General features: G+C 42.9%; 54 protein-coding genes and 1 riboswitch (1 of these 55 running past the window's edge). Of the genes, 24 read left to right on the forward strand and 30 right to left on the reverse strand.

The window, feature by feature from the left end; translation table 11 throughout:
- Nucleotides 1-137: 137 nt before the first annotated feature.
- Nucleotides 138-1,544 carry an NADP-dependent phosphogluconate dehydrogenase gene (gene gndA / locus HWE15_RS12475; protein ID WP_290507872.1) on the reverse strand — a complete coding sequence of 469 codons (1,407 nt, stop codon included), beginning with the start codon at nt 1,542-1,544 and terminating at the stop codon, nt 138-140.
- 210 nt (nt 1,545-1,754) lie between these two features.
- Here gndA and zwf point away from each other — a divergent pair, with 210 nt between their 5' ends.
- Nucleotides 1,755-3,266, forward strand: coding sequence for a glucose-6-phosphate dehydrogenase (gene zwf / locus HWE15_RS12480; RefSeq protein ID WP_290507873.1), 1,512 nt, complete (start codon nt 1,755-1,757; stop codon nt 3,264-3,266).
- Between the two features lie 17 nt (nt 3,267-3,283).
- Nucleotides 3,284-3,994 (forward strand): 6-phosphogluconolactonase, encoded by a 711-nt coding sequence (gene pgl, locus HWE15_RS12485; protein WP_290507874.1) that lies wholly within the window; start codon nt 3,284-3,286, stop codon nt 3,992-3,994.
- Here pgl and ruvB read toward each other — a convergent pair.
- On the reverse strand, nt 3,991-5,022 hold the full coding sequence (gene ruvB / locus HWE15_RS12490) for a Holliday junction branch migration DNA helicase RuvB (protein ID WP_290507875.1): 1,032 nt from the start codon (nt 5,020-5,022) through the stop codon (nt 3,991-3,993). The genes pgl and ruvB overlap by 4 nt on opposite strands.
- Nucleotides 5,023-5,140: 118 nt before the next feature.
- Between ruvB and HWE15_RS12495 the strand changes: the two genes are divergently transcribed.
- From HWE15_RS12495 to acs, 5 genes are all read left to right on the forward strand, one after another.
- Nucleotides 5,141-6,208, forward strand: a complete 1,068-nt coding sequence (locus tag HWE15_RS12495) for an FAD:protein FMN transferase (RefSeq protein ID WP_290508003.1) — start codon at nt 5,141-5,143, stop codon at nt 6,206-6,208.
- A gap of 108 nt (nt 6,209-6,316) precedes the next feature.
- The gene (locus HWE15_RS12500; protein WP_290507876.1) at nt 6,317-7,060 is read left to right on the forward strand and encodes a zinc permease; all 744 of its coding nucleotides are present in this window, start codon (nt 6,317-6,319) and stop codon (nt 7,058-7,060) included.
- 128 nt (nt 7,061-7,188) lie between these two features.
- Nucleotides 7,189-7,455 (forward strand): DUF4212 domain-containing protein, encoded by a 267-nt coding sequence (locus tag HWE15_RS12505; protein ID WP_290507877.1) that lies wholly within the window; start codon nt 7,189-7,191, stop codon nt 7,453-7,455.
- A 12-nt stretch (nt 7,456-7,467) separates the two neighbouring features.
- Nucleotides 7,468-9,153: a sodium:solute symporter family protein gene (locus HWE15_RS12510; protein WP_290508004.1), complete on the forward strand. Its 1,686-nt coding sequence runs from the start codon at nt 7,468-7,470 to the stop codon at nt 9,151-9,153.
- Nucleotides 9,154-9,193: 40 nt separating this feature from the next.
- A complete protein-coding gene (acs, locus tag HWE15_RS12515) occupies nt 9,194-11,086 on the forward strand; it encodes an acetate--CoA ligase (protein WP_290507878.1) in 1,893 nt (630 codons plus the stop codon).
- A gap of 31 nt (nt 11,087-11,117) precedes the next feature.
- On the opposite strand, the gene HWE15_RS12520 is transcribed toward acs, so the two are convergent.
- Nucleotides 11,118-11,291: a hypothetical protein gene (locus HWE15_RS12520; protein WP_202615339.1), complete on the reverse strand. Its 174-nt coding sequence runs from the start codon at nt 11,289-11,291 to the stop codon at nt 11,118-11,120.
- A gap of 97 nt (nt 11,292-11,388) precedes the next feature.
- Between HWE15_RS12520 and HWE15_RS12525 the strand changes: the two genes are divergently transcribed.
- Both HWE15_RS12525 and HWE15_RS12530 read left to right on the forward strand, forming a co-directional pair.
- Nucleotides 11,389-13,323, forward strand: coding sequence for a DUF294 nucleotidyltransferase-like domain-containing protein (locus HWE15_RS12525; RefSeq protein WP_290507879.1), 1,935 nt, complete (start codon nt 11,389-11,391; stop codon nt 13,321-13,323).
- On the forward strand, nt 13,320-13,988 hold the full coding sequence (locus tag HWE15_RS12530) for a PolC-type DNA polymerase III (protein WP_290507880.1): 669 nt from the start codon (nt 13,320-13,322) through the stop codon (nt 13,986-13,988). The genes HWE15_RS12525 and HWE15_RS12530 overlap by 4 nt, the downstream gene beginning before the upstream one ends.
- Here HWE15_RS12530 and HWE15_RS12535 read toward each other — a convergent pair whose 3' ends face one another.
- Nucleotides 13,989-15,389: a DUF4403 family protein gene (locus HWE15_RS12535; protein ID WP_290507881.1), complete on the reverse strand. Its 1,401-nt coding sequence runs from the start codon at nt 15,387-15,389 to the stop codon at nt 13,989-13,991.
- 53 nt (nt 15,390-15,442) lie between these two features.
- Between HWE15_RS12535 and ytxJ the strand changes: the two genes are divergently transcribed.
- The 5 genes from ytxJ to HWE15_RS12560 all read left to right on the forward strand — a co-directional run bounded on the left by ytxJ (nt 15,443) and on the right by HWE15_RS12560 (nt 21,476).
- Entirely contained in the window at nt 15,443-15,778 is a 336-nt protein-coding gene (gene ytxJ / locus HWE15_RS12540; protein ID WP_290507882.1) for a bacillithiol system redox-active protein YtxJ, read from the forward strand.
- Between the two features lie 120 nt (nt 15,779-15,898).
- The gene (locus tag HWE15_RS12545) at nt 15,899-18,763 is read left to right on the forward strand and encodes an outer membrane beta-barrel protein (protein WP_290507883.1); all 2,865 of its coding nucleotides are present in this window, start codon (nt 15,899-15,901) and stop codon (nt 18,761-18,763) included.
- 141 nt (nt 18,764-18,904) lie between these two features.
- Nucleotides 18,905-19,933 carry a phenylalanine--tRNA ligase subunit alpha gene (locus HWE15_RS12550; RefSeq protein ID WP_290507884.1) on the forward strand — a complete coding sequence of 343 codons (1,029 nt, stop codon included), beginning with the start codon at nt 18,905-18,907 and terminating at the stop codon, nt 19,931-19,933.
- Between the two features lie 140 nt (nt 19,934-20,073).
- Nucleotides 20,074-21,078: a PliI family lysozyme inhibitor of I-type lysozyme gene (locus tag HWE15_RS12555; protein WP_290507885.1), complete on the forward strand. Its 1,005-nt coding sequence runs from the start codon at nt 20,074-20,076 to the stop codon at nt 21,076-21,078.
- 8 nt (nt 21,079-21,086) lie between these two features.
- Nucleotides 21,087-21,476, forward strand: coding sequence for a hypothetical protein (locus HWE15_RS12560; RefSeq protein ID WP_290507886.1), 390 nt, complete (start codon nt 21,087-21,089; stop codon nt 21,474-21,476).
- 43 nt (nt 21,477-21,519) lie between these two features.
- Here the strand turns inward: HWE15_RS12560 and rpiB are convergent, their stop codons facing one another.
- Genes rpiB through glyA form a run of 3 tightly spaced genes read right to left on the reverse strand, consistent with a single transcriptional unit; the run spans nt 21,520 to nt 24,112 of the window.
- On the reverse strand, nt 21,520-21,957 hold the full coding sequence (rpiB, locus tag HWE15_RS12565) for a ribose 5-phosphate isomerase B (protein WP_290507887.1): 438 nt from the start codon (nt 21,955-21,957) through the stop codon (nt 21,520-21,522).
- Between the two features lie 13 nt (nt 21,958-21,970).
- The gene (gene tatC, locus HWE15_RS12570; RefSeq protein WP_290507888.1) at nt 21,971-22,828 is read right to left on the reverse strand and encodes a twin-arginine translocase subunit TatC; all 858 of its coding nucleotides are present in this window, start codon (nt 22,826-22,828) and stop codon (nt 21,971-21,973) included.
- A gap of 15 nt (nt 22,829-22,843) precedes the next feature.
- The gene (gene glyA / locus HWE15_RS12575) at nt 22,844-24,112 is read right to left on the reverse strand and encodes a serine hydroxymethyltransferase (RefSeq protein ID WP_290507889.1); all 1,269 of its coding nucleotides are present in this window, start codon (nt 24,110-24,112) and stop codon (nt 22,844-22,846) included.
- Between the two features lie 210 nt (nt 24,113-24,322).
- Here glyA and HWE15_RS12580 point away from each other — a divergent pair, with 210 nt between their 5' ends.
- The gene (locus HWE15_RS12580; RefSeq protein WP_290507890.1) at nt 24,323-24,697 is read left to right on the forward strand and encodes a UDP-glucuronosyltransferase; all 375 of its coding nucleotides are present in this window, start codon (nt 24,323-24,325) and stop codon (nt 24,695-24,697) included.
- Nucleotides 24,698-25,023: 326 nt separating this feature from the next.
- Entirely contained in the window at nt 25,024-25,932 is a 909-nt protein-coding gene (locus tag HWE15_RS12590; RefSeq protein WP_290507892.1) for an AEC family transporter, read from the forward strand.
- On the opposite strand, the gene HWE15_RS12595 is transcribed toward HWE15_RS12590, so the two are convergent.
- From HWE15_RS12595 to HWE15_RS12645, 11 genes are all read right to left on the reverse strand, one after another.
- On the reverse strand, nt 25,924-26,730 hold the full coding sequence (locus HWE15_RS12595; protein WP_290507893.1) for an inositol monophosphatase family protein: 807 nt from the start codon (nt 26,728-26,730) through the stop codon (nt 25,924-25,926). The genes HWE15_RS12590 and HWE15_RS12595 overlap by 9 nt on opposite strands.
- Before the next feature lie 48 nt (nt 26,731-26,778).
- Nucleotides 26,779-27,522 carry a 16S rRNA (cytidine(1402)-2'-O)-methyltransferase gene (rsmI, locus tag HWE15_RS12600; RefSeq protein WP_290507894.1) on the reverse strand — a complete coding sequence of 248 codons (744 nt, stop codon included), beginning with the start codon at nt 27,520-27,522 and terminating at the stop codon, nt 26,779-26,781.
- Nucleotides 27,519-27,752, reverse strand: coding sequence for a 4a-hydroxytetrahydrobiopterin dehydratase (locus HWE15_RS12605; RefSeq protein WP_290507895.1), 234 nt, complete (start codon nt 27,750-27,752; stop codon nt 27,519-27,521). Before HWE15_RS12605 ends, rsmI begins: the two co-directional genes overlap by 4 nt.
- A gap of 12 nt (nt 27,753-27,764) precedes the next feature.
- Nucleotides 27,765-28,031, reverse strand: coding sequence for a DUF493 family protein (locus HWE15_RS12610; RefSeq protein ID WP_290508005.1), 267 nt, complete (start codon nt 28,029-28,031; stop codon nt 27,765-27,767).
- A 73-nt stretch (nt 28,032-28,104) separates the two neighbouring features.
- Entirely contained in the window at nt 28,105-30,213 is a 2,109-nt protein-coding gene (locus tag HWE15_RS12615; protein ID WP_290507896.1) for a peptidylprolyl isomerase, read from the reverse strand.
- A gap of 85 nt (nt 30,214-30,298) precedes the next feature.
- Nucleotides 30,299-31,579 (reverse strand): hemolysin family protein, encoded by a 1,281-nt coding sequence (locus tag HWE15_RS12620; protein ID WP_290507897.1) that lies wholly within the window; start codon nt 31,577-31,579, stop codon nt 30,299-30,301.
- A 3-nt stretch (nt 31,580-31,582) separates the two neighbouring features.
- Nucleotides 31,583-31,789, reverse strand: a complete 207-nt coding sequence (locus tag HWE15_RS12625) for a hypothetical protein (protein ID WP_290507898.1) — start codon at nt 31,787-31,789, stop codon at nt 31,583-31,585.
- Entirely contained in the window at nt 31,786-32,328 is a 543-nt protein-coding gene (gene lptC / locus HWE15_RS12630) for an LPS export ABC transporter periplasmic protein LptC (protein WP_290507899.1), read from the reverse strand. The genes HWE15_RS12625 and lptC overlap by 4 nt, the downstream gene beginning before the upstream one ends.
- Nucleotides 32,329-32,414: 86 nt before the next feature.
- Nucleotides 32,415-33,719: a hypothetical protein gene (locus HWE15_RS12635; protein WP_290507900.1), complete on the reverse strand. Its 1,305-nt coding sequence runs from the start codon at nt 33,717-33,719 to the stop codon at nt 32,415-32,417.
- A gap of 37 nt (nt 33,720-33,756) precedes the next feature.
- Nucleotides 33,757-35,040: a hypothetical protein gene (locus tag HWE15_RS12640; RefSeq protein ID WP_290507901.1), complete on the reverse strand. Its 1,284-nt coding sequence runs from the start codon at nt 35,038-35,040 to the stop codon at nt 33,757-33,759.
- Nucleotides 35,024-35,746, reverse strand: coding sequence for a type III pantothenate kinase (locus HWE15_RS12645; protein ID WP_290507902.1), 723 nt, complete (start codon nt 35,744-35,746; stop codon nt 35,024-35,026). Before HWE15_RS12645 ends, HWE15_RS12640 begins: the two co-directional genes overlap by 17 nt.
- A 98-nt stretch (nt 35,747-35,844) precedes the next feature.
- Here HWE15_RS12645 and HWE15_RS12650 point away from each other — a divergent pair, with 98 nt between their 5' ends.
- The 3 genes from HWE15_RS12650 (at nt 35,845) to HWE15_RS12660 (ending at nt 39,962) form a co-directional block, all read left to right on the forward strand.
- Nucleotides 35,845-36,915, forward strand: a complete 1,071-nt coding sequence (locus HWE15_RS12650; protein WP_290507903.1) for an anhydro-N-acetylmuramic acid kinase — start codon at nt 35,845-35,847, stop codon at nt 36,913-36,915.
- 99 nt (nt 36,916-37,014) lie between these two features.
- Nucleotides 37,015-38,241: a Glu/Leu/Phe/Val dehydrogenase dimerization domain-containing protein gene (locus tag HWE15_RS12655; RefSeq protein WP_290507904.1), complete on the forward strand. Its 1,227-nt coding sequence runs from the start codon at nt 37,015-37,017 to the stop codon at nt 38,239-38,241.
- Between the two features lie 185 nt (nt 38,242-38,426).
- A complete protein-coding gene (locus tag HWE15_RS12660; RefSeq protein WP_290507905.1) occupies nt 38,427-39,962 on the forward strand; it encodes a sodium:proton antiporter in 1,536 nt (511 codons plus the stop codon).
- Here HWE15_RS12660 and HWE15_RS12665 read toward each other — a convergent pair.
- Nucleotides 39,939-40,541, reverse strand: coding sequence for a DNA-3-methyladenine glycosylase I (locus HWE15_RS12665; protein ID WP_290507906.1), 603 nt, complete (start codon nt 40,539-40,541; stop codon nt 39,939-39,941). The two genes, HWE15_RS12660 and HWE15_RS12665, sit on opposite strands and share 24 nt — an antisense overlap.
- A gap of 49 nt (nt 40,542-40,590) precedes the next feature.
- Here HWE15_RS12665 and alr point away from each other — a divergent pair, with 49 nt between their 5' ends.
- On the forward strand, nt 40,591-41,781 hold the full coding sequence (alr, locus tag HWE15_RS12670; RefSeq protein ID WP_290507907.1) for an alanine racemase: 1,191 nt from the start codon (nt 40,591-40,593) through the stop codon (nt 41,779-41,781).
- 7 nt (nt 41,782-41,788) lie between these two features.
- Here alr and HWE15_RS12675 read toward each other — a convergent pair whose 3' ends face one another.
- From HWE15_RS12675 to rfbC, 7 genes are all read right to left on the reverse strand, one after another.
- Nucleotides 41,789-42,526 (reverse strand): shikimate dehydrogenase, encoded by a 738-nt coding sequence (locus HWE15_RS12675; RefSeq protein ID WP_290507908.1) that lies wholly within the window; start codon nt 42,524-42,526, stop codon nt 41,789-41,791.
- Nucleotides 42,523-43,458, reverse strand: coding sequence for a DUF368 domain-containing protein (locus HWE15_RS12680; RefSeq protein ID WP_290507909.1), 936 nt, complete (start codon nt 43,456-43,458; stop codon nt 42,523-42,525). Before HWE15_RS12680 ends, HWE15_RS12675 begins: the two co-directional genes overlap by 4 nt.
- Nucleotides 43,459-43,513: 55 nt before the next feature.
- Nucleotides 43,514-44,284 carry a phosphosulfolactate synthase gene (locus HWE15_RS12685; protein WP_290507910.1) on the reverse strand — a complete coding sequence of 257 codons (771 nt, stop codon included), beginning with the start codon at nt 44,282-44,284 and terminating at the stop codon, nt 43,514-43,516.
- A 20-nt stretch (nt 44,285-44,304) separates the two neighbouring features.
- Nucleotides 44,305-45,717 (reverse strand): tetratricopeptide repeat protein, encoded by a 1,413-nt coding sequence (locus tag HWE15_RS12690; protein WP_290507911.1) that lies wholly within the window; start codon nt 45,715-45,717, stop codon nt 44,305-44,307.
- A gap of 132 nt (nt 45,718-45,849) precedes the next feature.
- Entirely contained in the window at nt 45,850-46,803 is a 954-nt protein-coding gene (locus HWE15_RS12695) for an NAD-dependent epimerase/dehydratase family protein (protein ID WP_290507912.1), read from the reverse strand.
- A 10-nt stretch (nt 46,804-46,813) separates the two neighbouring features.
- The gene (locus HWE15_RS12700) at nt 46,814-47,560 is read right to left on the reverse strand and encodes a CpsB/CapC family capsule biosynthesis tyrosine phosphatase (protein ID WP_290507913.1); all 747 of its coding nucleotides are present in this window, start codon (nt 47,558-47,560) and stop codon (nt 46,814-46,816) included.
- Nucleotides 47,561-47,563: 3 nt separating this feature from the next.
- Nucleotides 47,564-48,118, reverse strand: a complete 555-nt coding sequence (rfbC, locus tag HWE15_RS12705) for a dTDP-4-dehydrorhamnose 3,5-epimerase (RefSeq protein ID WP_290507914.1) — start codon at nt 48,116-48,118, stop codon at nt 47,564-47,566.
- 173 nt (nt 48,119-48,291) lie between these two features.
- Here rfbC and hflX point away from each other — a divergent pair, with 173 nt between their 5' ends.
- Complete coding sequence (gene hflX, locus HWE15_RS12710) at nt 48,292-49,554, forward strand: GTPase HflX (RefSeq protein ID WP_290507915.1); 1,263 nt, start codon at nt 48,292-48,294, stop codon at nt 49,552-49,554.
- A gap of 41 nt (nt 49,555-49,595) precedes the next feature.
- Here the strand turns inward: hflX and HWE15_RS12715 are convergent, their stop codons facing one another.
- The 3 genes from HWE15_RS12715 to HWE15_RS12725 all read right to left on the reverse strand — a co-directional run bounded on the left by HWE15_RS12715 (nt 49,596) and on the right by HWE15_RS12725 (nt 54,902).
- Nucleotides 49,596-51,983 carry a TonB-dependent receptor gene (locus HWE15_RS12715; RefSeq protein WP_290507916.1) on the reverse strand — a complete coding sequence of 796 codons (2,388 nt, stop codon included), beginning with the start codon at nt 51,981-51,983 and terminating at the stop codon, nt 49,596-49,598.
- A 131-nt stretch (nt 51,984-52,114) separates the two neighbouring features.
- A riboswitch (TPP riboswitch) is annotated at nt 52,115-52,211 on the reverse strand.
- 57 nt (nt 52,212-52,268) lie between these two features.
- The gene (locus HWE15_RS12720) at nt 52,269-53,792 is read right to left on the reverse strand and encodes a magnesium chelatase (protein WP_290507917.1); all 1,524 of its coding nucleotides are present in this window, start codon (nt 53,790-53,792) and stop codon (nt 52,269-52,271) included.
- Nucleotides 53,793-53,801: 9 nt separating this feature from the next.
- Complete coding sequence (locus tag HWE15_RS12725; protein WP_290507918.1) at nt 53,802-54,902, reverse strand: VWA domain-containing protein; 1,101 nt, start codon at nt 54,900-54,902, stop codon at nt 53,802-53,804.
- A 60-nt stretch (nt 54,903-54,962) separates the two neighbouring features.
- Here HWE15_RS12725 and HWE15_RS12730 point away from each other — a divergent pair, with 60 nt between their 5' ends.
- Genes HWE15_RS12730 through corA form a run of 3 tightly spaced genes read left to right on the forward strand, consistent with a single transcriptional unit; the run spans nt 54,963 to nt 57,261 of the window.
- Nucleotides 54,963-55,190 carry a hypothetical protein gene (locus HWE15_RS12730; RefSeq protein WP_290507919.1) on the forward strand — a complete coding sequence of 76 codons (228 nt, stop codon included), beginning with the start codon at nt 54,963-54,965 and terminating at the stop codon, nt 55,188-55,190.
- Nucleotides 55,191-55,208: 18 nt separating this feature from the next.
- Nucleotides 55,209-56,150, forward strand: coding sequence for a tRNA epoxyqueuosine(34) reductase QueG (gene queG / locus HWE15_RS12735; protein WP_290507920.1), 942 nt, complete (start codon nt 55,209-55,211; stop codon nt 56,148-56,150).
- A gap of 4 nt (nt 56,151-56,154) precedes the next feature.
- Entirely contained in the window at nt 56,155-57,261 is a 1,107-nt protein-coding gene (gene corA / locus HWE15_RS12740) for a magnesium/cobalt transporter CorA (RefSeq protein ID WP_290507921.1), read from the forward strand.
- On the opposite strand, the gene nadC is transcribed toward corA, so the two are convergent.
- Nucleotides 57,258-57,671: the final stretch of a carboxylating nicotinate-nucleotide diphosphorylase gene (gene nadC, locus HWE15_RS12745; protein WP_290507922.1), read on the reverse strand. It continues 444 nt past the right edge of the window; the window shows 414 of its 858 coding nt (coding positions 445-858); its start codon lies off the right edge, out of view; the stop codon is at nt 57,258-57,260. The genes corA and nadC overlap by 4 nt on opposite strands.

The raw sequence follows: 57,671 nt of genomic DNA on the forward strand, positions 1-57,671 counted from the left end.
CCGAATAAAAATTGAACGTGAAACAATTTAGGGAATTATTCATAATCAGGCACTTAAAAACTTTTTTTATAAACCCGTCCAAACAAAAAAGCTCCAAGGTTTCCCTTGAAGCTTTTCTGATTTCTTGCTTTTTCGACTTACCACTCGGTATGAAATATTCCTTCCCGGTCGGTACGTTCGTAGGTATGGGAACCGAAGTGGTCCCGCTGGGCTTGGATTAGATTCAGTGGCAGACGCCCGCTCGTGAAAGCGTCGAAGTAACTGATGGCTGTCATCAAGCCCGGCATGGCAATACCCCTTTCAAGTGCCTGAATGGCCGTTTTACGAACGGCAGGAAGGGTTTTCTGAACCTTTTCCACAAAGGCTGGAGCCAAAAGCAGGTTTTCCAGTCTCGAGTTTTCTTCAAAAGCTTCTGCAATATCTGCCAACAAACCGGCCCGAATAATGCATCCCGCCCGCCAAATTTTAGCGATTTGGGATAGGTTCAGTTCGTAGCCATATTCTTGGGAGGCCGCCGCTAATTGATGCAAGCCTTGGGTGTAAGAAATTATAAAAGCAAAATACAGAGCCTCTTCACAGGAAGCGATCAGTTCTGCTTTCTCCAAGCCTGGTAATTCCGGACGAGTATAGAGAGCATCTGCTTTTTCCCGATCGGCCTTCAAGGCAGAAATTTCCCGCATGCTCACAGCCATATCGATGGTAGGCACAGGAATACCCAAGTCCATAGCATTTTGAGAGGTCCATTTTCCGGTACCTTTTTGCTTGGCTTTATCAAGAATGACATCCACCAAACGCCCTGTTCCCAAGTCATCTTCCTTGAGGAAAATCTCCGCTGTGATTTCCACCAAAAAGGATTGCAATCGTCCTTTGTTCCAGGAATCAAATACTTGATGGAGTTCATCATTGCTTAGTCCTCCTGCACGGTGCAACAGGTCATAGACTTCAGAGGTCAATTGCATCATGGCGTATTCGATGCCATTGTGCACCATTTTCACATAGTTACCCGCAGACTTGGGACCCAGGTAAGCGACGCAAGGTTCGCCTTGATACTTGGCAGAGACTGCTTCGAAGATGGGGCGCACATGCTCATAGGCCTCACGGTTTCCACCCGGCATGATACTCGGCCCACGCCGGGCCCCTTTGGCTCCTCCGGATACGCCTGACCCGAAGAAATGGATTCCTTTTTCGCTCAAGTAAGCATCCCGACGGTCTGTATCGGTGAAAAATGAATTACCGCCGTCGATGATGATGTCTCCCTGATCAAGATGAGGAAGCAGTTGATCAATGACTTGATCGACGATTTTACCGGCTGGAACCAGCAACATGATTTTTCGTGGACTGCGCAGAGCCTGTACAAAATTGGCTAAATCCTGAGTGGCATCGACTTTCTTGAGATCTCCCCCTTCAGCCTTCAGGGCATCCACTTTTTCCCGGTCTAGGTCATAGCCAAAAGCCGAAAAACCATGGTCTGCGACATTCAGAATAAAATTCCGCCCCATAACACCTAGGCCGATCAATCCAAAATCATATTGTGCGTTTTGCATCTTCGTCAATTTTCTGTTTTAAAATACTTGCTACTCTTACCTCCATCTACCTCGGATTCTCACAAATACACTTATTTTTGTGCACGGATCCAAAATTAACCGATTGATTGATGTCTTGCTGGATTTTGGTAAAAAACCTTGATTCTATCCGCTATCCATGTGTCACTTCCCTAAACTAGTCTGCACCCGATGAAAAAAATACCCAACCAGATGCTGATAATCTTCGGGGCATCCGGTGACCTGACTACTCGTAAACTCATTCCAGCTATTTTCGAATTGTACAAAGGAGGACATCTTCCCGAATCCTTTGCAGTGCTTGGGGTGAGCCGTAGCAATCTTTCCGATAAAGAGTTTCGAGATAAATCCATCTGGAAAAGCCATTTCCTGCAAAGAGCCCTTGCGAAGCAGGAAGATGCATTCATTAAGGCCTTTGCAGAAAAATTTCACTATCATGATTTGGGTAGTGATTACGAAAGAAGTTATGAGGATCTAGCTCAAAAGATTGACAAGCTAAATCAACAGTACCAAACCGAGGGCAATTATATTTTTTACCTCTCTACCCCTCCTAGCTTGTATGGGACTATCGCTAAAAACCTCAACGAGGCACAGCTTAGTCAGGAAAATGGTGGTTTCAGGAGACTGATTGTGGAAAAACCTTTTGGCTACGATTTGGAGTCTGCGAAAAAACTCAATGACACCCTGCATCATTATTTTGATGAAAAGCAGGTCTATCGAATTGACCATTATTTGGGAAAGGAGACGGTGCAGAATCTCCTCGTGACTCGTTTTTCCAATTCCATTTTTGAGCCACTTTGGAATCGACGTTATATTCACCATGTAGAGATTACCAATTCGGAGACCGTTGGCGTAGAAAAACGTGGAGGTTATTATGATAAGTCTGGCGCTTTGCGGGATATGTTCCAAAGTCACTTGCTTCAGATTGTTTCTCTTATCGTGATGGAGCCTCCGATCAGTGCAGATGCGGAGGAAATTCGGGATGAAAAAGTGAAGGCTTTGAAATCTCTCCGAATCATGAAATCGGATGAGGAAATTATCAAAAACACCCTTCGCGGACAATATGTGAACACTGAAATTGAGGGGAGAACATACAAGGGGTATCGTGAAGAGGAAGGAGTCAATCCGGAGTCGACCACAGAAACTTTTGCGGCGATTAAATTTTATGTGGACAACTGGCGATGGAAGGGAGTTCCTTTCTACGTACGAACCGGCAAAGCCATGCCTACCAAGGTGACAGAAGCAGTCATTCACTTTAAAACTCCTCCTCACGAGGTCTTTATAAGTCAGGATGCCTACAGAAAAGACAATAAACTCATCATCCGAATCCAGCCAAATGAAGGAATCCTGATCAAATTTGGAGTGAAAGTTCCAGGGTTGGGCTTCCATGTGGATCAGGCAAATATGGAATTTTACTATTCTGATCTCGAATCTGCTCAGGTGATGGATGCCTACGAACGCTTACTCTTGGATGCGATGCAAGGGGACACCACGCTTTATGCCCGGGCGGATGAAGTGGAGGCAGCCTGGCGATTCGTAGATCCGATTTTGAAATGCTGGGAAAATAATCCTGCCGTCAACACTTACGGCTATTCTGTAGGTACCTGGGGCCCACGCAATTCTGACGAGATGATCGAAGATAGTTTTGGTTGGAGAAATCCGGGAAATCATTTGACTGATGAGACAGGATTCTGCATTCTTTGCTAATAGAAAAATATCAACTGATGGAAACCCGAATTTTTGAATCTAAGGAGGCCGTAGCCCATGCCTTTTGTGAGTATTTGGTAGACTTGATTGCCGCCAAAGCTAAAGTGAATATTGCACTCTCCGGAGGGAGTACGCCCAAGATTGTTTTTGATGAGTTAGCTGCACATTTCGGCGATAAAATCGACTGGAAAAAGGTCAATTTTTATTGGGGGGATGAACGCTGTGTTCCACCCACTGACACTGAGAGCAATTTTAAAATGACCCAAGACCACTTGCTATCCAAAATTGATATTCCTTCGGGGAATATTTTTCGAATCCTTGGGGAGAATAAACCTGAGGAAGAAGCGATCCGCTACGGGAATGTGTTGGCGGAAAACTTGCCTTCTGTGGATGGCTTGCCTCAGTTTGACCTGGTGATTTTAGGAATGGGCGATGATGGCCATACGGCTTCCATTTTTCCCGATTCCATTGCAAAATGGGATGCTCCGACTTCTTGTGTGGCAGTTGCCCATCCGGTGTCGGGACAGATTCGGGTTTCTCTGACTGGCCGAATTATCAACCATGCCCAAGCGGTAGCTTTTTTGGTAACCGGAAAGGGAAAGGCTGAGAAAGTGCAGGAAATCCTTCAAAACCAGCTGAGCGCCAAAGCCTATCCAGCCAGTTTGGTAAATCCTGAAAGCGGGAATTTGATTTGGTTTTTGGATAGCGAAGCGGCGAGTTTGCTTTAATCCCCAAATAAGCTTCCCATTCCGGGATTTGGTTTGATTTTGAGATGTTTATAAGCTAATTCGGTAGCTACCCTTCCGCGGGCAGTGCGCTTCATGTAGCCTTCCTGTATCAGAAAAGGCTCATATACTTCCTCAATGGTTTCGGCTTCTTCTCCACAAGCCGTTGCAATAGTTCCTAGTCCGACAGGTCCGCCTTTAAACTTTTCGATAATGGTCAGCAAGATGCGGTTATCCATTTCATCCAGCCCGTGCTCATCAACGTCGAGTGCATTCAGTGCAATCTTGGCGATATCCAAGGTGATTTTTCCATTTCCTTTTACTTCCGCAAAATCCCGGGTTCTTCGCAAGAGCATATTGGCAATTCGAGGTGTTCCTCGACTTCTTCGGGCGATTTCAAAGGCGGCAACTTCCTCGATCGGGGTATCCAAAATACCTGCGGAACGGCTCACAATATCAGTCAATAGTTTAGCATCATAATATTCCAATCGAGAATTGATCCCAAAGCGTGCCCGAAGCGGAGAAGTTAGCAATCCGGAACGGGTGGTCGCACCTATGAGGGTAAAGGGGCTGAGTGAAATCTGCACTGAGCGGGCATTGGGACCACTATCCAACATGATATCGATTCGAAAATCCTCCATGGCAGAATAGAGGTATTCTTCTACAATGGGGTTAAGCCGGTGGATTTCATCGATAAAAAGTACATCTCCCTCTTCTAAATTGGTGAGCAGCCCGGCAAGGTCTGAAGGTTTATCCAAAACAGGTCCCGAAGTGATTTTAATACCTGCCTCCAACTCATTTGCGATGATGTGGCTGAGCGTAGTTTTCCCCAATCCGGGAGGGCCATGGAGCAAGACATGATCGAGAGGCTCGCTTCGCTTTTTGGCGGCGAGGACAAAGACTTTGAGATTTTCCACGATTTTGGCTTGCCCTGTGAAATCATCAAAATTCAAGGGACGCAGCGCTCGTTCAAATTCCCGGTCTTTTGGACTTAGGCTTTCTTCATCACCACTTAGATAGTCTTCTCTCATGTGTTTGCTTTGTCACAAATATAGAAAATTACCCATGTGGACGATTAGATTTTCCCGGACATGAATTCATGCTTCCCTAAAAAATGCCCTAAATTTGAAACAGCTATTTTCGGAAGTCATGCGATCCAACCAACAAAAAAACATCCTTTATTCCCTAGTCCTGTTGTTACTTGTCTTAGCCGTTTACCTTTGGCGGAATCGTGACCAAGGGGCAGTTGATCTTCCTATCCGGCAGGAGACCGCAGTTCAGAGAATTACGATCACTGGACAAACCATGGGTACGACCTATCAAATCACCTATTTGGATGAGGAGGGTCGGAACTTTAAAAATGAGGTAGATTCCTTATTGGTTGTTTTTAATCAGAGCTTGTCTACCTATATCCCAGATTCAGAGATTAGCCGCTTCAATCAACAAGATAGCTTGGTGTTTGAATTGCCCTTCCTTCCGCAGGTTTTGGAAGCTTCCAAGGAAGTTTACCAAGAAACGGAAGGTGCTTTTGATCCGACAGTAGGGCCTTTAGTGAATGTTTGGGGATTTGGACCAGGCGGGCCGGAGTTGAAAGACTCGGTGGATATCCAAAATTTGCTTTCCAAGGTTGGTTTTGACAAGCTTCGGTTTGATGATACTGAAGTTCGAAAATCTGTAAATGGCATTTACCTTGACTTTTCAGCCATTGCCAAAGGGCAAGGTGTAGACGTAGTAGCAGCATTATTGGCCTCAAAAGGAATTGAAAACTACCTGGTAGAAATTGGTGGCGAGTTGGTGGCTAGAGGGGTGAATGATAAAGGAGAGATTTGGAAAATAGGCGTTAATCGTCCTGAAGAGAATGCGTCTTCCTCCGATCTTTATTCCATTATTGCGCTCGATAATAAAGCCATGGCTACCTCCGGGAATTACCGCAATTTTTATGTGCGTGATTCAATGAAAATATCCCACACCATCGATCCAAAAACTGGATTTCCCGTAAGACATAATCTTCTTTCGGCTACTGTCCTGGCTCCCGATTGTATGACCGCAGATGCCTTTGCCACTGCTATGATGGTCATGGGATTGGAAAAGGCCATTGCGCTTGATGAAAAACTGGAAGAGATAGAAGTGTTTTTGATTTACAGTGGTGAAGATGGGTCCTATCAAAGCTTTGTGAGTGAAAGTTTGAAACCTTTCTTGTCCTTTATGACGGAATAAAAGCGTTACCTTTTCCAATGACAGGTAAATAAATGCAACATTATTGAATTTTCTTACCTTTGTGGCGGTTTACAAGCAAGACCTATTTCTTAAGGGTCCTGTCACAGCATGGTCATAAATTTCATTCTTCTTTTTTTCACAGTCCTTTTAGCAGGTTCATTGGTGTTTTTTGCGCCAGCTTTTAAGGAAAAGTATTTTAAGCTTTTCTTGGTTTTTGCAGGATCTTATCTGTTTTCGATCACGATTTTGCACATCATTCCGGAGCTTTTTGAGAGTGATTTTGACAGTGCCAAGATGGGTTTATATATCCTGATCGGTTTTTTGCTTCAGCAGTTACTTGAGTTTTTGTCCAGTGGGATTGAGCATGGACACATTCACCTTCCGCATGGGCCCAAGTCAAAAGGGGTGTTGACCATCATGTTGGGGCTTTTCATTCATGCATTCTTGGAAGGAACGCTCCTTTCTCATGGTTCGCTGATGGGTGAATCCGGTGGGCATGTTCATAATGAAAATACCTTACTTCTTGGAATTATCCTGCACAAAGGGCCAGCGGCTTTTGCTTTGGCGGCGGTACTTTCCCAAGTGTTGACAAAGCGATGGACCCTCGTATTGCTGATTGTCTTTGCCTTGGCCTCTCCTTTAGGAATGCTTTCCAGTACTTATATTTTCCAAAGTGGCCTATTGGAAAAGCAATGGATCGGGGTGCTTTTTGGGCTAGTTTCGGGAGGCTTCCTTCATATTTCAACCACGATCTTTTTTGAAAGTAGCCCTCATCACAAATTACAGCTCAACAAGCTTTTGGTGAGTTTTTTAGCTGCTGGATTGGCGATTATTTCAGAGTTTTTGATCTAGACAGCGGAAAACTTATTTTTTTTAAAAAGTCCTCTCAAAATTTCAAATTTTTATAGAAAAGGGGTTGGAAATCCCTAGAAGTACCTGCTACTTTATAGGGACAAAACTGGCTTCCGGCCAAAAAAGCTATGCCATTAGACCCAAAACATAAAACAAAAGTTTACTGGAAAAAGAATTTACAAACCTTGGTAGTCCTACTACTGATATGGTTTTTGGTCTCTTTTGGATTCGGAATTCTTTGGGTGGAGGAGCTCAATACCATTCCTTTGGGAGGATTTAAATTGGGCTTTTGGTTTGCGCAGCAGGGATCGATCTATGTTTTTGTGCTGCTGATTTTTGCCTATGTGTATTGGATGAATCGTCTCGATCGGAAATTTGATGTAGATGAGGAATAAGCCCTAAAAATGATGGAGATTTTAACTTGGACATATTTATTAGTAGGCCTGACCTTCGCTCTTTACATTGGGATAGCGATTTGGTCCCGGGCAGGCTCTACCAAGGAATTTTACGTTGCAGGAGGTGGGGTTTCTCCTCTTGCCAATGGGATGGCTACAGCAGCAGACTGGATGTCGGCCGCTTCCTTTATTTCAATGGCGGGTTTGATCGCTTTTGCAGGATATGATGGCTCCGTGTACTTGATGGGCTGGACGGGGGGCTATGTACTCTTGGCACTCCTATTGGCTCCTTATCTTCGAAAATTTGGAAAATTCACAGTCCCTGATTTTGTAGGGGATCGCTATTATTCCAATACAGCCCGAGTCGTGGCCGTGATTTGTGCCCTATTTATCTCCTTTGTTTATGTGGCTGGGCAGATGCGGGGAGTTGGAATTGTCTTTTCCCGCTACTTGGAAGTTCCAATTGAATGGGGCGTGGTCATAGGGATGATTATCGTGTTTTTTTATGCAGTATTAGGAGGAATGAAAGGAATCACCTACACGCAAGTAGCGCAATATTGTGTATTGATTTTTGCATATATGGTTCCTGCGATTTTCATTTCCATGCAGTTGACCGGGAATCCAATCCCCCAATTGGGTTTCGGAGGAGAAGTGGAAGCAGGTGTTTCTCTCCTCGATAAATTGGACGGAGTACTCGATGATCTGGGTTTTGCAGCCTACACGGATGGTAGAAAAAGTATGACCGATATGTTCATGATTACTTTGGCCTTGATGGTTGGAACGGCAGGTTTACCCCATGTGATTGTTCGCTTTTTTACGGTTCCGCGAGTAAAGGATGCCCGTCTTTCGGCAGGATATGCCTTGGTTTTCATTGCCATCTTATACACCACGGCACCGGCGGTGGCAGCATTCGGTATTTATAATGCCATCAATAGTACCTCTGAAAAGCCGATTTCCGAATTACCTACTTGGGTGCAAACTTGGCAAAAGACCAATCTGATTCAAGTGGAAGATAAGAATGGGGATGGGGTGGTTCAGTACCTTGCCGATCCTAATACGAATGAATTGCAAATAGACAAGGACATCATGGTATTGGCCAGCCCTGAGATCGCCGAGCTTCCCAATTGGGTGGTTGGACTTGTTGCTGCGGGTGCGATGGCAGCAGCCTTATCTACAGCAGCTGGATTGCTTTTGGTTATTTCAACTTCTGTTTCACGGGATCTTTTCAAAACCTTCCGTCCCGAGATTTCGGAAAAGAAGGAATTGCGGATCGCCCGAATTGCCGCTGCGGGAGCGGTGATTTTGGCAGGTTATTTTGGTGTTAATCCTCCCGGGTTTGTGGCCCAGGTTGTAGCTTTTGCCTTTGGATTAGCGGCTGCATCCTTTTTTCCTGTCATCCTATTGGGTATATTTTCTACTCGAATCAATAAAGAAGGCGCAATATTCGGAATGCTGGTTGGCCTGGTCTTTACACTGGGTTATATCACCTATTTCAAATTTATCAGCCCCGAACAAAATACCGCTGAATATTGGTGGTTTGGGGTATCTCCGGAGGGAATCGGATCCATCGGGATGATTTTAAATTTCATCGTCTGCGTTTTGGTATCCCGTTTTACTCCGGCACCGCCCGCCTCCATTCAGGAGATGGTGGAGGAAATTCGAATTCCCCGAGGTGCGGGGAAGGCGATTGATCACTAATTGAATTTCTATTTTCTAAAAACAATAAACCTACTGAACCATGAGCGACCGATTACATACCCTGAGCGGTTATTTATATGAATACCAAAAAAGTGTAAGCCAACCGGAGGAATTTTGGGCTCGGATTGCAGATTCCTTTTTTTGGAGGAAAAGATGGTCTAAGGTCTTGGACTGGAATTTTGAAAAACCGGATGTCAAGTGGTTTGCAAACGGGAAATTAAATATTACTGAAAATATTTTCGAGCGGCAACTTTTTACCCATGCCGATCAACCTGCCATCATTTGGGAGCCCAATGAACCCGATGAAGCCACTCGTACACTGACCTATCGCGAACTGTATGAGGAAGTGTGTCGATTTGCCAATGTCCTGAAATCAAGAGGAATTCAAAAAGGTGACCGAGTCATTATTTACATGCCTATGGTGCCGGAAGCAGCCGTGGCCATGTTGGCTTGTGCTCGCATAGGGGCGATCCATTCAGTAGTTTTTGCGGGATTCAGTGCTTCCGCTTTGGCAGATCGAATTCAGGATTGCAAAGCCAAGGCAGTTCTAACATCAGATGGTAATTTCCGAGGGAATAAAAAGATCCCGGTCAAGGCAGTGGTTGATGAATCCTTGGAAAAAGCTTCTGTGGAAACAGTCATTGTTTACAAGCGGACAGGCCAAGAAGTCAGTATGAAGGTTGGACGGGATTATTGGTGGCATGAATTGGTGGAAGGACAATCTTCCAAAAATCAAGCAGAGGTTATGGACTCCGAAGACATGCTGTTTATTCTATATACTTCTGGCTCCACAGGCAAGCCGAAAGGGGTTGTTCATACTACAGGAGGCTACATGGTGTACACAAAGTATTCCTTTGAAAATGTTTTCCAATACTCTCCCGGGGACGTTTATTGGTGTACGGCAGATATTGGATGGATTACAGGCCACTCTTACATCGTGTATGGTCCCTTGCTTGCAGGAGCAACTACGGTAATGTTTGAAGGGGTGCCAACTTATCCAAATCCGGGTAGATTCTGGGAAATTGTAGAAAAACACAAAGTAAATCAGTTCTACACTGCGCCAACTGCTATCAGAGCTCTACAGGCTTTTGGAACCGAACCAGTTGAAGGGCATGATCTAAGCTCTTTAAAAGTATTGGGTTCTGTTGGTGAGCCCATCAACGAAGAGGCCTGGCATTGGTATCATACCCATATCGGCCATGGCAAATGCCCCATTGTAGATACCTGGTGGCAGACAGAAACAGGCGGTATCATGGTTTCCCCACTTGCTGGCATCACCCCAACCAAACCCGCCTATGCAACCCTTCCTTTGCCGGGAATTCAGCTTTGTATTGTGGATGCGGATGGAAAAGAATTGACAGGAAATGGAGTGGAAGGAAATCTGTGTATCAAATTCCCATGGCCATCCATGATTCGTACGACTTATGGAGATCATGAACGTTGTCAAAAAACCTATTTCTCTACCTATAAGGGGATGTATTTTACAGGAGATGGGGTGAAGCGGGATCACGACGGATACTATCGAATCTTGGGTCGAGTAGATGATGTGATCAATGTCTCCGGCCATCGAATGGGTACGGCAGAAGTGGAAAATGCCATCAACGAGCATCCGCTTGTCATTGAATCTGCGGTGGTAGGATATCCTCATGAAGTCAAGGGCCAAGGAATTTATGCCTACGTGATTTGTGACATGAAAAATCGTACGGAGGAAAACTTGGTCAATGAAATCAAGGATACGGTTTCCAAAATTATAGGCCCAATTGCCAAGCCGGATAAAATTCAGATTGTACCAGGATTACCGAAAACCCGATCTGGAAAGATCATGCGAAGAATCCTTCGAAAAGTAGCCGAAGGAATCACCGAAAACATGGGAGATACCAGTACTTTGCTCGATCCGGAAGTAGTCAATCAGATTATTCAGGGAAGGAAATAGAACATTAAGGAGCTGGTTTTTGGCTCCTTTTTTAGTCTTTGGGAGAGGAATCTTCCTCCTCTGCCTCAAGCTCAATGGAAGAAACAATCGAATCAGGTGAGTCCATTTCCTGCTTGTAAAAATTATGAACCCCAACCATAAAGGCCACAATCAAGGCCCATAGGAGCCTTCTAATTGGTCTGATGAATTGGGAAAATGATTTCATTTAAATAATTTGAAGAAGGTCAAGTACAAAAAGTTAACCAAATAAATTATTGCCAGTTTGGCAGAAAAAACCCCAAAATATCCTCTATCCTTTTCTAATGAGTAATGTCATTATCAATCGCGTGGCAGAGTTCCTTCGGAGACACCCTCCTTTTTCCTTTTTGGAAGAAGGGGACCTGTTGAGGATTGCCCAATCGGTTGAGATCAGTTATTTGGCTAAAGGAGAAGTCCTTTTTCGGAAAGGAGAGCCCGCCAATCCTCATTTTTTTATTCTCAAGGAAGGACAAATTTTATTACAAGAAGAAGGACAAATCCGGGAATACTGTGATGTGGGTGACCTTTTTGGAGTATTGGCTTTGCTGGGAAAAAGACCCTATGTATTGGATGCATTGGCAGGTGAAAACTCCCTGATTTATGCAGTACCTGTAGAGGAGTTTGAAAAGCTACTTGAGAAAAACCCCAAGGTTTCCCTGTATTTCGCTGCGGGATTTGCCGCAGGACAGGTGGTTTTTCGTACAGATTTAGGTCAGGGACAAAAGGCAAGGGAAGTTTTTGGCAGAAAAGAACAAGATCATTCCCTGTTGATTTTTTCTGGGCAAAGTACCATCCAAATTTCAAAAAATGTCCTCACTTGTAAGCCTTCTGATTCAGTTCAAGAAGCAGCCTATTGGATGGATCAACAACAAGTTAGCAGCATTGTGATCTGTGATGAGTCTAAGTTTCCAATTGGCATTCTAACAGACAAGGATTTACGGAGTAAGGTTTTGGCCAAAGGTCTTTCAACAAGTTTACCGGTCTCGGAAATCATGTCCTCTCCTGTCATTACCAAAAAACCTGAGAGCGACTTTGCGGAGTTATACCTCAGTATGATCAAGAATCGACTGCATCATTTGGTATTGACTGAGGATGGGACCGACCAAAGTCCTGTTTGCGGGATTCTTTCAGACCATGATGTCCTCCTTTCCATGGGAAATTCCCCTGCTGTAATCATTCATGCCCTTATCAATGCGAGAAGTAATGAGGAGATGGGGCAAATCCGGGATCGGGCTGAAGAGATGCTTCGGTATTACTTAGAGAATGAGGTTGCTATGGATTTTGTGGCCGCTGTCATGACTGAGATAAATGATGTGATTATTCAACGGGCGATTGAGGAAGGAAAGAAGTTGCTAATTCCCAAGTTTCCGGAGGTAGGATCCATTCCCTTTGCTTTCCTTTCCATGGGATCCGAAGGGAGAGAAGAGCAGTTGCTTCGAACAGATCAAGACAATGCCTTAGTTTATGGAGAGGTTCCCGAATCCCTGCAGGAGAAAGCCAGAGCCTATTTTCAGGAGTTGGGAACCTATGTGGTTGAAACGCTTCTAGCTTGCGGATTTGCCTCCTGTCCGGGAGAGATTATGGCTTCCAACTCGAAATGGGTATTGCCTATTTCTTCTTGGAAAGCCCAATTTTCCGAATGGATTCTTCATCCGAGCCCCGAGGCACTAATGAAATCTTCTATCTTTTTTGATTTTCGGGTAGTGGCAGGTACCCGATCTTTAGGGGATGAACTTACCAGTCATATTTTTGATGAAATCAAGAAGAAGCCTATTTTCCTCAATTTCTTAGCTCAAAATGCCCTGCAGAACCCACCACCTTTGGGCTTTTTTAGGAATTTTCTAGTCGAAAAATCGGGTGAACATCGGGATCAATTTGATATTAAGGCCCGGGCGATGTTGCCTTTAACCGACCTTGCCCGCTTGCTGATTTTGTATCATGGGATCCCGGGAATTAACAATACTTTTAAACGTTTTGAGAAACTTTCTGAGCTAGAACCAAACTATCGAGATTTGTTCATTCAAGCTGCAAAAGCCTATGAGATTTTGATGCGGATGCGAGCCTTGGAGGGCTTGCAAGAGCGGAACAGTGGGCGATTTATAGCTCCCGAAAAATTGGGTAAAATCCAGCGCAATCTCCTGAAGAACTCTTTTTCTCCCATCCAGGAGCTTCAGGAAATTGTTCAGGTTCGTTTTCAATTGGATTACTTTCGATCATGAGTTGGTGGCCCTTTCGATCCCAAACCAAGAAGCAGGATTTTGTGGAGGAATACCTTCGCCTGTTTGAAAAACCCATTCCGGGAATCCGAAGAATTTCCCAATTGGAATTTGTGGTTTTGGACACAGAGACGACGGGTTTGGATCCGAAGAATGATTTTGTGATTTCCTTTGGGGGAATCAAAATTCAAGGACTAAAGATTCGGATCGAGACAGCGCAGGAATGGTATCCCGAGTCCCCAAAGGAAGCTACACATTCTGCTGAGATCCATGGATTGTTAGAGCGGGAAAATCAATTGAAGGCCGAAGAATTTTCTCAAAACTTATTGGCCTATTTTGGTTCTGCCATTTTAGTAGGTCATCACCTGAAATTTGACTTGGAAATGCTTCAAAAGCTTTGCCTTGACTTTGGCTTGAAGAATTTTTCCAATCGAACGATCGATACTTTGGAATTGGCGGTACGACTGGAGCATGGTCCGCACGTGAATTGGCAGGGGATCCCCATGCGGGATTATAGTTTGGATGCCTTGTGTGATCGCTATCAAATTACACCTGACGATCGGCATACAGCAGGTGGGGATGCGTTCTTGACCGCCCAGCTATTTTTAAAATTGCTGAAATTGGCGGAGCGAAAAGGCATTACCACCTATGAGCATCTTTTTCGGTAATTATTTCCAGGTTATTCCAATTTCCCCGATGGCCTGCATGTAAATTACCAATTGAGAAGAGGTGGGATAAAAAGCCTCGGGATAGATTTTTAAATCATGGACTTCGATCCCTGCTAAAGGTGTTTGAAGCCCCAATCGGTCTGAAAAGGATGTTGAGGTTTCCTCCAATAATTCTGTTAAGGGGAAGACGGTTTCTTTTTCAATCCTCCGAATGATTTTTCGCTTTTTCAAAGCGACAGCCCACTTCGCTTTTGTGTTATCACTGATCAATTTAAAATTGAGATTTCTTACCTGAAGTGTTTGGTTTTCCGGATCGAATTCTGGTTTTCCTACCACAAAGAGTTCACCTTCGATCTCTTCTCCATTGGTTCTTGTAGCCTTAAAATCAGTTTGAATTTTCAATAAATCACCAAATCCCCCTGTCCGGAAATTCGATAATTCCATGACTGTTTTCCGATCAATTCGAACCAATTTATTTGCGAGAAAACTCTCCAGTTCCTGATCTATGGTTGCATAATCAATTCCCAATGGAAGTTTCGCTTGAAGGAGGTTCTCATCCGAGGAGTTTGGACTCAGATCAGGAAGGGGGAATGCACGGGAAGGGATGGCATCGGCTGGATGATTTTGAATCATGCCGGTTAAACCTAATCGCAGGCCTAGTTGATGGTCTTCCGTAAAATATTCCTCAAAGTTGACTTGCTCCGGTCGGATGGAAAAAGCAAGTGTTTGTCCTTCCCAATTTACCGAAAAGGGCTTTCCTACTTGTTCCCATAAGAGATTGACCCAAGGTTTTATAGGAAGCAACTCCTGATCAGGTCCTAAATTTCGGGAAGCCCATTGATTGATTTGATTTTCCAAAGTTCCGGAGAGGTCCACACCCATTCCCAATACTTCGATTTTCATATCACCGCCAAGGTCTACAAGTTGAAAATCATCAAGGTAAAGCGACCAATTTTCTTTCACTTCAGGATTAATCAAAAAGGTTGGAGTGATTTGTCGGTCAATGGGGACTTTTTTTCGAAAGAGATTGCCAAGGCCACCTTGTTTCAAACCAAACTCCCCTTGAATTTCTAGCGGAATGTTTAGCTGGAGACGTTCATCATCCAAAGAAGTCCAAGTGATTTTTCCGGTTCTTCGGATTTCGAGATTACCTTCTAAGCTATTTCCCAATTCCATTTGATCTTCCTGAAGCAAGGTTTGAGGTACCTGAGAATTGATCAATCGATCCAGGGTATTCCGTGGCATTTGAGTTGAAACATTTACTTCCGAACGTGCCGGTGGAATCGGGGTACTTGGCCCAGGATTGGTGATATCCAAACTTTTGCAGGAATAAAACAAAAACAGGGAACTTATTAAGTAAAGCGTGTATTTTTGCAAAGGAGTTGCGTTTGAAGAATCCATGAATGAGTTCTTGGCTAAATGATTTGCTTTGGCTCAAATTAAGATGATAACGAATGAATTGGCAAAAACTGACCCAAGTTGAGCAATTGGAAGAAATAAAACGGCAAAGTTTTGATCGCCCCGTTTTACTTTTCAAGCATAGTACCCGCTGCTCGATTAGCAGTATGTCTCTAGACCGGCTTTCTCGGAATTGGCAGCCAAGCGATGAGGAAAAAGTAACCCCCTATTTTTTGGATCTGATTTCGTACCGCGACCTATCCAATCAAGTAGCGATGTTGTTTGGTATTCCCCATCAATCTCCCCAAGTAATCTTGGTAAAAAACGGCCAAGTAGTTTATGATAACAGCCATTTTGGGATTTCGTACCAAGAAATCATGAGTAAAATTTGAGCTGAAAATCAAACTAAATATTTGCCACTTATCCTCTGATTTATCCTTTCTTATTTTTTAGGAAAACTGAATTAAACCTTCCGCTTTGGCAATGAGTCAAAGTATAGAACTTTGTATTCTATGAAAAATTATTCAGTACTCTTTTTATTGGTTTTCAGCTTATTAGCAGCGCAACCTGTTTTAGCGCAACGAAACCAAAGCGGGGAACGTCCTGAGCGGAAACTTACCGGTATCGTTCTGGATGGAACCATCAATAAACCCATGGTTGGTGCCAATGTCCAAATCAAGACTTTGGCAGATTCCTTACTTCGAGGCACCGTTACGGACGGGCAAGGAAAATTTGAAATTGTACGTCAGGATATCCCCCAGGTGAAAATTGAAATCACCTTTATTGGATACCAAACGATTACAAAAATTCATAGCCTTCGTGACCCGAATGATTTGGGAACATTCGTTTTAAAAGAAGACACCAAAGAACTGGGAGAAGTACTCATCGAAGGTCAGGTGCCTGTTGGCGAGCAGCGAGGAGATACTACTTCCTTTAATGCGAACGCTTTCAAAACCATGGAAAATGCACAGGCGGAAGATTTGATCCGTAAAATGCCTGGCATTACCATGCAGGGAGGACAACTTCAAGCCCAGGGAGAAGCAGTTCAAAAAGTATTGGTTGACGGTCGGGAGTTTTTCGGTTCAGATCCAAGCATTGCGCTTCGAAACCTGCCTGCTGATGCCATTGAGCGAGTGGAGGTGTTGGATCAGCGCTCGGATCAAAGCCGCTTGACAGGATTTGACGACGGGAACTATACCAAAACCATCAATATCATCCTCCGAGAGGATCGGAAAAATGGACAATTTGGAAGGGTTTATGCCGGATATGGCACGGATGATCGCTATTCTGCAGGTGGAAGTTTGAACTTCTTTAGCGGAGATCGTCGCTTCTCGATTTTGGGATTGTCCAACAATGTCAATCAACAAAACTTTTCTTCTCAGGATTTGGCCGGCGTGACGGCGAATTCTTCCGGAAGGGGAAGAGGAGGATTCCGTGGAGGAGGAGGTCGCTGGGGAGGCGGTAACAACAACTTCTTTGTTGGAAATGATATCGGAATTATTCAGACCAATGCGATTGGCCTCAATTACAGTGACAAATGGGGTAAAAAGGTCAATGTGACCGGAAGTTATTTCTTCAATAACACCAACAACACACTTCAGCAAATCACCAATGAGGAGCGGATTATTTCTGAGACTCAGAGCCAGTTTTATCAGGAAAACCTGATCAATAGTGTCGATAACTACAATCATCGAGCGAATGCACGGATTGAAGCAGATTTGAACGAGAAGAACAGTATTATCATCACGCCAAGTATTTCATTCCAGACCAACCAAACGTTCAGTGACCGGGATGCCTTGACTTTAGGAAATGCTGGTGATTCCTTGTCTGCTCTTCGATCAATTTCCGATGCAGAAACCAAGGCGTTCAACGTGTCAAATAATATTACCTATCGCTATAAATTCGATAAGCCAAGAAGAACGCTTTCAACTGATGTTTCTACTACTTGGAACAATCGTGATCAATTATCCGATTTGACAGCTGCCAGCAGGGATTATAACAGAAACTTGTTAGATACCACAATTCAGCGGACTGATGCGCTAAATGATGGTTTTAATTACCGCGTTAATGTGACCTTGACAGAGCCTTTGGGTGAAAAAGCCATGGGTACCTTTGGCTATCAAATTGCCAATAACAAAACCATAGCCGATCAAAAAACTCGAGTTTTCAATGATGAAAATTTGCCGGTGTTGGATACTGCATTGAGTAATGAGTTTAATAACAAGTTCATCACGCAACGGCTTCGAAGTGGTTATGCCTATAATAACAATGGCTACAGCATCAACTTAAACTTGGACTACCAGTTTGCAAGACTGGACAATGAGGCCTTCTTCCCTACAGAGGGAGTCTTCAAACGGGATTTCAATAATATTCTCCCAAGTGCCAATATTAATTTCCGGAATCGGGAAACAGGATTTTCCTGGAGAATCCGCTATCGTACGGATACCGATGAGCCTAGCGTGAGTGAACTTCAGAATGTGATTAATAACCAAAACCCATTGAACTTACGGGTAGGTAATCCAAATCTTGGGCAGAGTTATAATCACAATATTTTCGCAAACATCGCCAAGGTCAATCTGGAGAAGTCCAAGACTTTCTTCACCTTCATCAATTATTCTGCAACCAGCAACTTCATCGGGAATAGCACCTTTGTTGCTACGCAGGATACGTTGATCAATGGGGAAGTATTGCTTCGTCCAGGGGGACAAATTTCCCAGCCAGTAAACTTGGATGGAAACTGGCGAGTTCGGGCTTTTGCCACTTATGGGATGCCAATTCCGAAACTCAAGTTGCAATTCAATACGAATACACGTTTGGGCTTCAACCGGACACCGGGTCTGATCAATGGTGAGAAAAATATCAATGACAATATTGATATCAGCCAAGGAATTACCCTCAGTTCCAACATTAGCAAGAATGTGGATTTCTCAGTGAGTACCACAGGTACTTACACCATTGTCAACTCCAGTTTGCAGGGTAATCTGGATCAAAACTATTACATCCAAGAATCCAATATCCGCTTGTATTTCTCTCCGAACAATGGAAAGCTCTTTGTCGGAAACAATATCAACAACATGTTGTACAGCGGCCTTTCCGAAGGATTTGATCAGTCGGTTTGGCTTTGGAATATCGAAGGAGGATTCCGATTTGCAAAGAACAATAAAGCAGAGTTGAAGGTCGTGATCTTCGATTTGCTAAATCAGAATAACAGCATCAGCCGAACGATTTCCGATGTGGCGATCACGGACGTGTTTACGAATGTCTTGACACGCTATGGAATGCTGACCTTTACCTACATCATTGGCAATTTTAAAGAGCCTGAGCCAGATGATAGCCCTTGGCGAAGAATGCGTCCGGGTGGAGGAAGAACTTGGTAAGGAGACATAGAATCTACAAAATTGGAATAGCTCAGGTCGAAAGATCTGAGCTATTTTCTTTTTCAAGAGGAACTTATCCTTTTTTGCTCTCCCCAATACCCTTAAAAATTGTAGCTTTGTGGCTTTAGAAAGGAAATATCCATGCATCAGGAAAAAATTGAAGCGATAAAGGCTGCGATTGAGGCAGCAGATGCGAACAACGCAGATGAGTTAGAGGCTTATCGAATGAAGTTCATCTCGAAGAAGAGTGTGGTTGGTGAACTCTTTGCTGCCATGGGTCAAATTCCCAACGAAGAGAAGCGTGCCTATGGACAATTAGTCAATGGCGTCAAGCAAATGGCAGAGGCCAAATTTCAAGAATTGATCGAAAAGGTCAGTACTGTGAATAAAAAAGCAAAGTCGGCTGATCTGGACCTGACCTTGCCACCTTCAAATCAGGCGATCAGTGGGATTCATCCCTTAACCGCTACCCGTCAGCGAATCATTGAAATTTTTGAACGCATTGGTTTCAACCTTTCTGAAGGTCCGGAAATCGAAGATGACTGGCATAATTTCACGGCATTGAATTTCCCTGAAAACCATCCCGCTCGTGAGATGCAGGATACCTTTTTCATTGAGAAAAATCCGGATATCGCACTTCGCACGCACACCTCTTCTGTGCAGGTGCGTGTAATGGAAAATCAAAAACCACCAATCCGTACGCTTTCTCCAGGGCGAGTGTACCGAAATGAAGCCATTTCCGCCCGTGCCCATTGTATTTTCCATCAGGTAGAAGGCCTGTATGTAGATGAAAATGTAGGCTTTGCGGACTTGAAGAATACGCTTTATCACTTTGCCAAAGAAATGTTTGGAAAGGGAACCAAAGTACGGTTTCGCCCTTCCTATTTCCCTTTCACTGAGCCCAGCGCTGAAATCGATATTTCCTGCCTGATTTGCGGAGGAAAAGGCTGTACTATCTGCAAAGGAACAGGTTGGGTAGAAATTGGAGGTTCGGGAATGGTCGATCCCAATGTGCTTGAAAATTGCGGAATTGATTCCAAAAAATACACAGGCTTTGCCTTCGGGATGGGAATCGAACGAATTGCCATGCTGAAATATCAAATCAAAGATTTGAGATTATTCACCGAAAATGATGTGCGGTTCCTACGGCAGTTTAGGCCCTTGTTATAAATGAAAATCTTGCAACCCCAGCCTAAGCTGGGGTTTTTTCTTTAGGAGGCAAAAATTCTTACTCCACTGGAAATTCTCTGAAAATCAGCTATTTTGCAGTAAGGCTAAACAATTGAAATAACCAAAAAAAGCCTTTTTGAATGATGAAGAGAATATTTTTAATTGCCTTTTTAGGGTTTCTGCTTTTTAGTTGCGATCAAAAAAATCAGGTAGTCCAGGACCAAGTCAATTCATCAGAAAAAAATGGTGAACCTGAAAAGGACACTTCTTCTTCGATCTTTGGAAACTATGTTGACGATGGCTATGCACAAAAAGAGGAAGGCTATGATTGGGTAGCAGTCATGGTCAAACCAAGAACAGATCAGAGTATTTTTATTTCCATCCGCTCACGAGCCGATCGGAAAAATCCGACCTGTACTTTTGATGCGATTGCCTATCTGCAATCCGAAAATACCTATGAGGTATCCAATGGTGGGAAAAGGATCATTTTTGCCTTTGAGGGGGATCAGATTCAAATTATTACCGAAAATCCAGCAGATCGAGATGCTCTCTATTTTTTCTGTAGTGGGGGAGCAACCCTAGAAGGAACCTATACTAAGATTTCTGAAGTGCTTGATGCCGATCAAATTGATCCGACTCTTTTCAGCAAGGATTTGAATCTTCAGGGAGTGGGATTCAACGTATCATCTGTCAGAGATGAGGGTATAACCAAGCTCACCATTTTCACTTTTGGATTGAAGGAGCAGGAGTATAATGAAACCATAGACTTGATTGGAGAGCAGGTAGTGAATGCAGAAGTGGAGGATTTGGATTCAGACGGTTCTCCGGAATTGCTGGTATATACCCAGTCTGATGGGAGCGGTAGCTATGGTCAGGTGTATGCTTTTTCTGTGAATAACCTAAAATCCATGAGTCAGGCATATTTTCCTCCTACATCTGAGAACCCCAAGATCAGTCAAGGATATATGGGTCATGATGAATTTGCTTTAGTTGAGACTTACCTCGTTCAGCGCTTTCCAATTTATTTGGATGGAGATCCTAATGCGAATCCTTCGGGGGGTATACGTCAAGTTTCTTATAAACTGATTCCCGGTGAGGCAATGAAAAAGTTTGAGCTTTATCAGGTTAATGAATTTGAAAAATAAATATGATTATGAAATCTCTATTAAAAGATCGCAATTCACTTCTGATTCTAACCCTAGGAATAATTGCTGCGGGCTTTGTCCACTGGCTTATACCCTATGATGAGTTGGACATGTCTAGCCAACCCTATATTCCCAAGATGGGAATTGCAGCAGTTTTAGTAGGGATAATTGGGGCAATAGTAAAAAAGAAGACACCTCTTCTGGTGTCTTTTTTGGCCACAGCAGGCTTTGCGTTTGCGATTTTTATTCGAGTTGTTTTCGATACCTTGGTGGTTGACTCTTCCTCCCACAGTCTTTGGCCATTCGAAATTCTAATTATTGTCTTGATCTCCTTTCCGGCCTCCCTATTGGGTGCTGGACTACTAAGCTTGATCAATAAATTTTTGATCAAAAGCTGAGTCTTAATACCCTTCTTTTAAAAATAAAATTGCCTGCGGTTAATTATCCACAGGCAATTTTATTTACTCGATTATTATGACGGCCACCTTCGAACTCCGTCGTAAGGAAGATTTCCACCATATTTTCGGCATCTTGAAAATTGACAAAACGTGCAGGTAATGCGATTACGTTTGCATCATTATGTCGTCTAGCTAAAGAAGCTAGGGCAGTGTTCCAACATAGTGCAGCTCGGATTCCCTGATGCTTATTTGCAGTCATCGCTACTCCATTTCCACTTCCACAAATCACAATCCCTTGGTCAAATTCTCCCTTTTCGATCGCTGTACAAAGAGGGTGCACATAATCCGGATAGTCCACTGAAGAATCAGAGAAAGGACCAAAATCCTTTACCTCATATCCTTGTTTTTGGAGCTTTTCGATTAACTCTTTTTTGTATTCGAAACCCGCATGGTCTCCTCCAATTGCAATTTTCTTTGCCATTTGTGTATAAGTTTTAATCGTTTTCTTCTTCTCTTTCCCGCTCGTATTGGGCTTCCTTCAAGGCTCGCTTCTTCTCCAATCGCTTTGCGATATTGATTCCTGCTTCATATAATACCAAAATAGGCATCGCAATGAGCAATTGGCTGATTACGTCAGGAGGTGTAATAACTGCCGCCAATACCAAAATCACCACAATAGCATGTCGTCGGTATGCTTTCAACATACGAGCAGTAACCAAGCCCGACATGGAAAGGAAATAAATGACTACCGGAAGTTGGAACATAATGGCAGAAGCCAGAACCAACATCGTCAAGGTGGTCACATAAGAGGTGATATCAAATTCATTCAGAATGGAGGGGTCCAACTGATAATTCGATAGGAAGTTAATGGAAAGGGGCGATAGGATGTAATACCCAAAGGCAGCTCCCATGAAGAATAGCAAGCTTACAAAGAAGACAGCACCTCGTGCAGCTTGTTTTTCCTGATCATATAAACCGGGACTAATAAATCGCCAAACCTCCCAAAAGACATAAGGGAAAGCAACAATAAATCCAACCACAAAACTCGAAGTCATGTGCATGGAAAATTGTCCTGTCATTTGCCGGCTTTGGATGGTGAACGGAAGTTCGTCAATGCAAAGTGCAGGCATATTCACATAGCTAGCCAGATCGCACAGCACCCGGTAGGTAAAGAAGTCAATCTTGGAGGGGCCCAAGATGACAACCCCAAACACAATGCTCTTCGCCAAAAATGCAGTGACAGAAAAGATCAAAATGGCCGCAATCGATCGTAATAAATGCCATCGAAGTGCCTCCAAATGATCTAGGAAGGACATTCCATCCTCTTCTTCTTGATATTGGTCTAATGCCACGTTACTAGTTAAAGATTAGTATAAAGGAAATTGAACCATCCAGTCATTCACCTCAGTGCGAATCTGATTTAATACTGCCTCATCGGAATGGTTCATCAAGGCTTTATCGATCAATTTTACAATTTTTCGCATATCATCTTCCTTCAACCCCCTGGTGGTAACAGCAGCTGTTCCAACCCGCATTCCTGAAGTCACAAAAGGAGATTTGTTATCAAATGGCACCATGTTTTTGTTGATGGTGATATCAACCTTTCCTAGCGTTTCTTCAGCAAGTTTTCCGGTGAGGTCTTTATTTCGAAGGTCGATCAACATCAGGTGGTTGTCAGTTCCTCCTGAGATCAATTTATAACCCAGTTTGACAAATTCTTCTGCCATCACAGCCGCATTCCGTTTCACTTGTACGATGTAATGCATGTATTCATCTGAAAGCGCTTCTTCAAATGCGACAGCTTTCGCGGCGATGATATGTTCCAAAGGGCCTCCTTGGGTTCCAGGGAAAACACCCATATCCAATAGGGAAGACATTTTTCGTATTTCTCCTTTTGGCGTTGTCAATCCCCAAGGGTTGTCAAAGTCTTCCCGCATCATGATCAAACCACCTCTTGGTCCACGAAGGGTTTTGTGGGTAGTAGTGGTGACGATATGGCAATATTCAAGAGGGTCATTTAGCAGTCCACGTGCAATAAGGCCAGAAGGGTGTGAAATATCAGCCAACAAAATAGCATCAACTTGATCAGCAATATCCCGAAGGCGCTCATAATCCCAATCTCTGGAATAGGCAGAAGCTCCACAGATAATCATTTTTGGTTTTACAGCTAAAGCTTTTTCCTCTACTACATCGTAGTTGATTACCCCTGTTTCTTCTTCTACCCCATAAAAGTGAGGCTCATAAAGTTTTCCGGAGAAATTAACGGGAGAACCATGGGTCAGGTGTCCACCATGTGCTAGATCAAAGCCTAAAATTGCATCTCCCGGCTTGAGGCAGGCTAGCATCACTGCTGCATTGGCTTGTGCCCCGGAGTGTGGCTGCACATTTGCCCAGCTTGCCCCAAAGAGTTGCTTAGCTCTGTCAATGGCGAGTTGCTCAATATCATCTACTACTTCACAGCCACCATAGTAGCGCTTTTTGGGGAGGCCTTCTGCATATTTATTGGTCAAAACACTTCCTGCAGCTTCCATGACCTGCTTACTGGTGAAGTTTTCAGATGCGATCAGTTCGATCCCACGTTTTTGTCGATCTTCTTCTTTGTTGATGAGGTCAAATACAAGCGTATCTCTTTTCATAATCAAGGGGTTTGAAAGCCTAGCTGTACCAAAAAACAGAAAAGGCCAATGCTAAATGAAGTCCAAAAATAGCCCGAAAGTCCTTATTATCCAATGTGGATCGAAATTGAAATTTGAGGAAGGAAAAGGATGGTTTTTGAGGGCTTTTTGTTATTCGAATCCCAGGAATTAATAGGAAAAAGCCTGCCTGAATTTTACTAATTTCGGGGAATGATTGATTTCAAATTCAGACCAGAAACCTATTTTCAGGAAGATAGCAATTCAGTCCTATTGGTGCGCCTTCATTATCCGGAAAGCCAATGGGGTGAGCAAATCAGTATTTACGCCCACGAAATGGACCGGATGATTCATCTGGAGGCAGTGGATTTTTATGGAAATGATTACTTGCTGTATCCATCCAAGGTGGAGGAACCCATGACCTTGGAAGATTTAATTTATTTGATTGAAGGAATGCAAGTGAATCAAGATGACATGGAGGGAAAAATGGAATTGGTTCTGGATGGAATTCCGGAGGCCAGTAGTAATTTTTATCCGGAGCTCGAAAAATACTTTGAAGAGAAGCGTAAGAATTTCGGGTTAGATTAGAAATCCAGAAATTCTTGTTTTTGATTTTTTAGTCCTTGATTTCGAAACCAATAGTCATAGGTCTCGAATTTGAGACAGTCTTTTAACACTATTCCCTGGTAACTAAGATTCTTTAAAGAACCGGAAGGAAGCCATGATTTTAACTTCTTGGCCTGCTCGCTTTGTAATTGGGATAATTGTACCCAGTAGGTGTTATCAATAAGGATTGGTATTAATTTTTTCATAGGCCAATCAGATTTCCTGTAAAAGTATCCTGATAATCAGCCAGCTACAATAATGCCAAATTATTTTTATGTTAAAAAAATCTGAGTTTTTATCTTTCCTAAATGATCGGTGGCCTTATCGCTTTTTTATTTTTGCTTCTTGGCTTGTATGGACAGCGTCGACCTGGATTTCCTGTCGAAAAAGCGATCAAATGGGTGAATAGCTATTTGTTCAATTTGGTGTTGCCAGCAATTGCCTTGTTGTATATTCCAAGCATCAAACCAAGATGGGAGCTGCTTATTCCCATTTCTGCGGCTTGGTTAACTTTTTTTCTTTCTTGGTTGATATTTGGGATTTTAGGCCGACTTCTTCATTGGAGTCCTCAGGTAATAGGCTGTTTGTCTATTGTTGCCGGTCTTGCGAATACCTCCTTTTTGGGCTTTCCTGTAGTGGAGGCTTTATATGGTAAAGAAGGCTTACCCATTGCGCTATTGATGGATCAAGGAGGATCTTTTTTATTGGTGTCCTCTATCGCTATCATCTTGGGGGCCATCTACAGTCATCAGTCAGGGGATTTCCGGCAAATTCCATGGAAGATTTTGAAATTCCCCCCTTTCGGATTTTTGATTGGAACCTTGATCATGAGTTTACTAGGATGGAAGACGCCTGAGTTTTTACTCCCATTTCTTTCCTTGATTGGTAAAACAATGGCCCCAGTGGCCTTACTTGCTATTGGCTTGCGGTTTCGGGTAGAAAAAGCAGACCTGACATCGGGGTATTTTTGGATGGGCTTAGGGTATCGCTTGATACTAGCTCCGGCGATTATCTATGTTCTATACCAGAATTTCATGGATTCCGATGATCTGAATTTTAAGGTTACAGTTTTGGAATCTGCGATGGCGCCGATGATCACCGGGTCAATCGTGGCTATCAATTATAACCTGGCACCTCGGCTAGCTGCTTTGTTGTCAGGATTAGGGATGGTCGTTTCCCTGATTACCTTAGGTTTTTGGTATTTTTTCTTAGGCTGACCAAATCCGATCCAATTCTTTTAAAAATTCATCATGAATTCGTGAATTGGTAGCCACAATTTGTCTTCCAAAGATATAATTTGATTCTCCAGCAAAATCTGTAACCTTCCCTCCGGCTTCTTTAACGATCAGGGAGCCAGCTGCGACGTCATAAGAATTGAGGTTGTATTCAAAAAAGCCTTCCATTCTACCCATAGCGACATAGGCCAAATCAACGGCAGCGGATCCGAATCGGCGTAATCCATGGGTACTTTGCATTAGGGATTTTAAAGCAGCAAGGTATTTATCGATCAATTCAAAGTTGTAATAAGGGAACCCGGTAGCAATTAATGAAGCAGCCAAATTCGGAGCTTGACTGACTTGAATAGGGGTCTCATTACAAAAAGCGCCTCCTCCTTTGATCGCATAAAAACATTCATGCAAATTGATTTCATAGACCACTCCCAAAATGACCTCCTCTCGTTCCATTAAGGCGATGCTAACTGAAAATACAGGAACACCATGAATGAAATTGGTCGTACCATCCAGTGGATCAATGACCCAATTGTATACTTCTGATTGGGTTGTATTCGTGCCTTCCTCCGTAATAAAACCAGCTTCGGGGAAAATCTGAGTCAGTTGTGCTACGATTCTACGCTCGGCCTCTTTATCCACATAAGAAACCAAATCATTGAATCCTTTGTGTTCTACCTTTTTTACATCAAAATGCTGTCGTTCCTTACGGATAAAGGCACCAACAGTCTTTGCGACTTCCTGAGTTTGCTCCAACAGTTGTTGTAGTTTTTCTTGACTGAGCATGGGTGATCTAGTTGGTTTAAAAGTTTTCCTAAAAAAAGCTTTCTTAACTTAATCCCGATATTTTTTGGATCGTTTTTCCTGTTTTTCTTCCCGGGATTCTTTCTTTTCAGGTTTGCCGGAGACGGTAAGGACGATTTCGCCCTTGAGAGGATTATTTTGATAATAGATGATCAGTTCTTCCAAACTGCCACGAACATTTTCCTCGTGGATTTTTGTCAATTCTCGAGAAACACAGGCCTGCCGCTCTGTTCCAAACGCCTCAGCAAATTGTTCTAAGGTCTTTAGTAAGCGATGTGGAGATTCATAAAAAACCATGGTCCTGCTTTCATCCAGCAAGGAGTCTATTCTAGTTTTTCGGCCTTTTTTATGAGGAAGAAAGCCTTCAAATACAAAACGGTCATTAGGAAGACCAGAATTGACTAAGGCAGGGACAAAGGCTGTGGGACCGGGAAGGCTTTGGACTTCCAATCCGGCGGCAATTACTTCTCGTACCAATAAGAAACCAGGATCTGAAATCCCTGGAGTACCTGCATCTGAAACCAAGGCAAAAACCTCTCCTTTTTGCATTCGCTCTACCAGTTTTTCAACTGCCTTGTGTTCATTGAAAATATGATAGGATTGAAGCGAATTGGATATTTCTAGATGCTTAAGAAGCATGCCAGTCGTTCGGGTATCTTCCGCCAAAATCACATCCACCGATTGGAGAATCTCTAGGGCACGCAAGGTGATATCCTTAAGATTTCCAATCGGTGTAGGTACTAAATAAAGGCTGATCGCAGGCGTCTCGCTCATTCTAAAATGGCATCGATGGCTTTTGCCAGTTGATGGTCTTTCTCAGTTACCGTATTTCCGGCATCATGCGTAGTCAATTCGATTTCAACTGTATTGTAAACATTACTCCAGTTGGGATGATGCTGCTGCTCTTCTGCTAGAAAAGCCACACGGGTCATAAAAGCAAAGGCTTCCTGAAAATCCCGGAAGGTAAATGATTTTTTGAGACGATTATTTTCTTCTTTCCACATCAGCTAGAAATTTTAAAGTGAAATCACGCCCTCAACGGTGGCTGCTTTTTCATAATAAGCAATGATCTCATCGGCACTATGAACCATTACTTGGATGGTTGTACTTACATATTTTCCTCCCGAACTTGCCTTTAAGGTCATTTCGTTTTTTGGGAAAAGCGCACCGATTTCATTTTCCCGACCATTGGGAACAATAAATTTAAACATATACAACATGGGAAATTCTCCATGTGCTTCAAGCTTCTCTTTGAAAGTCGCTTTGTTAAACGGCTTTTGTATCATTTTTCCTCCTGTCAAAATAAAATTCAAAAAAGAAACCCATGCCGAGTGACATGGGTTCCAATTTTGAATTTTAGAAGTATTTATAGCGATAATCCTTGACTGATGCAAGGTCCTCCAAAGCCATCATGACTTGGTAGGAAACGCGTTGCGCACCTCCTTGCGCCAGCTGCGCTTGGTAGGCAGTGTAATCTGCAATTTCAGCAGCTGGAGTCAAGGCATTCAATTTGCCAACCAAAACACCGATGTCTTCTTGAACTGGTTGTGTCAATCCACCTTCTGAAATTCCGAAGATCGCTCCAACAGCTTTTGGTGCAAATCCGATTCCAGGGATGACGGATGAGCTTAATTTCAAATCAGGGATTTCGTTCAAAGAGGCATCATCACCGTACACGGCTTTCATTTCTTCCAAGGTGCTCTTTCCTTTAAGTGCTTCCATGATTAGAGCCGCTTTTTTGTCATTTCGAACCTGACCTTCTACTTGTTCTCTTACATCTGCCAAAGTAGTTTCTTCCTCTTCTTTCTTGCTAACCAAGGTAGCAACGATATAAGCATTTTCTAATTCGAATACCGGTGAAACTTCTCCCTCTGACGCTTCCGCAAAAGCCCATCGAATTACCTCACGTGCATTCTGAAGATTGTTTAGGTTTCTGGCTGTTGCGTCTACATTGTTAGCCTGAAGTACGCGGAAGCTATTGTCAACTGCATTTTCAGAAAACTCATTTCGATTTCCAGATTCAGCTGCAAAAGAATCAGCGTTTCTGAAAGCTTCATTTCGAGTCGCATCAGATGCGATTAGTTCCTTCTGAAGGACCGCGATTTTTGTGTATTCGCTTTTAGGAAGTTCGGTTACTTCAATGATGTGGAAACCATATTCTGTTTCTACAAGATTTGGAAGTAGCCCGGTTGTTCTTCTTGCGTAGGTTGCATCTGCGAATTCATCTACAAATTCTTCCTTAGCAAACCAACCCAAATCACCACCAGTTTGAGAAGTTCCGTCCTGGCCATAAGTACGGGCTGCGGTCGCAAAGTCTCCTCCGTTTTTCAAATCTTGAAGCACGTCTTCTGCTTGTGCTTTTACCTCAGCTTTGGTAGCATCATCCATTCCTTCTGTGCTGAAAAGGATATGAGAAGCTCTCATACGAGGAGTTCCTTCATACTTATCTGTGACTTTGAAGCTGATGTAAGTAGAGTTGGCAGTCACGAAAGGACCGTAGGTTTCACCTTCAACAAATTCAGAGACATTTCTAGTCAAATCCGCAGGAAATTCATCTCCAGGTCTGAAGGTGTAAAAAGCAGGTCGTAGGTCAGAATTTCTGTTCACAAAAACAGAATCCTGATCACTGTTTCTCAATTCTTCAGTCAAGGCTGTGATTTCTTCGATCACTGCTGCAGAGTCAGCAGCACTTGGAAGAATAGAGAAGTTCACATATTCAATATTGGCAGTATTTCCAGTTTGGAATTTTTCCTTGTTTTCTCTTAGATATGCCTCCATTTCAGATTCGTTTACAGAGATAGCGGTATCCGGGATAGCATAATAAGGAACGAATAGGATAGAAGCTTCAGCAATAGTGTTCGCTGCCTTGTACTCCATTTTTCCTTCAGCTGAAGTAGCATACTCGGAAGTAGCTAGCAAGTTGTCATATTTGATCCGAAGGCGAGACTCAGCAAAAAGTTGTTCTTGCTGTGCCCAGAAAGCTTGTTGTGCAGGGTCAGCAGTTTCCAAAGATTGCAAAAAGGCAACCAATTGAGATTTGTCAAATTGACCAGTTTGAGGATTGATTAGCTGTTGTCTCAGTTCAGGAACAATGTTTTTTCCCTGTACCATATCCACCAATTCCTCAGGAGAGATGGTCATGCCCAGCTTGTCGTATTCTTCGTCGAATACTTTCTCAACGATCATAGCCTGCCATGCCTGCTCACGAACAGTAAACATTTCAACTTCGGAAGGAGCTCTTCCAGTTCGTTGCTGATAGGCAATTCGGAATTCTTCGACCTTATCGACATACTCTTGATAGGTGATTTCTTCACCGGCAATTTCGCCAACAGTTGGGTTATTGGACCCTAGTAAGGTTGAGTTGGGGCTCAACAAATCACCACCCAAAAGGAATAGAATCAACCCGCCGGCAATTACACCTATTGCGAGACCTGTCCGCTGTCTTATTTCTTTAATTAACGCCATTAGATTTAGTACACTTTTTTAGAAGAGACGCAAAATAATAGCATTGCGAACGATTTTCAAAATATATTCTGAATCAAAGCCTTATCTAAAAAGTAGTAGAAGGGTTGATTTTCAGGCGGAGCGTGTCAATCCTGTGTTCTTGCTTGGAAACAACGGTAAAGGTAAAAGGACCGATTGTCACAGATTCTCCCTTTTTGGGGAGATTTTCAGTATAAGATAAAATCAACCCAGAAAGGGTTTCATAGTCTCCAATTGGAAGATTCCAGTCGTATTTGTCGTTTAGGTAATCAATTTCATGTCGTGCACTGAGCAAATATTCTTGGTCAGAGATTTTCTGTTCGATCAAATCATCACTATCATATTCATCTTCAATTTCTCCGAAAATTTCTTCAATGATATCTTCCATGGACACAATCCCGCTTGTACCTCCAAATTCGTCTACTACCAAGGCCAAGCTTTTTCGCTCTTGTATAAATTGAATCAATAATTCATTTGCGAGGGCGGATTCAGGTACAATGATGATTGGGGTCAGGATTTCCTCAATAGATTTCGGCTTTTTGAAAAGTTCCAGTTGGTGGCAATAGCCAATCACATCATCAATGGTTTCCCGGTAGACAATAATTTTGGAATGTCCGCTTTCAGCAAATACCTCTTTCAATTCTTCAACGGTATCCTCTACTTCCACTGCAATAATATCAGTTCGCGGGATCATGCATTCCCGCACGCGGATTGTTTTAAACTCTACCGCATTGTCAAAAATCTTGGTGTCAATCTCTGCATTTCCTTCAGAGCGATCTTGGTAAAGATGATTTTGGATAAAGCTGTTTAGATCCGTTATGGTAAACACTGGCTTATCTTCGCTGTATTCAAGGCGCAAAACCTTCGTGATGAAAAATCTGGAAAGGCCTACTACTGCCCAAACAACCGGATACATCACATAATAAATCATGAGAAAAGGAACCGCAAAAAAATGCAGCATGCTATTGGGGTTAAGCATGAAGATACTTTTTGGTAAAAATTCCGCAGTCACCAAGACAATTAGGGTAGAAATAAGGGTTTGTAAAATAAGAACAACACCCTCTTGATTAAAACCTTCCGGAAGCCAATTAGCAAGTGGCTCTTCAAGAAGAAAAGCCATAAATGTACCATAAAGAACAAGGGAAATGGTATTGCCCATCAGCGTGGTACCTATGAATTGGCCAGGCCGTTGAACAAATCCACTTAGAATTTTTCCACTGAGAGCTCCTTGTTTGCTTTGGAGCTCAATTTGCAACTTGTTGGCGGAGATGTATGCGATTTCAATCCCTGAAAAAAGAGCTGAAAAAAGCAGGGTAATAATGACGTAAATCAAATAGCTCGTTTCCATGGCTTATCGCTTTTTCTTTTTGCTTTTTGAAGAGGATTGCTCTTCCTGTTCAGCTCTCTTGGTTTTTCGATATTGAAACCAAAATAACAAGGCTACCGCAAACATAAAAATGGTGTAGGAAAAGCCGATTCCTACGGTCAGTGTTTGATGGATCCCAATGATAATTAGCGCCAAGGCTAGGGAGAGAATTAACACGTCTGCGAGTTTCATAGGCCTTCACCGGGAAGAAGCGTTCTGCTGTCCCGGACATTTTTTAAGGTGTAATTGGTGAAGCTTTCATCGGCGACCATGCCTGTTCCGTTGAAAAGGGTCTGTTTATCTCTAATGGTCACAAAAGTTTCAGTATAAATGATCTTTTGGGTTGGATCCCAATATAATTCCTCAGCTTGGAGGCTTTGATCCTCCAGCATGTTTTCCACCTGCACATTCCCTACCCCGTGATATAGGTTTTCTTTTTTGTCAAAATATCCCTGATCAGCCCGCAATCGAGTACTTAGTGTTCCATCTTTTTCATAAAATTGGATTTCGACTCCTTCCGGAAACTCCATGTTTCCTTCCAAGTATTCATATTGTTTAGGAGCCCGAATTTCTGACCGGAGAATAGCAGAATCGGATTGAACTACGTGCACATTGGTAGCTATGTTGACGGGGCCTTCATAGACTTGCAAGGCAGCAGAGTCTACGTTTTCCCGGCAAGAACTGATTCCAATTCCGAAAAGAAATAAAGTGATGAGTAAAAGTCTATTCACAGAACAAAGATACGGGAATTGATCAGATGAGTTCAAATGAAAAAAGGCAGCCCGAAGGACTGCCTTAATGGATAAGTTTTAATCAATTAATCTCTTGTTGCAAGGGTAACTGTTTCTCCGATCCAGCAACCTGTGTTCATGGATTGACCAGCTTGAAGACCTTCAGTAAAGAGTTCTTCTTTGGAAGGGAATCGAGATCTTGCCTGAGCCATTCCTTGAGAATCACCTGCTCGCTGATAGGCATTGTAAGCAGCAATATAGATGGAGTAATCTTTTGCTCTGGACTGACCACCTCTACAATCATTAAAGGAGTTCATGTACAGTTGAGCGATCAAGGTATAGGCATCTTTTACAAATTCTTCATTTAAGTTAGCTGCAGTTCTAGCGGCATTTCTAGCATCTGACTTTCTGCCTAAGTTTCCATAGATCTTAGCCAATTCCATCTGCATCTCTCCTCGCTGTGTATCATTTTCAGCTAACTCAATAGCTTTTTCTACAACAGGAAGTGCTTTCTCAAAATCCTGCTCCTGCATGTATCTCATAGCGCGAACCTGAGAAGTAGAATACGTTGGGTTTTTAGAGTCGATCAATTCCAAAGCAGTTAAGAAAGCATTGGAAGAGAAACACTTGTATTGCACCGAATACTTAAAGATTTGATTAGCCAATGCTTCATTGGTAGGATCAGCAGCCAATTTTGGTCCCATATTATTTTCGATGAAGTCACAATCGATGAGCTTCATAGCAACCAAAATGGTTTCCGTTGTGCTTTTTGGTCGGGAAACGTCTTTTCCAGCAGCAGCAGCTTTATCCAAATGCTCCTGAATATTGTCATAGATTGCCAATACTTCCTCAGGCTGATAGGCCTTGTTGTAAGCATTGTGTCTGTAAACAGCATCGAAATAAGCCGAATACAAATCAACCAATGAAAGTTCGCCATTCAATTCAATAGCTCTTTCAAAATCGGCAACTACATCACCAAGTTTTTCTTTGGTTCCTTTGAAGAACCCATAGCCGAAATAAGCTTTGTTTTCAATCCATTTGGATGCGTTATCAAAGATTTCGTCCCGCTTGTCGTAAATCAACATCACGGAATCCTGGTAAATCCGCTTTTGGGCATCGTCGGTTGCAGCATCTGCAGCACCTTTGTAAACTGTTACGCCATTGATATAAATGGACTCGTTTAGTTCAGGTACATTCACCAAGAGCCAGTTAAGAGGCTTAGTAGCTTCTACGAACTGCTCCGACTTCATGTAATCCGTGTAAGCAGCATTAAGCTCACGAGCTTTTGCTTCTTGCTCAGAATCTGCAGGCCAATTCCATCCATCCTGGGCTTGCACCATGCCTGCCAGGAGTAAAGCTGAAAGCCCCAGAAGGGTTGATTTAATTTTCATGGTTTCTGTTGGTTTTATTCGGTTTAATAGTACTACTTTATTCAAACACACGCTTGTAGAACCACGTGTTGTCGTTCAGGGAGAAGCCAAGTGAGAAATTCACATAGGTCTCTCGGACAAGTCCCTGATCCAGCGTTCCCCTTCTACCCACTTTCACTGCGAAATTGAGTAAGGACAATTGGTTAACACGAAATGAGGTTCCAAAGTTAATGCCAAGGTCATTGATCGTTGTTTGGTTGAGGTAGTATGGGGTTTGTTGAAACTCCAACCCTACCCTATAAGTTGATCGCTGGATTAGGTTATCCACAGATAAATAATCCGGGACAATTTCAAACCCTAAGCCCACCTTGATGGCTTCCTGAAGATTTAAGGGATCTCCTAAGAAGCTTTTGAATCCTGTAAAATCTTGATACTGACCCTCTAGGCCGATCACAAATTTATTCAATCTTTCATAACTAATCCCAAATCCGTAACGATTTGGTATATAAACACTTCCCTTTTCGTCATTGGCAAGCAAGTCACCTGGCGTATCGGGGTCGCTAGCTTGGCCAAATGCTCCCAGTTTGGCAAAGGCTTTTCCACGGACATCCCCTAATGTCTGATAAATGGCTCCGAGGTGTAGGTTGCTTTTTTCATTCAGACGGAAATAGTAATGGGCACCAAGTTTCAGGCCTACATCACTAATTGTTAATCTTTCATAAAATTCAGAAGAGTTGCCTACTTGGGTTCCTAAAGAATCAAAAATTGAAAGTTGATTGGTTCGAATCGTGGATCCGAAAAGGTAAGAACCATGAACCCCAATGCTCAGATTTTTAGCTAGGAGAAATCCACCACTGATGTAAGCTTCCGATATTCCTCCGTCTCCGGTGATGGTATTAAAGCTATTCAAATTGGTGCCTCTCACCTGACTAGTGATTTCCAAATCATAATTCACAGAGGTCAGCTGATTCAAGCCCATTCCCATTGTAAACTTGGTAGGCTTAAAAGGTAAGGACATCGCAATGTAAGAAAGCCCTCCGCCGTCTACATCGGAAGTCTCTGTTCCGTTATTTGCGTTTATTCGCTTGTAATTGAGTGCTGCCTGGAAGTTGAATATTGTATTACGAGTCTGAAGAGCAGGGTTGACCACATTTGGGTTCCATCCTGTCCCAAAACTGATTCCTAAGCCTCCAGTGGCTTGGTTATGAGTTAGGCCTGAGTAGTTGAATTCTCCTATTCCCAATGCGGAATAGGTGGATGCACTGGACTGAGCCTTTACCTCTCTAAACAAGAAAAGGGTGCAGCAAACACCCAGCAAATGCCATTTAATTCTGTTTAACATTGTGGTTTAGAATGCAATTTAATCCGCGAAGGACCAAATTTGGGACTACAAATATGTGGTCTTTTGCCAATGATTCAAAAGATTGTGCATCACCCCCACAAATAAATACCTGTAAATCCGGGAATTTCTGCCGATGAGCTTCAATATGCCCTTGGATTTCATAGGCCATGCCGAACCAAATTCCGGATTTCATGCCGGCTTGAGTATTGGTGCCTAGGGGTGATGTTGGTACGCTATCGACTGCTACCAAAGGAAGCCGAGCGGTGAATTCATGCATGGCTCGAGCTCGCATCCGGAGACCGGGACTAATTGTTCCTCCTAGGTAAATTCCCTGAGGGTTTACAAGTTCGAAGGTCATGCAACTTCCTAAGTCTATCGCCAATACTGCGGTTCCAGAAGCAAAGCTCCAAGCTCCTACAGCTGCGGCAATTCTATCCAATCCAAGCGTATGGGGAGTTTCATAGCCATTTACAATTGGGATTGGCGTTTGGGCATTTAGAAAGTGGAATGCAAAGGGTAATTGCTCCTCTAATTCCTCTTGGGACCAACGAACGGAAGAAACGAGGCAAGCATTAAAAGAGCTACTTTTCCAATGGGTAATTCCATCGGTAAGGGTTTCGAATGATTTTTCCCAAATCAGTTCTTCTCCTTCGAAAAGCGCTGACTTGATCCTTGTATTCCCGATGTCGATGATGAGATTTTTCATGTAGCAAAAGGCCTGCAAATTAACCAATTCGAAAAAGCCTGCTTTTTTTCTTTTCTAAAATTATCTTTATCCTTCCTTGACTTAACAAACATTAACCCATGGATAATGCTACAGACCTGATCGGTCTGATGTCCGGTACATCTGGAGATGGACTCGATATTGCCTACTGCCGATTTGAGAAAAAAGAAAGCTGGACTTTCGAAATTCTACATGCGACCACGGTATCCTTTCCAGAAAACCTTGGGCAGCGGCTTAAACAATCCCACTTGCTTTCTTCGGAAGACTTGACCCAGTTGGATGTGGATTTTGGAGCTTGGATGGGAAAGCAGGTTCGGGACTTCTGTCAAGAAAGAAAGCTTTTTCCAGCGGCTGTTTGTTCTCATGGGCATACGGTATTTCATAATCCATCCGCTGGATATAGCCTTCAGATAGGAAATGGATGGGCTTTGCATCGACACAGTGGATTTCGGGTGGTCAATGACTTTCGGATGCTGGATATCCAATGGGGGGGTCAAGGGGCTCCTTTGGTTCCGATTGGGGATCGATTATTATTTGAAAAGATGGATTTTTGCTTAAATCTGGGAGGGATCGCAAATATTTCAATGGAGCATCGGGGCAATCGATTGGCCTTTGATACCTGTCCTTTCAATTTGCTTTTGAATCCCATTGCAGAAAGAATAGGAGCTCCTTATGATGATCGAGGAACTTGGGCATCTGAAGGGACCATAGATTCCAGTCTTTTGGAGAAACTCAATTCCTTGGGCTATTATCAGCGGTTTGGAGCAAAATCCTTGGGAAGAGAGGACATGGAGCGGGACTTTTTCCCTTTACTTTCTGAATCGAAGTTGACGGATCGGGATCTTTTGGCCACGCTGGCGGAGCATTATGCCCAACAAATCAGTCAAGTTATTAGGTATTACGCTTCAAGCGAAAAGCCCCGTGTTCTGATTACTGGAGGAGGAGCCTATCATGATTATTTTATTTCCCGATTGGATGCCTGTCTAAATTCTCAATGGGAACGAGCAGCAGTTGGAGCTGAACTCATTGAATTTAAAGAAGCCCTGATCTTTGCCTTTTTGGGTCATTTACGACTATTGGGTATTCCAAATGTCCTTTCTGCAGTAACTGGTGCCGAAAAGGACACTTGCTCAGGGGTGATTTACGGCTAGATTTTCTGTTGGAATCATCAAAATTCCCTTAATGGATTTTTTCTGGGTCAGGCTGGATTATTTTCTATTTTTGCGCATAAGATATAAACCCAAATAAACATGCAAGAATTACTGAAAAGGTTTGAAAATAAAAAGCCTGAAATCATTTTTGAATGGTCCGATTCTGAATCCGAAGCAGAAGGCTGGGTGGTGATCAACTCACTTCGGGGAGGTGCTGCCGGAGGTGGAACACGGATGCGCAAAGGGCTTGATAAGCGGGAAGTAGAGTCTCTTGCTAAAACCATGGAAGTAAAATTTACCGTTTCCGGTCCGGCAATTGGTGGTGCAAAATCCGGGATCAATTTTGACCCCAATGATCCCCGAAAAGATGAAGTTCTCAAAAGATGGTACAAAGCGGTTACCCCACTTTTAAAAAATTACTACGGAACGGGAGGGGATTTGAATGTGGATGAAATTCATGAAGTCATTCCGATCACGGAATCGTATGGAATTTGGCATCCACAGGAAGGAGTCGTTAATGGTCATTTTCATGCAACCGAACCTGAGAAAATCAGAAAAATCGGACAGCTCAGACAAGGGGTTTCCAAAGTTTTGGAAGATCCTAAATACACGCCAAATGGTCCGAAAAAATACACCGTAGCGGATATGATTACGGGGTACGGAGTGGCAGAGGCAGTCCGTCATTTCTATGAGATCTGGGGAGGAGATATTAAAGGAAAACGGGCAGTCATTCAAGGCTGGGGAAATGTAGGCTCAGCTGCAGCCTGTTTTTTGGCAGTCGAAGGTGTTAAAATCGTAGGAATCATTGATAAAAATGGAGGCCTCATCAAAGAGGAAGGATATACCCTAGATGAAGTTCGAGAATTATTTGTAACCCGAAAAGGAAATCAATTGGTATCAGATGATTTGATTCCATTTGAAGAGATAAATGAAAGGATATGGGATCTGGAAAGTGAGATTTTCATTCCTGCAGCTGCTTCCCGATTGATTACAAAAGATCAATCTGATCGAATGATTAAAGCAGGCTTGGAGGTGATTTCCTGTGGCGCCAATGTGCCATTTTCTGATCCGGAAATTTTCTTCGGGCCTATTGCAGCCTGGACGGATAGTCAAGTAGCGGTCATTCCGGATTTTATTGCAAACTGCGGAATGGCACGTGTTTTTGCTTATTTAATGAGTGAGCAGGCAGAGGTTACCGATGAAGCGATTTTCTCTGATGTGAGCAAGACCATCGAAACGGCGCTTCGAAAGACGCATAGTCAAAACCCGGAGAAAACTAAACTGTCTGAAAGCTCCTTTAAAATAGCTTTGGCTCAACTCGTGTAAAAGTATGCTTTTGGAAAGCCCGCTTGGTATTAATTTTTGATTAATTCCGGTGGGCTTTCTCCATTTAGGATTGGGCGATTTCCGGCAAAATCAGTAGCTTAGCAAAGCTCAGAGGGAAAGGTTGAGCAATAAATATTTTGCTTAATTTTATCCCGAATCAAACGCAGCACACCTAGAATCAAGAAATGAAGAATTTTATACCAGTAGTCACCCTACTTTTCGGAATATTATTTTTTCAAGGAATCATGGCCACAGAAAGCTATGGCAATGAAGCCGTTGCTGTGGAATTCGTAGCTGACCAAGATCATCAGGGTTCTCAGGATACAAACCATGCAGCTGCATCAGACCATGGAGTAGATTCCGCAGCTGACCATGGCGAGGAAGCCCATCATACCCCTCCAGGGTGGTTGGTTATTCCTTTCGTTGCTTTGTTGCTAATGATTGCCACAGGTCCCTTGTTTTATGAGCATTTTTGGCACCATCATTACCCTAAAATCGCCGTTGCTCTTGCGCTCCTGGTAGTTTCGTATTATTTGTTTGTATTGGATAATGTCCATGGACCGGTACATGCTCTGGCGGAATATGTCCAGTTTATCGCGCTATTGGCATCCTTATACATTGCTTCCGGTGGGATTCTGATCGAAATTGATAAAAAGGCTACTCCAATGGCCAATGTCAGTTTGTTGATGATTGGTGCCTTGATTTCCAATTTGATTGGTACGACAGGGGCATCCATGTTGTTGATTCGACCCTTTATCAGACTCAACAAAGGAAATATTCAAGCCTACCACATCATTTTCTTCATCTTCATGGTGAGTAATGTTGGAGGGTCTTTAACACCTATTGGTGATCCGCCATTGTTCTTAGGTTTCTTGAAAGGAATTCCTTTCTTCTGGACCTTGGAACATAACTGGCCAGCTTGGGTATTTGCATTATTGGTACTTGCAGGGGTCTTTTATGTCATCGATCGAAAATTTGGACGAGCTGGGGATGATTCTGAATTGGAAGAGACAAACTATACTAATAAGTTCACCCTAATTGGTTCCAAAAATTTCGGCTGGTTATTCATTGTGATCTGTTCGGTATTCCTTGATCCAAATGTGATTGAATGGGTACCTGCGATTGAATATGACGGTCAAAAATTCTCCTTTATTCGGGAAATCATCATGCTTTCCGTTGCCTTCTTTTCCTACAAATTTGCTGATCAGCGGGCTATCAAAGGAAACGAATTTAATTTTGAGCCTATTCGTGAAGTAGCCTTTATCTTCATTGGAATCTTCGGCACCATGATGCCTGCCTTGGAGTTGGTTGGGAACTTTGCTAAATCTCCGGAAGGAGCGGCCTTGATTACACACAATACACTCTATTGGGGAACGGGTACTTTGTCCGGATTCCTGGATAATGCTCCTACTTACCTCAACTTCCTAGCGGCTGCTATGGCTTCCAAAGGAGCATCCATTAATAATATCGAACAAGTCAGACAATTTGCAGCTGATGGATTCCATGATTCTGCGTTCGAATTGATGGCCATAGCGATTGCATCGGTATTCTTTGGGGCCATGACTTATATTGGTAATGGGCCGAACTTCATGGTGAAGTCCATTGCAGAGCAAAGTGGAATTAAGATGCCTTCTTTCTTTGGCTATATCATCCGCTTCTCTTTGCCAATTTTACTTCCGCTTCTATTTATTGTTTGGTTAGTTTTCTTTGCTTTCGCCTAATTTCTTGATGGTTTCGTATCGGTGGCATCCTATCAAATGATCATTGATTAAGCCGGTTGCTTGCATGTGAGCATAGATGGTAGTGCTTCCTAAAAACTTAAACCCTCTTTTTTTCAAGTCTTTTGCTAATCGGTCTGATTCAGGAGAAGTCGCCGGGGCCTCTTTCATGCTTTGAAGTTTGTTTTGGATAGGTTTTCCTCCGACAAATGACCATATATATTCCGTGAAGCTTCCAAATTCCTTCTGCACTTCCATAAAGCGTCGGGCATTGTTGATAGCTGCTTGAATTTTCATTTTATTTCTGATAATTCCGGGATCTTGGAGCAGTTCCTCCACATAGCTATCAGGAAAATCAGCGACTACCCGATAATCAAAATCTGCAAAAGCCTTTCGATAACCTTCGCGTTTTTTGAGAATGGTCGCCCAGCTCAAACCTGCTTGAGCAGACTCCAAAACCAAAAACTCGAAGTGAACCTGATCATCGTATACAGGAACACCCCATTCTTCATCATGGTATCGAACATATTCCTCAAAGCCTAGGCACCAAGGGCATCGAGTATGGTTTTCTATAGATTTCATTTGGGAGTATTTTGATTAAAAGTAGAAAAGGTTTGCGATTTCCTTCGGAATGCCCTTATTTTTTGTCATGCAAAATGTCCCAATAGGTATTCCTACTTCCCGTCTTGAGATTAGCGCCAAAGCCTACCGTCAAAATATCCGCTACATCCGTTCTGAAATAGGGTCCAAACCAACAATCTCCGCTGTAGTGAAAGGAAATGCTTATGGGCATGGAATAGCTCAACTTGTTCAAATCGCGGAGAAAACAGGGATTCGACATTTTAGCACCTTTAGTTCGGATGAAGCGTGGACTGTCAAAAGGCACTCTACCAAAAAATCGGAAATCATGATCATGGGGATGCTGTATGAGGAAGAGTTGGAGGATTTGATCCATTCGGATATTAGTTTTTATGTATTTGATTTTAAGCGTCTTGAAAAGGCAATTGAGGTTTCAAATCGAATCGGGATTCCAGCCAAAATCCATGTGGAGTTGGAGACAGGATTTCACCGTACAGGTTTTGAATGGGAGGATCGAGAAAAGCTCGTGGAGGTTCTTCACCAAGGAAAAGACCAGGTGATTTTGGAAGGGCTTTGCACCCATTATGCGGGTGCAGAAAGTGTAAGTAATTATGTCCGAGTGAAAAAACAGATTTCAGTTTATTACGATTTCAAAAATTATCTATCCGAAAACAACCTGTTTTTTAATAGGTATCATACGGCGTGCTCTGCCGCAACCTTGATCTTTCCGGAAACCATCATGGATATGGTTCGGATTGGAATTGCTGGCTATGGATTTTGGCCAACTAAGGAGACCTACTTTGCAAAGTTGAAGGACCTTCCCAAAAACAATAAAAATCCCCTAAAAAGATTGCTTACCTGGAAAAGTCAGGTGATGAGTTTGAAGAAAGTAGAGATGGGTGAATTTGTTGGCTATGGGAACAGTTTCATGGCTTTAAAGAATATGTTACTTGCGATTGTTCCGGTGGGCTATGGTCATGGATACAGCCGTTTATTGAGTAATTCGGGGCAGGTTTTGATAGGTGGAAGGCATTGCCATGTCGTAGGAACAGTCACCATGAATGCGATTGCGGTCGATATTTCAGCTTTAAAGGGGGTAAAAATAGGGGACGAAGTCGTCATGATCGGTAAGCAAGGAAGACAGGAAATTACAGTTGCGAGTTTCTCGGAATCAACCCAACAAGTCAATTATGAATTATTGACCCGACTTCCGCGGGATATTCCCCGAAAGATCATCGATTGAAATTGTGTCAGGAATTCCAGATTTTCCAAGCAGCCTCCGCTTGGCCTTCCAGCATTTCCAAGCCGTTTTTTGCCTTCCCTCCACAATCCAAACAAGCTTGCATTAATTTGGTGATACTGGGATTATAGACCAAATCATAAACTTGGCTTTTGGAGGATAAATGCGCTACCGGGATATTGGGCATAGCGTCTGTTTTGGGGAAAGTCCCTAATGGAGTGCAATTGATGAGGAGTGGATTTTGCTCCATTATTTCTGGATGGGCATGTAAATCCTCATAAGAAAGTGAAGTTGGTGAAGCCGATCGAGAGACGAATTGGAAAGGAATTTCTAGATCTTCCAAAGCCTTTTTCACGGCTTTTGATGCACCTCCTGTACCGAGAATCAAGGCCGCTTGGGGTTTTTCTTCCAGCCAATTTTCCAATGATTCTTTGAATCCTATGTAATCCGTGTTGTAGCCCTTCAGTTTCCCGTCTTTGACACGAATACAATTCACGGCTCCAATGGCTGCACAAGCTGGATCCAATTCATCCATCAACGGAATGACGGCTTGCTTATGCGGAATAGTGACCGAAAGCCCCTCCAATTCAGGATTATTTTTCAAAATTTCGGATAGTTGGCTCGCTTTTTCAATCTCATAGAGATCGAAACGGCAATTCTGTATCCCTTCTTTGTGGAATTTTTCAGTGAAATACTTTTTGGAAAAAGAATGTCCTAAAGGGAATCCGATCAAGCCAAATTTTCTCATGATTTCTTCCAGATTTCCGCTAAATAATCAATTCCCAAAACCAAAACAATTCCACCCAAAAATCCAGCAATAGCCAATCCTAAATTGGGCTCCTGGCCTACTTGTGCCAGGTATTCAGAAGGCCAAAGGTTTTCAGTTAAAAAGGGCTTTTCCTCTCCGGAGGAAGAAATACGATATTGGGTAACGATTTTCCAAGGCCATAGTTTGTTAATGGAACCTAGCATAAAACCCGAAAGCAAGCCAATGGTCGTAGCATAAAACTTCCGAAGTAGCCATGAAATCAAGCGGCTAAAAGATAAAATCCCTACCACACAGCCTAAAGCAAAAACACCTAGGGTTAAGAAGTCCCGTTCGGAAACTGCCGCCAGGATGTTTTCATATTTTCCCAATATCAGAAGAATAAAACTTCCACTGATTCCGGGTAGGATCATGGCACAGATGGCAATTGCGCCGGCAATAAAAGTAAACCAGATCGCATCAGGAGAACTTGTGGGGGGAAGTTCTGTTACCCACCAAGCCAGTAGCGTTCCCACAATCAAAGCCAAAATTACACCAAGATGCCAGCGTTTAATCTCCTTTAAGATGATGAAGGCACTGACCAAAATCAAACCGCAGAAAAAGGACCAAAGAGGGATGGGGTGCACATCCATCAAATAAGTGATCAGCTTGGAGAGGGTGAAAATGGAGGTGAGAATCCCCAATAACAAGCTCAGCAAGAAGGTCCCATTGACGGATTTAAAGAATTTTTTGAGTTCCCACTGAAGAAGAAGTGATAAATTTTCCCTGTTGAAAGAATTGATGCTATTAAGCAATTGTTGGTAAATTCCTGTGATGAGTGCAATGGAACCGCCGGAGACACCGGGTACGATGTCTGCCGCTCCCATGGCCATTCCTTTCAAGTAGGTAAGCAGGTATTTTTTTGTGGATCTCATGGAAAAATAAAGGCTGACCGATCCTGTCGGTCAGCCAATTTTTTAGGAGAATGAATTAAAGTTTGATTTCGCCCAAGAAATGGTCAAAGGTATCACCACGCAATCCCAATCGGATGGTTTCCAATGGAATTACTTCGGAAGGACTGATATTTCCCAGGTTAACATTGGCTCCGAGAAGCTTGATGAACCAAACTTGCTGGGATTTGATCGGAGCTTCCCAAATGATTTTTTCTTCGGGAATTTGGGTAAGGATTTCCTCTACCAACCCCTGTCGTACTTCTCCGGAGTCCCGGAATAGACCAACATTTCCACCTTCGCGTGCTTCTCCGATTACCTTCCAAGCACCTGCATCCAATTCCGTCTGCATTTGTTCAATCCACTTGTAGGGGGGGATGATTTTAGCAGCATCTTTTGAGCCTACTTCCGAAAGAACAGTTACCTGCTTAGAAAGCGTAGCGATGTATTCACATTTTTTATCATGGTTCAAGGAGATGGAACCGTCAGATACTTCGCAGTGCTCAAGATTGTATTTGTCCAACACTCGTCGGTAATCATCAAATTGATCCCGAACGATAAATGCTTCAAAAAGGGTTCCTCCAAAATAAACCGGAACACCCGCATCACGATAGATTTGTAGCTTTTCTTTTAGGTTTTTGGTCACGTAGGAGGTAGCCCATCCTAACTTGACGATATCCACATAATCTGAGCAGCAACTCATAAAATCTTCAACTGCTCGCAGGCTAAGACCTTTGTCCATGGCCATAGTAAATCCCGATGTACGTGGCTTTTCAGTACGTACCGGGATATTCTTTAGCACATAATTCATTGATTGAAAGTTTAAAATGATTAGCTAGGGTTGTCTTCTTTGTATTGGGCAATGAGTTTGTAAATAGCCTTTTGTTCTTTCAATTCTGGCATTAACTCATACAAAATCGTATGCCGCTCAAAGTCCAAAGTTAAAGCATTTTCCAAATATGAAAACGCTTCCTTGTATTTCCCCATTTTAATCAGATATACAACCAAGCGATAATACAATTCTGCCGATTCGGGAAGTTCCTCGATTCCTTCTCGAATGACATCTATCGCTTCTTCAAATCGGTTTTGGTCAAAATAGATAACAGAAAGGTTGACATAGGTTTCCATAATTCCCGGTTCGAGATTGATGGCTTCTTCGTAAGCTTCCGAACTAGCCTGAAGATTTCCGAGGTTAAATTCAGCATCTGCCAAGCCTACCCAATAGTTCGGGTTCTCTTTACTGAGGTTAAGGGCTTTTTTGAAATAATGGATGGCCTCAAAAAATTTCTCTTTTTTCAGCATGCACATCCCTAGACCAAACCATGCATCGTCATACTCCTCATCCAGTTTAGCTGATTTTTTAAAGTATTTAAATGCTTCATCGATTTGTCCCAGTTTTTCATAAGCGGCTCCCAGATAGCAACAGTTTTCCGCATTGGCACCTTCACAATTGATCGTGTTTTGATATGCTTCACGGGCCAATTCATATTGCCCGGTATTCATAAGGGCATTACCCAAGTTGAAATAAGCCGAAGCAAAGGAATCATCAATCAAAAGAGCATAATCATAAGCTTTGATTGCCTCTTCAAATCTTCCCAACCGGTTGTATACGACTCCTAAGTTGTACCAGGCACCCGAGGAATAGGGATCTTGATCGATGAATTCCTGATAAAAGTGGAGGATTTCATCAAAGGATCCTTCCTCTTCAGTAATCATTGCCAATTGGAAAAGAGCATCTTCGTGATTAATCCGGAGTTTGACGGCTTCCTTGAAATAATCACTGGCTTTTTTATTGTCCCCCTTGGCTCGATACAGATTTCCTAGCGAATAAAAAACCTCTGCCTTATCCTCTGCTAAGGGAATAAAGCGTTCTAACAAATCAATTCCTTCTTGAGGATTCCCCGCAATGATATGCGCATTTGCCAAGGCCAAGACAATTTCCTCGTTATTCGGAGAAATATTGTTGATGTTTTCAAGGATGGAAAGTCCCTCTTCTACCTCATCCAGAAAGATTAGACTTTGGGCTTTAAGTAATTTTATTTCCATCGAGAAAGGGAATTTTTCCAAAGCAAACTCAGCTGCTTTGACCGCTTTCATAAACCGTTGTTGATCAAAATAAAAACGGATGATGTCTTCCAGTTCTTCCTCGTCAAAATAACTATCTAGATTTGATTTAAGGGATTTTTCGAAGCGTTCGACAAGTTTTCTGTCGTTTTCCCAATCGTGATCGTGATCTCCGGTCATTCGTGTCGCATAAGGTTTTTATAAGTTACCAAAATAATTGGTCACCTGATACACTGTTAAATGATTTTTTAGCTAAAAAAATCAAATGGATTCAGCGCAGGAAAAGGTTAACGGCGAAATCAAAAAATAAGTTTATTTGGCCCATTTAAAAGTCTCTAAGAGGGGCCTGAATTCATAGTCCAGGATTTTTTGGACTTTGCTATTATCAAAATGGACAGCCATTTGAGATATCCGGGCAGTGCTACGATTCAAGGGTATATTTGAAGTTCCGATCCAACGGGAAAATCCTGCATACCAAACTGCCAGATTCAATAACAACGGAGTGACTGGTTTTTGAGGAGCTTTTTTATCAAAAGCTTGGGCCATTTGCTTGAAAAATTCCTTGTAAGAAATACTTGCAGCATTAAGAATAAAGCGCTCTCCCCAGATTCCTTTTTCAAATAGAAGGCGGGTGACTTTTGCCGCGTCCCGAGCATCGATGTAGTTTACATCCCCTTTTGGATAATATGTTTTTCCCTCTAACACATAGTTGTAAATAGACGTACTACTTCGTTCATCAGCGATCTTTCCGAGAATGATGGAAGGGTTGACCACCAATACTTCCAGACCTTCTTGTTCCCCTCGCCATACTTCGAGTTCTCCCTCATACTTGGAGCGGGCATAATCTGTATGAAGAGGGGATTCAGTCCATTTGAATTTCTCATTGATCGTGGTAAGCTCGGTAGATCTTCCGATGGCGGCCACGGAGGAAACATGAATTAAGCGCTTGACCCCCTTTTCTAACATGGTATTCACCAAGTTTCGAGTACCAATCACATTGGTTTGGTAAAGTTGATCCGAATCAGATGGAGAAAAGGAAACCATTCCGGCGGCATGAATTACCAAATCCATGTTTTCCAAGGCAGTTTCTAGCTTGGTTTGATCATGTAAATCCGCCTCAACATAGGTGACATCAATTCCAGCTTGGTCTAGGAGTCGGGTGGATGATCCTGCTCTTCGCATGCCAAAAATTTTTCCAAGCGGAGCAAATTCACCAGCCAAGTAACTGCCGAAGAGTCCTGTTATTCCGGTGATTAGAATATTCATTGGAGAGTACTCACAATTCAGTATTTAACCAGTTCATCTCTTTGATCTTCTGGTAGTATTTGGCCCCGGAAAGGGTTTTGAGCATGTCCAGATATCGCTCGTTATGGCAATCTGAACCCAAAAATCGGACATTACCGGTATCAATCAGATTCTCTGCAAATTCCTTGACCGGGCGGGAATAAAAGCCAGTCAGTGACAGCATATTCACTTGAAGCAAAATTCCCCGATCCAGGATTTCCTGCTGGAGGTTTTTGTCCGCCAATAAATATTGATACCGTTCTGGATGAGCAAAAACAGGTTTGTATCCAGCCATTTCTAATTGAAAAAATGATTCCAATAACATTTGGGGTTTATTGATAAATCCCGTTTCCACCAATACATAGTGATCCCCAAAGGATAGCAGTTTGTCTCCTGCTTTTACTTTTTCCAAAAAAATCTCATCCAAATAGTATTCGGCTGCAGCCTCAATTTCGATGGGAATTCCTGCCTGCTGAACGGCTTTACGAAGATCTTCCAATCCCATTTGAATGATTTCAGGCGTATTCCGATAGTATTCGGACATTACATGGGGAGTAGTCACCAATTTTTTGAGGCCGAGATCTGCCATTTCCCGAATCAATCCTAGCGATTCCTCCATGGTTTTTGAACCATCATCAATGCCTGGGATCAAATGAGAATGCATGTCTGCATGCAACCAATCCAGGTTCAGGTCTTCAACTTCAACAGGTTTTCGCTTGAAAATATCGAGTAGTCCCACGACTTAAAATCCTCCTTCGCTTTCTTGAGTAAACTCGGCCAAAGTTGGCCATTTTTGATCTTTTTCGGAAATGATAGGTTGGTCTACCATCCAATCAATCTGTAATTCCGGATCATCCCAACGAATTCCTCCCTCACTTGGAAAATGATAGTATTCAGAACATTTGTATAGGAATACCGCGTCTTCCAATACTGAAAAACCATGGGCAAATCCTGCTGGAACGTAGAGGAGGTTTTGTTCTTCGGCATTCAAAATAACAGAATGCGATTGTCCATAGGTTTCCGATCCTTTTCGAAGATCTACAACCACATCCAAGACTTTTCCTTGAACTACCCGTACAAGTTTTGCTTGGGCATGGGGAGGACGTTGGAAGTGAAGCCCCCGGATCGTTCCTTTTTGAGAATAGGATTGGTTGTCCTGTTTCCATTGAATAGCGATCCCCAATTCATCAAACCAGTCTTGCCGATAGGATTCAAAGAAATATCCCCGCTCATCCCGAAAGACTTTAGGATAAATTTCAACAACCCCTTGAAGCTTACTTGGACGAAATTCTGGCATGATTAATTGTTTGATCGGTCAAAATAAATATTCCTTCCTAGAGTATCCTAATCAAATTCATGGAATTATCACGACCTTTGTAGAAAGAATGGCGAACTCCAACAGGGTAAAGATTCCTTTTACTTGAACTAAAGGAAAGAGGAACAGCTTTTCTTTATACAGAAAAGAACAGCATGAGTAAATATTCTAGAAAACTCCAAAAATTAATTGATACGGCTCCGAAGCAGGAGACGGCGGTGTTGGTTTCTCTGATTCGACAGCAAGATTCGGATCAGGAAGTGGAAGAGCATTTGGAGGAATTGGCATTCTTGGCAGAAACCCTGGGGGTGAAATCGGTCTATCGATTTACCCAGCGCCTCGAAAAACCTGATATCAGGACCTTTATTGGAAAAGGGAAATTGGAGGAGATTTTGGCTTATATCACTCATTTTGGGGTAGATATGGTCATCTTCGATGATGATTTGACTCCTTCCCAGATGAAAAACCTGGAAAATGAACTTAAGGTCAAAGTCTATGACCGCTCCTTATTGATTCTGGATATTTTCTTAAAGCGGGCACAAACAGCTCAAGCTAAAACCCAGGTTGAACTGGCACGCTATCAATATTTACTCCCGCGATTGACTCGAATGTGGACTCACTTGGAGCGTCAGCGTGGGGGGACTTCCACCCGGGGTGGTGCCGGTGAAAAGGAAATTGAAACCGATAAGCGGGATATTCGAAATAAGATATCCTTGCTCAAGGGGAAATTGAAACAAATCGAAAAGCAAGGAGTCACCCAGCGAAAAGGCCGAAAAGGAATTGTCCGGGTAGCGTTGGTTGGTTATACCAATGTGGGGAAAAGTACCCTCATGAATTTAATCACCAAAACCGATATTCTGGCTGAAAACAAACTTTTTGCGACTGTCGATGCGACTGTACGGAAGGTCGTATTGGATCAGATTCCCTTCCTGCTTTCAGATACGGTTGGGTTTATCCGGAAACTTCCAACTCACCTGATCGAATCTTTTAAATCTACTTTGGACGAAATTAGGGAAGCCGATTTATTGGTGCATGTGGTGGATATTTCCCACCCGAGTTTTGAAGACCACATCGCTGTAGTTAATCAGACCCTTCGGGAAATTAATGCCGGGGACAAACCAGTATTGTTGGTTTTCAATAAGATTGATTTGGTGGAAACCATGCCTTCTGAAGAAGAAATTATGGAAATGTCTGAACTAGAACGACAAGAAGCAGACTTTAAAGATTTTAATGCACTCGCTGATGCATATAGAAAGAAAACTGGTATTGAACCGGTATTTATGGCTGCTGGAACAGGCTTGAATGTGGAGGAATTTCGTAAACGCCTGACAGAAGAAGTCAAAAAGATTCACCTAAAAATCTATCCACATTATTTGGATGATCAGACCATCAGTTTTGATGAAAGAGATTTTAAATAATAAAAAAGCTGCCCGGTTAATTCAGAGCAGCTTTTTTGCTTTTAAAATCGCATGCTAACTCCCAAAAGAAAATTGGTGCCGGCCTGAGGGTAGTAGTAATTTTCTGTAATCAATTCTCTCTCCGTATCTCCCGGGATAAAATAGCTGAAGGTATAGCCATTGGGTTCATACAGTTCATTGAAGATGTTATTGATCAGCAAGTTGATTTCCAGATTTTTGAAGTATTTGGGCTGTGCTGAGTAGCTGATGCGCAGATCATTGGTGAAAAAGGCATCCAAGGAACGATCTTCATTGGAAGTGTTATCCAGGAATTGACGACCTACATACTTGCTCATCCAGTTGATACTCAAACTTTGGATCGGCTTGAATTCGATAATGGCCGAACCAACCACATTTGGCGAGAAGGCAATATCGGTATCGGTGTAGGTGATCGCTTCTTGTCGAAAATCTTCTACGCTGTAATCATCAATGTATTCGGTGAAGGAATCGATTTTATTTTGACTGAAAGCAATATTTCCTCCAAAGGTCCACGTTTGGGATACCTGATAAGCTCCGTCCAATTCAATTCCAGCTCGATAGGAAGAAGCAACGTTTTCACGGATATAAGCCCCTACATCATTGATTTGACCAGTAAGAATTAGCTGGTCTTTATAGTCCATGTAGTAGAAATTCGCGTTGTAGGTGAAGTTTCCGGAACGGGACCGGATTCCAGCCTCTAAATTATTCAAGCGCTCCGGTCGGGGAACTTCCGTGATAGGATTGTCGGTAAAATCCGAACGTACCGGTTCTCGATTGGCTACCGCATAGCTCGCATACCAGGTGTTTTTTCCTTTTTCGTATGAAATCCCAAATTTGGGGTTGAAGAAGGTATAATTTTCCTCCCCGTCAACTATCCGCAAATCATCATTCACGCCAAAGAAGGTGTAGTTGATTCCCCGGAGCTGTAAGTCACCAAAGAGATTAAGGCCTGGTTTCAGCTCATAGGTGGCTTTAGCATAGATATTCCGATCATCCTTGATGGCATTGTTGTCGTAGTAGCGGTCTCTGATATCGGTGTTGCCAGCGATCCGAGCCCAGATAATTTCTCCAAAATGATCTCCATCGTAGCGATTTGCGCCTCCTCCGAGGACTAGATCCCATTGTCCATTGTCAGAGATATAATTCACCGAGCCAACAAAACCGTAGAAGTCATTGTCCAACCACCTTCTTCGGATGATATCGGTACTTTCAATCAATTCATCTCCAATTTGTACCGGAGCCAAGCCATAGCTGGCAAAGTCATCATCTTCCCGATACTGCTCATAATAGCCTCTTCCATAAGTGTAATGCAGCGCCAAATTGGTTTTCCAGTTAGAGCCGATATTGCCCGTATAAATCAACTGATAATGATCCTGTTGGTAATTGTCGGTTTCATTATCATAGGTGTAGTAATTGTTGGTTCGGTCTGTTTCCAACAAGGCCTCCGGTAGACCCCACCAAGATTGATAGGTTTGTTCTTTTCCGGAAAAGACATTGAGTTTGACGACGTGATTTTCTCCATAATATCCTCCTGTCAAGAAATAGGAGCCCAAGTCTGAAAAGGCTCGATCCACATAGCCATCCGTGGTGATTTTTGATAGGCGTGCATCTACAGCAAATCGACCATTCAAAAGGCCCGTTCCTGCCTTGACGGTATGCCTCCAGGTATTGAAGCTACCGAAACCATTGTCAATTTGGGCATAGGCTTCATCTTGTCGGGTATCCGTTTGGAAGTTTAGGCTGGCTCCAAAAGTCGCCGCTCCATTCGTGGAGGTTCCTACTCCACGCTGGATTTGGACATTGTCAACCGAACTGGCAAAATCAGGCATATTTACCCAAAAGACCCCATGTGATTCAGCATCATTCAAAGGAATCCCGTTGATTGTCACATTGATTCGGGTTTGATCTGTTCCGCGGATTCTAATTCCAGTGTAGCCAATTCCTGCACCGGCATCCGAGTGGGATACGACGGAGGGTGTGAAGTTCAAAAGGATAGGAATATCCTGCCCTAAGTTTCGTTTAGCCAATTCTGCCTTATCAATGGTTTGAAAGGTGGTGGGAGTGGATTCAGAAGCCCGGGTAGCTGAAACGATGAATTCTTCGGAAACGAATTCTCTACTTTGAAGTCTGAAAATCAATTCCTCCGAAGAAGGAATAGAAATTTCTTGAGTGATGGATTCATAACCCAAATAGGAGACCCGAATCATCCAAATTCCTTCCGGAAGTTTGGAAAGGACAAATTTCCCATTCATGTCCGTGACCGTTCCTCTACCGGTTCCTTCCGCCCAAATGGAGGCTCCGACTAATGGGGAATTGGTAGCTTGATCCCAAACGCTTCCTTTCACTTGATACTGTGCCTGTGCAGCAAGTGTAGTCAGGCAAAAAGCCAGACTTAGCCATAAATTTTTCATGTGTAATAAACCCTTTCGGGAGATTGAGTTAAACATGGGAAGACTTAGGGGAAGTCATCCGTATTTGTTTACCCTTTTTGCAGCAATAAAAGCTAAAAAGCAGATGGTACCGATTCTGTCTCTTTTACAAATACGCTGCTTGCTCATTTCCCTTCGCCGGCACTACCCGGATCAGGTAATATGGGTATGATCTCAGCCCGTGATATTGGGGCACCCCTTATGATCTAGGAACAAAGGTATAGAGGAAAAGTTTGAAAGCAAAAAAGAGGCTTTCGCCTCTTTCTCTTATAAATCATCCTCGTCAAAATCCTCTTCTTCCCCCATTCCCATATTAAACATGGAACTGAAGAGGTCCCGAAATTGCAATCCGGTATCCAAAAGTTTTTTACTGAGTTGTGAATATTCGGCAAGCCCATGCAAGGCAAACTCCATAAAGAATTCTTTCTCTTTTTCAGGTAGGTTTTCGACCATTTGAGTGACGATATTCTCCAATCCCGGTACTTCGTGTAAGGCTTGCTTGTATTCTTTGTCGGATTGGGAGGCGAGAATGTCAAGTTCGTTTCCTTCCCCAAACCAAGCCAATGGAATCACATAGGGATTTCCTTCTTTGGATTTCTTTTTTTGTTCAGGTGATGGGAAATAGTTCACAAACTGACTTCGAATTGCTTTTCCGATCAGGTTGTAGGCAACAAGGCCGGCGCCTTCCTGTTCTCCCTCATAGACCAATTCTACTTTTCCGGTGATCGCAGGAATCACTCCGATCAAGTCCGCAATTCGGACGACCGTGTTTTCCTCTCCGTTGAGATAAAGCCTCCGTTCCGCAGCTGAAATCAGGTTTTCGTAGGCCGAAATGGTCAATCGGGCTGAAACACCACTTTTTTCGTCCACATACTCCGAATTACGGGCTTCAATAGCAATCTGCTCAATCAAATCCCGCATCAATTCAGGCACGTGAATTTGATCCACAGGCTTCCCTTCCAAATTGGCTTCTTGAGCGGTAATTTTCTTCCCAATTTCAATGCTTTTTGGATAGTGCGTGATGATTTGGCTTTCAATCCGGTCTTTTAACGGAGTCACAATGCTTCCTCGGTTGGTATAATCTTCAGGATTAGCAGTGAAGACAAATTGAATATCCAAAGGCAATCGCAACTTGAACCCGCGAATCTGAATGTCTCCTTCTTGCAAAATATTGAATAAAGCCACCTGAATTCGGGCTTGTAAATCAGGTAATTCATTAATTACAAAAATGGATCGGTGGGAACGCGGCACTAAACCATAGTGGATTACCCGCTCATCACTGTAGCTGAGTTTTAACGTAGCCGCTTTGATGGGATCCACATCGCCAATCAAGTCAGCAACAGATACATCCGGTGTGGCCAGTTTTTCGGTATAGCGCTCATTTCGGTGCCACCAACTAATGGGGGTATGATCGCCTTTTTCCTCAATTAGGTTTTTGGCAAATGAAGACAAAGGATTCAAAGGATCATCATTCAGTTCGGAACCAAATACCACTGGCACATACTCATCCAACAATTGCGTCATCATTCGAGCAATTCGGGTTTTGGCCTGTCCTCGAAGTCCGAGTAAATTGATATTGTGTCGGGATAAAATTGCCCGTTCAATATCCGGAATGACGGTATCTTCATAGCCCCAGATTCCCGCAAAGACATTTTCCTTTTGACGGATTTTTCGGATCAAATTATCCCGGAGTTCCTCCTTGATGGATTTGGGTTGATAACCAGCAGCCTTTAGCTGTCCTAGTGTTTTGATTTGGGTGAGTTCTTTTCCGCTTAGATTTTGGTAGTCCATGGAATTTATTTAAAAGCGTTTCGTTCTGTTTCGTCTGTAATCTTCAAAAATCAAATCCCCCAGTCCTTTCAGACTGCTGTAATAGGCATTTCCGTTATTCACTTTAGTAAACTCCTTGACAAATTCCTTCAGATAGGGGTCGGAAGCAATCATAAAGGTCGTTACGGGGATTTTCAGCTTTCGGCATTGAGCTGCTAATTTGAGCGTCTCGTTCAAGATTTTGCTATCGATGCCAAAAGCATTCTTATAATACTTGATCCCCACTTTTAAGCAGGTAGGCTTACCATCCGTAATCATAAAGATCTGCTTGTTGGGATTTTTTCTTCTTCTCAATAAATCCATCGCCAATTCCAAACCGGCAACGGTATTGGTATGATATGGGCCTACTTGGAGATAGGGCAAATCCTTGATTTCAATCTGCCAGGCATCATTTCCGAAGACAATCACATCCAGCGTGTCTTTCGGATAGCGGGTTTTGATCAATTCTGCCAAAGCCATGGCGACTTTTTTGGCAGGAGTAATTCGGTCCTCTCCATACAAAATCATGGAATGGGAAATATCAATCATCAAAACCGTTGAGGTTTGAGAACGATATTCCTGCTCAACTACCTCAAGGTCGTCCTCGGTCAACAAATAATCTCCGGAAAGGCCGTGGTTGGCTTGGGCATTTCTCAGGGAATCGGTCAGTGCGATTTGATCCAGATTATCGCCAAACTCATAGGCTCGGCGGTCACTTCCCCGTTCATCACCCGGCCCCGAATGGGTCGTTTTGTGCTGTCCGGATTTTCCTCGTTTTAGCTTGCCAAAGATTTCTTCCAAAGCCGATTTTCGAATGGTCTGCTCAGCTTTTCCAGTGATTTTAAATTCCCCTTTTTGATTTTCTTCGGTGAGATATCCTTTGGACTTTAAGTCTTCGATGAAGTCTCCAATTCCATAATTAGGATTGGTCAGATTATATCGCTTATCCAGATTACTCAACCAATTCAAGGCTTCTGCTACATCTCCACCTGTCATCGTTACAAGCTGGAGAAAAATATTGAGCAAATTCTCAAATGTGTTTTTAGAGGGGTCTTGAGGAGGTACGTATTGCGTGAACCGAAATCCTTTCATATTGGGTTTAACAAGTAGGAGGCTTGATGAGTTTACCTGAAAAGACAATTTATTCTAAAAATGAGAAACTATGAATTTGCAGTCGGTTTTGTCACCGGTGCTTTGATCATATTTGTGACATTGATTCAGCTGAATGTGGCTCTTCCTTTGATTTGGTTACTGTTTATTGCAGGGCCTTTCCTTGTGCTTTGGATGGTATGGACGGTCTTAATCGCTCCCATTCAAATTGAGGAAACTTTTGAAGAACAATGGTATCAGGATCGGCCAGATATGCGACGAACTGAATAAAATCTTAATTTCGGCTTGATGAGTTCAGCCGATCAGCATACTGCTATACTAAAAAAAACTGCCCGTCAACTGGGCTTTGACTTTTGTGGAATAGCAAAAGCAGAATTTTTAGAGGAAGAGGCACCGCGGTTGGAGGAATGGCTGAATCGAAACTATCAGGGAGAAATGGCCTACTTGGCCAATCACTTCGACAAACGATTGGATCCAACCAAACTGGTTCCAGGAGCCAAAACGGTGGTTTCCCTGATTTACAATTACTATCCAGAGAAAAAACTCCCTGAGAATCCAGAATCCATTAAACTGGCTAAATATGCTTATGGAGAAGATTACCATTCGGTGATCAAGGAGAAGCTCAAAACCTTTCTAGAAATACTTCGAGAGGAGATAGGCGATATCGATGGGCGGGTTTTTGTGGATTCAGCACCGGTCATGGAGCGGCAGTGGGCCCAAAAGGCCGGTTTAGGGTGGATCGGGAAAAATAGCCTTCTGCTCAATCGGAAAATGGGAAGCTTTTTCTTTTTGGCAGAGTTGATTATCGATCTGGAAGCTACTCCAGATACCCCTTTAGCCAAGGACTATTGTGGCACATGTACAGCCTGCATCGATGCTTGTCCGACAGATGCCATAGTGCAGCCTGGAGTAGTAGATGGGAGCCGATGTATTTCCTATCTCACCATCGAATTGAAGGAAGCTATCCCGAATGAATTCAAAGGGAAGATGGAGAACTGGGCATTTGGATGTGACATATGCCAGGACGTTTGTCCCTGGAATCGTTTTTCAAAACCGCACCAAGAACCTGCATTTCTGCCCCATCCTGACTTCGAAGGATTTACAAATAAAGACTGGATGGAGATGACAGAAGAAACCTTCCGGAAAGTTTTTAAAAAATCTGCCGTAAAGCGCACCAAATTTGCCGGACTGAAAAGAAATATCGAATTTATTCAGTCAAACAACTCCTAAGCTCATGGCCCAAAAATCGAGTTTGAAGCAGTTTCAAAAACTTTTTAAAACCAAAAAGAAGAAGAGGCCTGCTCATAAAGTCGGGCTTCCGCCTGCAGCTTTGGTATTTACAGGAGATCAAAAGCAGGAAGAAGTTTTTATCAACTTGATTACCTATGATGAAGTTGATTTTTATGAAGAAAAAGTAAAAATCTCTCAGATTGAGGAGCATTTGATGCTTCAGAAAAAGGTGGTTTGGATCGATGTGGTAGGTCTCCATGATATTGAACTTTTGGAAAAAATCGGACAGGCATTCGGTATCCATAAATTGACGTTGGAAGATATTCTCAATGTCAATCAGCGGCCTAAAATGGAGGTCTTTGAGGAGTATATTTTCACGACCCTGAAAATGATACAATGTCCAAGTCCTGAATCTCCCGTGGACGATGAGCAGGTCAGTTTTATTTTGAAAAACAACGTGTTGATTACTTTTCAGGAAAAGAAGGGGGATGTTTTTCAGTTTGTCCGGGACCGATTGATGGATTCAGGCCGTGCCATTCGAAAGCGGGGGACGGATTACTTGCTCTATGCCTTATTTGATGCAGTAGTGGATAATTACTTTGTGGTGATGGAGAATATTGGCGAGCGCATCGAAAATCTAGAATCCCAAGCCATGATAGAGCCTGGCCCCGAAACCTTAAACTCTCTTTATCTCCAACGAAAAGAAATGATGGATCTGCGAAGGTCCGTTTATCCCCTTCGGGAAGTGATTGGTTCTTTCGATAAATATGCAGAGCACAAAATTTCACCGGAAGTAAGGCCCTTTATTCGCGACTTGTACGAAAATACAATTCAAGTCATTGAAACGATGGAAGTATTTCGGGATATGTCTTCCGGCGTTTTGGACTTGTATATGAACAGCTTGTCAAATCGCATGAATAATGTGATGAAGGTATTGACGGTGATTTCTACCATTTTTATTCCCATGACCTTTGTGGCCGGGGTATATGGGATGAATTTCAGGCATATGCCAGAACTCGGTTGGGAATACGGATATTATGGATCGCTGGGACTTATGGCCTTGATTGCCATTGCCATGGTCATTTATTTTTGGAGGAAGAAGTGGCTTTAGTAGGCCTTTAGGCTAATGTCCAAACTGCTTACCGAATGGGTTAAAGCGCCCATGGAAATGAAGTCAACGCCGCATTCTGCGACATCGGCCAAGGTTTCTTCCGTAATTCCTCCTGAGGCTTCAATACTCATTTTCCCGTCTATTAATTCAACTGCCTTGCGCATGGTATCATAGTCCATGTTGTCGAGCATGATATAATCCACACCTCCCACTTCCAACACCTCATTGACCTCTTCCAGATTGCGGGTTTCTACCTCAATTTTTAAATCCAATTGGTGATCAAGAAGGTATTTTTGGGTATTTCGGATTGCATTTTTGATTCCTCCTGCAAAATCGATGTGATTGTCCTTCAGCATGATCATGTCATAAAGCGCAAATCGATGATTTACACCTCCACCAATGAGTACAGC

This window comes from Algoriphagus sp. (genome assembly GCF_013373065.1).
Lineage (GTDB): Bacteria > Bacteroidota > Bacteroidia > Cytophagales > Cyclobacteriaceae > Algoriphagus.

Bases quoted from the DNA above. Each gene is read 5' to 3' on its own strand.
- HWE15_RS12545 (WP_290507883.1), top strand. From the start codon at position 15,899: ATGAAAAATTATTCAGTACTCTTTTTATTGGTTTTCAGCTTATTAGCA.
- HWE15_RS12580 (WP_290507890.1), top strand. From the start codon at position 24,323: ATGATTGATTTCAAATTCAGACCAGAAACCTATTTTCAGGAAGATAGC.
- HWE15_RS12550 (WP_290507884.1), top strand. From the start codon at position 18,905: ATGCATCAGGAAAAAATTGAAGCGATAAAGGCTGCGATTGAGGCAGCA.
- HWE15_RS12730 (WP_290507919.1), top strand. From the start codon at position 54,963: ATGAGAAACTATGAATTTGCAGTCGGTTTTGTCACCGGTGCTTTGATC.
- gndA (WP_290507872.1), bottom strand. From the start codon at position 1,544: ATGCAAAACGCACAATATGATTTTGGATTGATCGGCCTAGGTGTTATG.
- HWE15_RS12590 (WP_290507892.1), top strand. From the start codon at position 25,024: ATGATCGGTGGCCTTATCGCTTTTTTATTTTTGCTTCTTGGCTTGTAT.
- HWE15_RS12620 (WP_290507897.1), bottom strand. From the start codon at position 31,579: ATGGAAACGAGCTATTTGATTTACGTCATTATTACCCTGCTTTTTTCA.
- HWE15_RS12725 (WP_290507918.1), bottom strand. From the start codon at position 54,902: ATGAAAGGATTTCGGTTCACGCAATACGTACCTCCTCAAGACCCCTCT.
- HWE15_RS12555 (WP_290507885.1), top strand. From the start codon at position 20,074: ATGATGAAGAGAATATTTTTAATTGCCTTTTTAGGGTTTCTGCTTTTT.
- HWE15_RS12605 (WP_290507895.1), bottom strand. From the start codon at position 27,752: ATGTGGAAAGAAGAAAATAATCGTCTCAAAAAATCATTTACCTTCCGG.
- HWE15_RS12525 (WP_290507879.1), top strand. From the start codon at position 11,389: ATGAGTAATGTCATTATCAATCGCGTGGCAGAGTTCCTTCGGAGACAC.
- hflX (WP_290507915.1), top strand. From the start codon at position 48,292: ATGAGTAAATATTCTAGAAAACTCCAAAAATTAATTGATACGGCTCCG.
- HWE15_RS12560 (WP_290507886.1), top strand. From the start codon at position 21,087: ATGAAATCTCTATTAAAAGATCGCAATTCACTTCTGATTCTAACCCTA.
- ruvB (WP_290507875.1), bottom strand. From the start codon at position 5,022: ATGAGAGAAGACTATCTAAGTGGTGATGAAGAAAGCCTAAGTCCAAAA.
- glyA (WP_290507889.1), bottom strand. From the start codon at position 24,112: ATGAAAAGAGATACGCTTGTATTTGACCTCATCAACAAAGAAGAAGAT.
- alr (WP_290507907.1), top strand. From the start codon at position 40,591: ATGCCCTTATTTTTTGTCATGCAAAATGTCCCAATAGGTATTCCTACT.
- HWE15_RS12500 (WP_290507876.1), top strand. From the start codon at position 6,317: ATGGTCATAAATTTCATTCTTCTTTTTTTCACAGTCCTTTTAGCAGGT.
- HWE15_RS12595 (WP_290507893.1), bottom strand. From the start codon at position 26,730: ATGCTCAGTCAAGAAAAACTACAACAACTGTTGGAGCAAACTCAGGAA.
- HWE15_RS12640 (WP_290507901.1), bottom strand. From the start codon at position 35,040: ATGTTAAACAGAATTAAATGGCATTTGCTGGGTGTTTGCTGCACCCTT.
- rsmI (WP_290507894.1), bottom strand. From the start codon at position 27,522: ATGAGCGAGACGCCTGCGATCAGCCTTTATTTAGTACCTACACCGATT.
- HWE15_RS12495 (WP_290508003.1), top strand. From the start codon at position 5,141: ATGCGATCCAACCAACAAAAAAACATCCTTTATTCCCTAGTCCTGTTG.
- HWE15_RS12625 (WP_290507898.1), bottom strand. From the start codon at position 31,789: ATGAAACTCGCAGACGTGTTAATTCTCTCCCTAGCCTTGGCGCTAATT.
- HWE15_RS12510 (WP_290508004.1), top strand. From the start codon at position 7,468: ATGGAGATTTTAACTTGGACATATTTATTAGTAGGCCTGACCTTCGCT.
- rfbC (WP_290507914.1), bottom strand. From the start codon at position 48,118: ATGCCAGAATTTCGTCCAAGTAAGCTTCAAGGGGTTGTTGAAATTTAT.
- pgl (WP_290507874.1), top strand. From the start codon at position 3,284: ATGGAAACCCGAATTTTTGAATCTAAGGAGGCCGTAGCCCATGCCTTT.
- HWE15_RS12645 (WP_290507902.1), bottom strand. From the start codon at position 35,746: ATGAAAAATCTCATCATCGACATCGGGAATACAAGGATCAAGTCAGCG.
- HWE15_RS12655 (WP_290507904.1), top strand. From the start codon at position 37,015: ATGCAAGAATTACTGAAAAGGTTTGAAAATAAAAAGCCTGAAATCATT.
- HWE15_RS12615 (WP_290507896.1), bottom strand. From the start codon at position 30,213: ATGGCGTTAATTAAAGAAATAAGACAGCGGACAGGTCTCGCAATAGGT.
- queG (WP_290507920.1), top strand. From the start codon at position 55,209: ATGAGTTCAGCCGATCAGCATACTGCTATACTAAAAAAAACTGCCCGT.
- HWE15_RS12660 (WP_290507905.1), top strand. From the start codon at position 38,427: ATGAAGAATTTTATACCAGTAGTCACCCTACTTTTCGGAATATTATTT.
- ytxJ (WP_290507882.1), top strand. From the start codon at position 15,443: ATGAATTGGCAAAAACTGACCCAAGTTGAGCAATTGGAAGAAATAAAA.
- HWE15_RS12675 (WP_290507908.1), bottom strand. From the start codon at position 42,526: ATGAGAAAATTTGGCTTGATCGGATTCCCTTTAGGACATTCTTTTTCC.
- corA (WP_290507921.1), top strand. From the start codon at position 56,155: ATGGCCCAAAAATCGAGTTTGAAGCAGTTTCAAAAACTTTTTAAAACC.
- HWE15_RS12520 (WP_202615339.1), bottom strand. From the start codon at position 11,291: ATGAAATCATTTTCCCAATTCATCAGACCAATTAGAAGGCTCCTATGG.
- HWE15_RS12685 (WP_290507910.1), bottom strand. From the start codon at position 44,284: ATGAATTATGTGCTAAAGAATATCCCGGTACGTACTGAAAAGCCACGT.
- zwf (WP_290507873.1), top strand. From the start codon at position 1,755: ATGCTGATAATCTTCGGGGCATCCGGTGACCTGACTACTCGTAAACTC.
- rpiB (WP_290507887.1), bottom strand. From the start codon at position 21,957: ATGGCAAAGAAAATTGCAATTGGAGGAGACCATGCGGGTTTCGAATAC.
- HWE15_RS12695 (WP_290507912.1), bottom strand. From the start codon at position 46,803: ATGAATATTCTAATCACCGGAATAACAGGACTCTTCGGCAGTTACTTG.
- HWE15_RS12650 (WP_290507903.1), top strand. From the start codon at position 35,845: ATGGATAATGCTACAGACCTGATCGGTCTGATGTCCGGTACATCTGGA.
- HWE15_RS12505 (WP_290507877.1), top strand. From the start codon at position 7,189: ATGCCATTAGACCCAAAACATAAAACAAAAGTTTACTGGAAAAAGAAT.
- HWE15_RS12680 (WP_290507909.1), bottom strand. From the start codon at position 43,458: ATGAGATCCACAAAAAAATACCTGCTTACCTACTTGAAAGGAATGGCC.
- HWE15_RS12715 (WP_290507916.1), bottom strand. From the start codon at position 51,983: ATGAAAAATTTATGGCTAAGTCTGGCTTTTTGCCTGACTACACTTGCT.
- acs (WP_290507878.1), top strand. From the start codon at position 9,194: ATGAGCGACCGATTACATACCCTGAGCGGTTATTTATATGAATACCAA.
- HWE15_RS12720 (WP_290507917.1), bottom strand. From the start codon at position 53,792: ATGGACTACCAAAATCTAAGCGGAAAAGAACTCACCCAAATCAAAACA.
- HWE15_RS12665 (WP_290507906.1), bottom strand. From the start codon at position 40,541: ATGAAATCTATAGAAAACCATACTCGATGCCCTTGGTGCCTAGGCTTT.
- HWE15_RS12690 (WP_290507911.1), bottom strand. From the start codon at position 45,717: ATGACCGGAGATCACGATCACGATTGGGAAAACGACAGAAAACTTGTC.
- HWE15_RS12535 (WP_290507881.1), bottom strand. From the start codon at position 15,389: ATGGATTCTTCAAACGCAACTCCTTTGCAAAAATACACGCTTTACTTA.
- HWE15_RS12635 (WP_290507900.1), bottom strand. From the start codon at position 33,719: ATGAAAATTAAATCAACCCTTCTGGGGCTTTCAGCTTTACTCCTGGCA.
- HWE15_RS12530 (WP_290507880.1), top strand. From the start codon at position 13,320: ATGAGTTGGTGGCCCTTTCGATCCCAAACCAAGAAGCAGGATTTTGTG.